Source organism: Isoptericola sp. NPDC056134, assembly GCF_042264825.1.
GTDB classification, from domain to species: domain Bacteria; phylum Actinomycetota; class Actinomycetes; order Actinomycetales; family Cellulomonadaceae; genus Isoptericola; species Isoptericola nanjingensis.
On record NZ_JBHJVM010000006.1, the window covers coordinates 167,045 to 213,651 of the forward strand.

Sequence of the window (46,607 nt, forward strand, 5' to 3'; positions counted from 1 at the left end):
GGCGCCCGGGGCGCCGGTACCGGCGACGGCGACGCCGTCCTGCGCGGCGAGGGCGTCCACGCCGTCCTGCCACGCCCGCGCGATGCCGGCGGTGAGCATGGTCTGCCCGGCGGCGGCCTCGGCGGCCCGGCGGACGGCGTCGACGAACGCGTCGCCGTGCGCGGAGCGCGGCACGAGGACGATGCCGGGTGCCGTGCAGAGCTGGCCGGACGACCCGGTCACCGACGCCAGGTACGCCGCGGCGAGGGCGTCGACGTCGGCGCCTCCGTCCGGGTCGAGCGCGCCAGGCAGCACGATCACGGGGTTGACCGAGCTCATCTCGGCGTAGACGGGGATCGGCACGGGGCGGGAGGCGGCCGCGGCGACGAGCGCGAGACCGCCGGAGCGGGAGCCGGTGAACCCGACGGCCCGGACCACGGGGTCGCTCACGAGCGCCCGGCCCACCTGCGCGCCCGGGCCGTAGACCAGGGAGAAGACGCCGGGGTGCAGCCCCTCGGCGGCGACGGCGTCGGCGACGGCGCGGCCCACCAGCTCGCCGGTGCCCGGGTGCGCGCCGTGCGCCTTGACGATCACCGGGCAGCCCGCGGCCAGCGCCGAGGCCGTGTCCCCGCCGGCGACGGAGAACGCGAGCGGGAAGTTGCTGGCGCCGAACACGGCGACCGGGCCCACGGGGACCTGGCGCTGGCGGATGTCGGCCCGCGGCAGGGGCGTGCGGTCCGGCCGGGCCGGGTCGACGCGGACGCCGCGGTGGTCGCCCTGGCGCACGACGGCGGCGAACAGGCGCAGCTGCCCCGTGGTGCGGGCGAGCTCGCCCGTCAGCCGGGCCTCGGGCAGGCCGGTCTCCCGCATCGCCCGCGCGACGATCGCAGGGCCGGCGGCCTCCAGGTTCTCGGCGACGCGGTCGAGGAAGCGGGCGTGCGGCTCGGGGGCGAGCGCGGAGAAGGACGCGACGGCCTCCTCCGCGGCGGCCGTGGCGTGCGCGAGCTGGTCGACGGAGAGGAGCGAGTAGGCGGGCTCCAGCGCCTCGTCGGTGGCGGGGTCGTGGGCGACGGCCGTGCCGGCGGCGCCGACCAGCGGCTCCCCGGCGACGATCGAGTGCCCGGCGAGGACGGCGGTGACGGTCATGGGGTCCCTCCAGGGGTGCGCGGGTGGCGGGCGTCGGCGGTCAGCGGGCGAGGGCGACGTCGGCCGGGCGGACGCCGGCGGCGTCGACGAGGGCGCGCAGGTCGTCGACGTCGCGCTCGGTGAGGTCCTGCAGCGGGGGACGGACGCTGCCGAGGTCGCGCCCGACGGCCCGCAGGCCGCCCTTGACGATCGAGACGCCGTACCCCTTGGCCCGGTCGCGGATGTCGAGGTAGGGCAGCACGAAGCGCGTGAGCTTCTCGGTGACGGCGGCGCGGTCGAGGTTCCGCACGTCGCGATAGAACTCGAGCGCGAACTCGGGCACGAAGTTGTACATCGCCGAGGAGTAGGTGCTCATGCCGAGCTGCAGCAGCGGCAGCGCGAACGTCTCCGCGGTGGGCAGGCCGCCGAGGTAGAAGAGGCGGTCGCCGTTGGTGGCGACCACGCGTGTGAGCTGCTCGATGTCGCCGAGGGCGTCCTTGAAGCCGATGAAGTTCGGGTGCCGGTCGGCGAGCCGGGCGACGGTCTGCGCGGAGTACACGGCGTTGGCGCGGTTGTAGACGATGACGCCGACGCTCGTCGCGGCGCACACCGCGGAGGCGTGCTCGAGCAGGCCGTCCTGGTCGCAGTCGGTGAGGTACGGGGGCAGCAGCAGGACGCCCTCGGCGCCTGCCTCCTCGGCCGCCCGCGCGTTCTCGACGGCCTGGGCCGTGTTGCCGGCGGCGCTGCCGAGCACCGGCGTCGCGCCGTCGGCCGCCTCGACGGCGAGCTCCACGACGCGCGCGGTCTCGGCCGGCGTGAGGCTGAAGCCCTCGCCCGTGCCGCCGGCGGCGAAGAGCCCGCCGATCCCGAAGCTCGTCTGCCACGCGATGTGCTCGGCGTACCGGGCCGCATCGACCTCGCCGTCCGCGGCGAACGGGGTGACGGGGAACGACAGCAGGCCCTCCTTCAGTGTGTCGGCGAGCTCCGCGGGTGAGTACGTGGTCACTGGCCCTCCTGGTCAGACGTCGGCGGTGACAGGTCCGTCGACGGTCAACCTAGGAAGCTCTGACGATGCTTGTCCAAGCCTCTATTGGCATCAATTCATGCTAATCAGGCATCGTGGTTCGGTCTGACGCAGTGCCGCGCGGTCGCGACGCGGATCCAAGCGATCTCAGGAGCTCGTGGAGCGCCGGGTTGCGGGAGCTGCGATCCCAGATGGCATGCAACTCGACGATCCCGTCCGGCACGTCCGCGAGCCCGACGAAGCTCACGCCCGGAGGGTCGAGCCGGCGGACCGACTCCGGGACGAATGCGACGCCCCGGCCCGCGCCCACCAGCGAGCACATCGTGAGGATCTGACTCACGACATGCACCACGTTGACGTGCTCGACATCGACGTAGCGCACCACCATGTCGTAGAAGTAGCGCGCCTTGATCGGGTCGTGCCCGATCAGCGGCACGTCGCGGAGGTCAGGTGTCCGAACGGGTCGATGCAGCGCGGCGAGCGGGTGCCCGTCAGGCACCACCAGCACGAGATCCTCCGACAAGAGCAGACGAGAGTCGAACTCTGCGGGATCGAACGGCAGGCGCCCCAGGGCGAGGTCCAGCTCTCCGCGCCGGATCGACTCGATCTGCTCGCTCGTCACGAGTTCCTGGAGGTCCAGGTCCACGTCCGGCAGGAGCTCGCCGATTTGCTGCACCAGGGTGCCGAGCAGGCTGAAGCCGGTGGCGGCCGTAAAACCGAGCCGGATCATGCCAGCCCTCCCTGCCGCGATCCGCCGGGCCAGCGCCGGCGCGCCGTCGGCCGCCACAAGCAACCGTCGGCATTCGGTGAGGAACACGTCTCCCGCCATGGTCAGCTGCACGTGCCGGTTGTCGCGATCCAGAAGTGAGACGCCGATCGCCTTCTCGAGCTTCTGGATCTGGCGGCTCAGCGGCGGCTGGGTCATGTTCAGCCGCGCGGCCGCCCGGCCGAAGTGCAGCTCCTCAGCCACGGCGACGAAGCACCGGACCTGTTCGAACGTGTACATGCTGCTGCTCCTACATCGTCGCGTGATGCATTTCCTGGATCAGGCAATGTCCTTTGGGGGTTGGACTGGCATCGTATGGGGTCCTAGAGTCGACGCCCGACCGGAGGCCGCGGTGATCGGACCGCGTGGTCTGGAGGCGCTCGGTCCCGTGGGACGAACTGCGACCCATCTGGCGGGCGCCGGTCGCAGACCTCCGCTCGACGACGTGAGGAGTCCGGAGATGACCACTCGGAGGCGATACCTCATCACGGGGGGTGCGGGCGCAGCGGCCCGTGGGATTCGTCCCCTCTTGCGTGACCGAGGTGCCGACATCGTCCTCCTCGACGTCCTCCCGGTCGATCCGCAGCCAGGCGAGACGGAGGTCCTGGCAGACCTGACCGACGCCGACGCCGTGCGGCGGGCTGTCCGCGGGGTGGACATGGTGGTCCACTTGGGCGGGTTCAGCCGTGAACGGTCATGGTCGGAAATCGCGCGGGTGAACGTCGAGGGCACCAGGACCGTGCTCGAGGCGATGGTCGAAGAGAAGGTGCGACATGGTCTGATCGCCAGCTCGACACATGTGGTGGGGTTCTGGCCAGTCCCGGACGAACCGATTGAGGCGCTCCCGCCCCGTCCGGACTCGCTCTACGGTGTGAGCAAGCTTGCCATGGAGGGCCTTGCCTCGGCGTACGCCGACCGCCACGATCTCGTCCTGACGCTGGCTCGCATCGGCACCGTCGAATCGGTGCCGACCTCGCTGCGGTCTCTGGCTACGTGGCTCTCGCTGCCTGACCTCGTACGCCTCATCGAGGCCGCGGCAGGGCACGACGTCCCGGGTGCCCACCCCGTGTGGGCGATCTCGCGCAACACCCGAGCCTGGTTCTCCCACGCGCCGGGCCGTGCCATCGGCTTCGAACCGCATGACGACGCGGAGTGGCACGCGGGCGCGATCCCGCACCCGGGCGACGCGGGGAACGGCCTCATCGGCGGCGCCTTCGCCGACGGCGCCCACCCGCTCGGGGTGGCCTGGTGACTGCGACTTTCTGCGCCTACCCGTGGGACCTGATCGATGATCACGGGGCGACCGACCGCGTCCGAGACGCTAGGGCCGATGGCGTGGCGATCGCCGCCGCGTACCACTCCGTACGTGCCGCCACCCCGCTGCATCCGCATCGTGCCGTCGTCGACGCCGAGGCAGCCTCCTACGTGCCGCTGCACGACCGACTCTGGTCGGGCGCCCGATTGAGGCCACGCACGGACACGCCGTGGGTCGGCCCGGACGCCTTTGCCCGTGCCGCGCGTACGGCGCGCGCGACGGGGCTTCGGGTCGAGGGATGGGTGGTGCTCACCCACAGCACGCACGTCGGTGCCGGAGCACCCGACGTGACGGTGCAGAACGCGTTCGGCGAGAGGTACCCCTACGCGCTGTGCCCGGCTGCCCCGGACGTCCGCGACTACGCACGACGGCTGGTCGCCGGTGTGGTCCGGTCCTTCGACGTCGACGGCCTGATGCTCGAGGCCCTGGGCCCGTTGGGCGTCGGCCACCTAGGCCGGCACGAGAAGACCCAGGGCGCCGACTGGACCCCGGCGGCAGAGCACCTGTTGTCGGTCTGCTTCTGCGACGCATGTCGGGGTCTGCTGGACGACCACGCGGTCGACGTGGCGCGCCTCCGGCTTGAGGTGCGAGCGGGGCTGGCGGCCGAGCAGGCCGGCGACCATCGCACCGTGGAGGAGCACCTCACGCAGGCCGCCGCGGTCCTTGCTACCCGGCAGGAGGCCCGGTCTCGGCTCGTGGCAGATGTGAGGGAAGCGTGCGACCAGGTCCCTCGGGTCGTCGTCCATGCCCAGCCGGACCCTTGGGCGACCGGGCCGTTCGCCGCGCTGGACGACTCGGTCGCGGCGTTCGACGGCGTCGTCCTGCCTGGTCACCTGGTGACCGATGATTCCGGCACTGTCGAAATGCTGCGGGACCAACTGCCCGGCAGCCGCGTCGGTGGCTACCTCTCGGCCCTGCCTCCGGCGACGCCCGACTCGATCGTGTGCGAGTGGCCGGCCGGGCTCGCCCACCTCGACGACGTCTACGTCTACCACCTCGGCCTGCTGTCGCCGGCGCGGCTCGCAGCGGCTGCGTCGGCTCTGCTGTCCCACCACGGCGAAGGCCCCGCCCGGCGATGATGCCGAGCGGAGCCCATGACGCGCGACGACCCGTCAGTACCGCGGGCGTGCGTCGGTGAACGTCGGGTCCCATCGGCGCATGTAGCCGCCGTCGTCGCGCGTGCGATGCCCGGACTCCACGTACCGCTCGTGGAGCTCGGCCACCCGGTCCGGGTCCACCTCGACGCCGAGCCCCGCGCCCGTTGGCACCTCGACGGCGCCATCGACGATCTCGATCCCGCCTTCTGGCACCACATCGTCGACGCGGTTCCAGGGGAAGTGGGTGTCGCAGGCGTGGCTCAGGTTGGGGATCGCTGCCGCGACGTGCGTCATCGCGGCGAGCGAGATCCCCAGGTGCGAGTTGGAGTGCATCGACACCCCGATGTCCATCGCCTCGCAGATGGCGGCGAGCTCCTTGGTGCGACGCAGGCCGCCCCAGTAGTGGTGGTCGCTGAGCAGGACCTGCACCGCGTCTGCCCGGATGGCCGGGTGCAGATGCGCCGTCTCGACGACGCACATGTTGGTCGCGAGGGGCACTCCGGTCTCCGCATGCACCCTGCTCATCCCGTCGATGCCCAGCACAGGGTCCTCGAGGTACTCGAGCATGCCCTCGGTACGGCGCGCGACCTCGAGCGCCGTCTCGTGCGTCCAGGCACCGTTGGGGTCGATGCGCAGGGGCATGCCGGGGAACGCGTCCGCGAGCGCACGCAGCGACTCCACCTCGATGTCGGGGTGCAAGGCGCCGGCCTTGAGCTTGAACGACCGGAATCCGTAGCGGTCGACGAGGAGCTTCGCCTGACCGACGATCCCGTCGGGATCCAGCGCCTCGCCCCACTCGTCGGGCTCGCCGTCCAGGTGTCCGGCCCACTTGAAGAAGAGGTAGGCGCTGTAGTCGACGCGTTCGCGCAGGGCGCCGCCCAAGAGTTCGCTCACGGGACGCCCGAGCAGCTTGCCCTGGGCGTCGAGAGCTGCGACCTCGACCGGGGCGAACGTCACCAGCCGTGCCTGGGTGCCCAGATCCGGGCGGAGCCGGCGCATCACGGCGTCGACCGCGGCTTCGATCCGTGAGGTGGCGAAGACGTCGAGGCCGAGTACAGCCTCACGCAACGCAGGGACGACCTCGCCAGGCAGCGCGTCGCCGCGCCCTTCTCCCCACGCCACCACCCCGCCTGCCTCCAACCGGACGATCGTGCGCAGGGCCAGCGGCTCGTGCACGCCCGCCGCGTTCAGCAGCGGCGGGTCCGAGAACGCCAGCGGGTAGACCCGCAGGTCGGTGATACGGCTGTCCATGGTCGTCATCCCTTGATCGCCCCCGAGGAGATCCCGCGCATGAAGGAACGCTGGAACCCGAGGAAAGCGAGGATCGACGGCAGCATCGCCAAGGTCGAGGCGACCAGCACGATGCCGATCCCGACCTCCGGGTCGGCCCGCAGGCTGCGCAACGCAAGCGGGAGCGTGTAGTTCTGTGGGTCCGAGGCAACGAGCAGCGGCAGCATGTACTGGTCCCAGATCATGGTGAAGCCGAACACCCCGATGACTCCCAGAGCCGGGGTCACACTCGGCAGGATCACCGACCAGAACACCCGGATCTCGCCGGCCCCGTCGAGGCGAGCCGCCTCCTCGAGCTCACGTGGAACCTCCTTCATGAACTCGATCATCACGATGATCCCGAACCCCCAGGCGACGATCGGCACGATCATGCCGGGGAGAGAGTCCGTGATGTTGAGGTGCAGCAGCGGGAGGTCTGAAAGGACGATGGCGAGCGGGATCGCCAGGATCTCCTCGGGCAGCATCATCGTCGCCATGATCAGCAGCAGGACGATCCCCGCACCGCGGAACTTCTTGCGGGCCAGCGAGTACGCAGCAAGCACCGACACCGCCATCTGGAGCAGGAGCCCGAACCCGACGACGATCAGCGAGTTGGCGAGGTACCGGAGAACGTCGCGGTCCACGGCGGCTCGCCAGTTCTCCAGGGTGAAGTCGCTCGGCCACAGCGAGAGGCGCGACGGGTCGTGCGACCCGGAGAAGGCGCCCACCAGGAGTGCGACCAGCGGCCCCGCGAAGAGCAGCACGACCGCGGTGCAGGCAAGCGCCGTGAGCGCGCGGAGCCAGCGCGGGTTCTGCGCCCCGAGCCCGAGGGCGGTGTCCAGATTGCGATTCATGACTTCCTCCTCTGCGCACCGGCGCGCACCACCAGCGTCAGGACGATCGTCGCTACCAGGAGCACTACCGAACCCGCGGCCGCCACGCCCAGCTCATTGCGCTCGAACCCGAGCTGGTACACCAACGTCATGAGCACCTCGCTCGAACCGTTCGGCCCGCCGTTGGTCAACAGGAACACTTCGGTGAAGATCCGCATCGCGCGGATCGCCGCCAGGGTCAGGAGGATCACCATGACCGGCCGTAGTGCGGGGAGCGTCACGTATCGCACCCGGCGCACCCAGCCGGCGCCGTCGAGCGCCGAGGCCTCGTAAAGCGATCGGTCCACGCCGACCAGGCCGGCGATGATGATGATCATGTTGTACGGGGCGTCCCGCCAGATCCCGACGACGATCACGGACAGCAGCGACGAGTCCGGCGAGTTGATCCACTGTGACGGCTCCATCAAGAAGAAGCCGATGATCTGGTTCGCGAGGCCGTCCTCGGTCGGGTAGTAGATGATGCGCCACAGTTCGGCGATCACCGCGACCGGCACCACCACGGGCAGGAAGGCCGCGGAGCGGACGAACCACAGCCGGCGAGCCTGGCCTTCGAGCAGCAGAGCGAGCGCGAACCCCAGCACGAGGGCGCCGGCGATCTGGAAGAACGCGATGATCGCGGTGTGCCAGGTCGCCGCGAGGAACTCGTCCGTGGTGAACAGCGCTCGGTAGTTGTCGGTGCCCACCCACGAGTTGCCGAGGTAGGGCTGGACATCCTGGAAGCTCATGACGAGGGCCTGGCCCATCGGGATGAACTTGAAGTAAAGGAAGAGCACGAGGGCGGGGGCCAGGAACACCCACGGGACCCACGCCCTCCCCTCGCGACGCGCCGGGCGTCGGCGGGGCAGTTGCACCCTGGGCGGGGCGGTCGTCTCGGGTCGGGTCAGGACGGTCACGGGGCCAGCACCTCCTGGCGGCCGAGCTCGGCCGTGAAGACGTCGTCAAGCGCCTCCATCTCGGAACGGACGTCGAGCGAGCAGTCGCTGATGAGCGCGTTGAGCGTCTTGGCCGACTCGTTGAGGAACGGGTTCCAGTTGGGGACGGCGGGCACGTAGCGACCGTTGTCGTCGAAGAGTTGTTGGAACATCGCCCAGTCCGAATCCTCGCGCGTGTCGGCCATGTCGACGGTGGAGTTCACGGGCAGCCGGACGAGGTTGCCGTCCCGGTCTCCGGCCATGCCCATCTCCTGCCCCTGGGCAGAGATCAGGTACTCGGCGAACTTTTCCTGTGCTGACTGGTTCGGTGAGCCCGCCATCAGGTAGGCGTTGTTGCCCTCCGCCAGCGTCACGAGTCCCGCCGGACCGGGAGGTGGCTTGATCACTTCGAGGTCGCTCCCCAGCGCTTCCTTGAGGGACGGGAGCTCGTACGGGGCCACGAGGAACGACCCTGCGCCCCCGGACTTGAACAGATCCTTGGTGGTGCCCGTGTCGTAGCTGCTGGCCCCCGGCTGCAGGACGTCCGCCTGGCACGCCAGGTTCCGGATCCAGGTCGCCGCACGCACGGACCCGGTGGTCGCGACCGCGGAGCGGTAGCCGTCCGGGGTCTCCTCGAAGTACTCGCCACCGCCCGACCAGAAGAAGGTCGACGTATTCCAGGAAATGTAGCCGCGCTGGGTGGTTCCCGGCAGCGCGAGCCCGGCCACGTCCTTGCCCGTGCCGGTGGGATCGTCTTCGGCGAACCCCTGCCACATCGAGACGAGGGAGTCCCAGTCGTCGGGCACGTCGAGCCCGAGGTTCTCCCGCCAGTCCTTGCGGTTGAAGAGCGCGACCGTGTGCGCGGTCACCGGGACGCCGTAGTAGTCGCCGTCATAAGCCCGTGCGCCGTCCCAGGCACGCTCGTTGACGTCGTCGGCACCGTCGATGTCGTCCCGGTCGATCTGGCGCAGGAGCCCCTGGCTCTGCAGGTTACCGAGCTGGGCCGTGTCGTTGATGACGACGTCGGGCAGGTTGCGCTGTACCGCCCGCTGCTGGAGCTTGACCTCGAACTCGTCCGAGATCGACGTCATGGTCGCGGGGATACCCGTCTCCTCGGTGAACGCCGCGACGAGCTCCTGTCCGATCTTGTCGGACGGTCCCCCGGGCGACTTGCGCTGCCAGATCTCCAACGTCTGCTCGTCCGGCGGTGCCTGCTCGACCTGCACGGCAGCGGTCGCGCCGGAACAAGCGGAGAGCGCCAGCACAGCCGCGACGCCCAGGAAGGCTGCGAATTGTCTAGTCATGATCTCCGTCGTTCATGAGTGTCTGTCTGACCCGACCTCCGTTCCGGCGGGCGAGGTGCGGTCAGCCTAAGAACGCCCAGCGATACCTGTCCAAAACTCATTCGGCATCGATTGATACCGGGCCCGCATGAACAGGTCGTGCCGGGTGGGGCGAACGGGTCGGTCTCAGCGCGGTCGTCGCGGCGAGGCGACCTTGTCGAGGACGACGAGGTAGCGGCACGCCGACCGCGCCGCGTTGACGAACGTGCAGTCGGCGGGGGTGCCCAGCTGGAGGCAGTCGCCGGGCCCCAGGTCGTGCACCTGCTCGCCCTCGACGAAGCGCAGCTCGCCGTCCAGCACCCAGATCTGCTGGTCGACGAACCGGTACGACTCGGCGGGGTAGGTCACCTCGGCGCCGGGCGGGAGGTCGACCTCCACGAGCTCCAGCGCGGCGCTCGCCGGCGGGGACACCGCGCGCCGGACGTACCCCGTCCCCGCATCGGTCCACGTCGGCTGCTCCGCCCGCCGGGCCAGCCGCCTCGTGTCGCCCTCGGCGCGGGCCACCAGCTCGGACAGCGTCATGCCGAGCGCGGCGGCGAGCCGCCCGAGGAGCGCGGCGGTGGGCTGGGCGTCCTCGCGCTCGATGCGGGAGATCATCGCGCGCGAGACGCCCGACGCCTCGGCGAGCGCGGCGACGCTCAGCCCGCGGTCGGCCCGGGCAGCCTGCAGGGCGTGGGCGAGGGCGGCGCCGAGGTCGTCCGTCACGCGCGGCCCGCGAATACGATAGTGAACACGATCGCTACTATATGCGCATGATCCTCCGCGACGCCGTCCACTCCGACCTCGATGCCCTCCTGGAGATCCACAACGCGGCCATCCGCGCGTCGACCGCGATCTGGACGGACGACGAGGTGCCGCGCGGCGAGCGGGAGGAGTGGTTCGGCGCCCAGGCGGCGGCCGGCAACCCGATCCTCGTGGCCGACGACGACGGCACCGTCGCCGGGTACGCCACCTACGCGCAGTGGCGCGCCAAGGTCGGCTACCGCCACACGGTGGAGGACTCGGTCTACGTGGCCGAGGGATACCAGGGCCGGGGGCTGGGCCGGGCGCTGCTGGTCGAGCTCGTCGCCCGTGCCCGCGCCGCCGGGCACCACGTCATGCTCGCCGACATCGAGGCCGGGAACGCCGCGTCCGTCCGGTTGCACGAGTCGCTCGGGTTCGCCCCCGTCGGGCGGCTGCCCGAGGTCGGCACCAAGTTCGGTCGGTGGCTGGACCTGGCGATCCTCGCCCTGCCGCTGGGCGGCACGCGGGCGGGCTGAGCCCGCGGTCAGCGGCCGCCCGACTCCGCCAGCAGCCGGCGCCGGGAGCCGGCCAGGTGCACGCGCATCGCGGCCGCGGCGGCGAGCGGGTCCCGGGCGGCCAGGGCGTCGAGGATCGCGCGGTGCTCCTGCGTGACGGTCGCGAATCGCCCTGTCGTGCCGTCCCCCGTGCCCGCGGACGGCGCGGCGGAGGAGCCCAGGCGCCCACGCGGCATCGCGATCATCTGCGGGCCGAGGCGGTCCAGGGCGTCCAGGAGGTACCGGTTCTGCGCCGCCTCCGCGACGAGCCGGTGGAACGCGAAGTCGTGCTGCATCGCCGTCGCCGGGTGCCCCGGGGTGCCGTCGAGGTCGCGCAGGCGGGCGGCGAGCGCGTCGAGGTGGGCGTCCGAGCGGCGCTCCGCGGCGAGGGCGGCCGCCTGCGTCTCGACGCCCAACCGGAAGTCGATCAGGCCGAGCCGGTCCTCGAGCGAGCGCGCGACGGGCACGTCGTCGCCGTCCCCGGCGGGCGGCGCGAGCGCGTAGCTGCCGCTGCCGCGCCGGGTGTGGACCAGCCCCTCGAGGTTGAGGCGGGCGATCGCCTCGCGCACGACGGTGCGGCTGACCTGGTGCTCGACGGCGAGCGCGGTCTCGCTGGGCAGCTTCTCGCCGGGGGCGATGTCACCGTCGACGATCCGCGCCCGCAGCGCGGCGACGAGCGCGCCGCTCAGGGTCGGGGGCATGGGCTCATGCTTCCATCATCCGGCGCACCCCGGCCGGCGCGTCCTGACCGGGCCTCACCGCGACCCGACCAGCACGCTGTCCGTGGTCCACGCCCGCGCCTGCTCGGTGAGCGTCACGCCGAGCCCCGGGCGGTCGGGCACCAGCATCCGGCCGTCCTTCGTCTCCAGGCGCTCCTCGAACAGCGGGTCGAGCCAGTCGAAGTGCTCCACCCATGGCTCGCGCGGGTACGTGGCCGCCAGGTGCAGGTGGATCTCCATCGCGAAGTGGGGCGCGAGGTCCAGCCCGGCCTGGTCGGCGAGGGTGAGCAGGCGGAGGAACTGCGTGATGCCGCCGACGCGCGGGGCGTCGGGCTGGATGATGTCGCAGGCCCGGGCGGCGATGAGGCGCTCGTGCTCGGCCACCGACGCGAGCATCTCGCCGGTCGCCACCGGCGTGTCCAGGGCGGCGGCGAGGGCGGCGTGGCCCTCGGCGTCGTAGGCGTCCAGCGGCTCCTCGATCCACACCAGGTCGTACGGCTCGAGTCGCCGCCCCATGCGCAGCGCGGTGGTGCGGTCCCACTGCTGGTTCGCGTCGACCATGAGCGGGACGTCCGGGCCGAGGTGCTCGCGCACGGCCTCGACGCGGGCCAGGTCGGCGCGGGTGTCCGGCAGGCCCACCTTGATCTTGATGCCCCCGATGCCCTCGGCCAGCGACAGCGACGCACGGTCCTTCACCTCGTCGATGCCGGCGTGCAGGAAGCCGCCGGAGGTGTTGTAGGTGCGCACCGAGTCGCGGTGCGCGCCGAGCAGCTTGGCCAGCGGCAGGCCCGCGCGCTTGGCCTTGAGGTCGTAGAGCGCGATGTCGATCGCGGCGAGGGCCTGCGTCGCGACGCCGGAGCGGCCCACGGACGCTCCCGCCCACAGCAGCTTCGTGTACAGCCTGGCGATGTCGTTGGGGTCCTCGCCGAGCGCCGCGTCGGCGACCTCCTTGGCGTGCGCGTACTGGGCCGGCCCGCCCGCGCGCTTGGAGTAGGAGAAGCCGAGACCCTTGTGGCCCTGCTCGGTGGTGATCTCGGCGACGAGGAACACGACCTCGGTCATCGGCTTCTGCCGCCCGGTGAACACCTTGGCGTCGGAGACGGCGGTGGCCAGCGGCAGCGTGAGCGTCGAGAGCTGCACGGACCGGATGGCGTCGGGCTGGTAGGGCAGCTGGTGAGACATTGGCGCTCCTTCGCGTCTGCGGGCCGCCGTCGCGGCCGGCCCGGGGTCGTCCCCGGGCTCGTCCCCGGCGACCCGAGTGAGCATACAAGTCTGAAACCTGTATGACTAGAAGCGACGGGGGCGCCGCCACCACATGGTGAGCACCGCCTCGGCCGACGCCCCGCCCAGCGCGCGGTACCCGTGCCGGGAGTCGGCGGTCCACTGCAGGGACTCGCCGACGCCGAGCTCGACGGTGGCGTCGAGGGGGCCGACCTCGGCCCGGCCGCGGGTGACCAGCAGGTGCTCGGTCACGTGGGCGCCGTGCGCCTCCGAGCGGTGCATCGGACCGCGGTCGAGCCGCAGCGCGAAGACCTCCACCGTGACCTCGTCCTCCTGCGTGGCGGCCAGCAGCCGGGTGTGGATGCCGGGGGAGGACACCTCGGCCCCCGCGCGTTCGGCGAGCAGCCACGACATCGGGACGTCGAGGGCTCCGGCGAGGGCGTAGAGGGTGGCGAGGTTCGGGTTGCGCGACCCGCCCTCGATCTCCGACAGCGAGCCCTTGCCGATCCCGGCGGCACGGGCGAGGGCCCCGAGGGAGAGCCCCCGGACGGCGCGGGCGGAGGTGAGGCGCGCGCCGATGAGCGCGGAGAGCTCGGCGGATCGCACGGCGTCATCCTAGCGTTCTGTTTGCGGAACGAGGCGGCCCGGGCCTACCGTTCCGTTCGTGGAACGTTCGCTCGCGCAGCCGGTCGGTGTCGGGATCGTCGCCGCCCTCGTCGGCTTCACCAGCTCGTTCGCGGTCGTCGTCACGGGCCTGCGGGCGGTCGGTGCCACACCGGAGCAGGCGGCGTCCGGCCTCCTCGTACTGTGCGTCGTCCAGGGGCTCGGGATGATCTGGCTCAGCCGCCGCCACCGCGCGCCCCTGACCCTGGCGTGGTCGACGCCCGGCGCCGCCGTCCTCGCGGGTGCGGGCGGGGTCGCCGGCGGGTGGCCCGCCGCCGTCGGGGCGTTCGTCGTGTGCGGCGCCCTGATCGGGCTCACCGCGGCGTGGCCCGCGCTCGGCCGACTCGTCGCGGCCATCCCCGTGCCCGTGGCCCAGGCCATGCTCGCGGGGGTGCTCCTCTCGCTGTGCCTGGAGCCCCTGGTCGCCGTCACGGCCGCGCCGCTGCTCGTCGGGCCGGTGATCGTCGTGTGGCTCGTCCTCGCCCGCCTGGCGCCGCGGTGGGCCACGCCCGTCGCCTTCGGGCTCGGCGTCGTCCTCGTCCTGGCGGCGGTGGCCGCGGGGGACGCCTCGCTCGGGCTCCGGCCGCCGGGCCTCGTGCTGACGCCGCCCGAGCTCACGCTGCCCGCCGTCGTGGGCATCGCCCTCCCGCTGTACGTCGTGACGATGGCGTCGCAGAACGTGCCCGGGGTCAGCGTCCTGGCCTCCTTCGGCTACGCGGTCCCCTGGCGCGAGACGCTGCTGGTCACCGGGGCCGGAACGATGGTGGGGGCGTTCGCCGGCGGCCACGCGGTCAACCTGGCCGCCATCACGGCGGCGCTGCCGGCGTCGGCCGAGGCGCACCCCGACCCCCGGCGTCGCTGGGTCGCGACGCAGAGCGCCGGGTGGGCCTACCTCGTCCTCGCCGTCCTGTCGCCGCTGGTCACGGCGCTCGTCGCGGCGTCCCCGGCCGGGGTGTTCGAGACGGTCGCCGGCCTCGCGCTGCTCACCACCCTCGGCACCGCCCTGGCGGCCGCCCTCCGCGACGAGTCGCACCGGGTCGCCGCGACGGCCACGTTCCTCACGGCGGCCAGCCCCCTCGTGGTGCTCGGCGTCGGGTCCGCCTTCTGGGCCCTCGTCGTCGGGCTGGTGGTGTGGGCGCTGCTCGTCGCGCGGCCGCCGCGGCGCGCCCGTCGCCGGGTTGTTGGCGACCGTGCCGCAGTGGGACGACAGTGGGGGCCATGGCGAACAACGAGGTGAAGTTCAAGATCGACGTCCCCGCCGAGCTCGAGGGAGGGGTCCCGGCGGACTTCGCGTCGCTGTGGCACACGTCGACGTCGTTCGTCATCGACTTCGTCGCCGCCACCAAGCCGCCGCAGCCGGTGACCGACCCCGACACCGGGGCGGTCACCGGCCGCGTGGTGCCGGGCAAGGTGGTCTCTCGGGTACGCATCCCGCCGCAGCAGGTGTTCGAGCTGGCGCGGGCGCTCACCCAGCAGCTCGACGCCTGGGAGCGGGAGACCGGGAAGAAGACCGACGGCTCCGCCGGCTGACCCGCGACGTCAGAGCGCGCGCTCGGGCCGGGCGAGGATCCCCGGCACGAGGCGGGCGCTGAGCGCCGCCGCGCCACGGACGGAGAGGAACCCGAGCGCGAAGACGGCCAGCGCGGTGACGATCGCGACGGGCTGGACGAAGATCGCCATCCCGACCAGCGGGAACAGCAGCACGGCCGCGCAGAGCGCCGAGCCGCCGGCCACCATCCACAGGGCCGACATCACGGCGCGCCGCGCGGCCTCGCTCATCACCTCGCGCGGCACGCCGAGCCGGTCGAGCGAGACGTGCACGGCGGCCCGGTCGAGCGTCGAGGCGGCCTGGTTGATGCCCACCGAGCACGCGACCATGAGGAACGACACCGCCACGGTGACGAGGACGCCGGTGGAGACGTCCTGCATGAGCCACCGCTCGTCGGGGTCCATGCCCTCGGTCGACGTCATGTCCGCCATGGCGAGCCCGACGGCGCCGAAGACGCCGACGAAGCTGGTCATCGCCACGCCGCTGACCTGCCGCCACGCCGCCTTCGGGTCCTCGAGCACCATGCGCGCGGCGAGCAGGCGAGGCACCGTCTGCGCCTTGCGCGCCTGGCGCCGCGCCCGCACGCGCACGAACCACGGGCCCAGGGCGTCGAGGGCGAGCAGCATGCCGCCGAAGATCGCCGCGAGCGTGCCGACGATCGCGACGATGCCGCCCATCTCGCCGAGCACGCCCAGCACCTGCATGAGCCCCAGCCCGACGACGAGCACGCCGACGGCGATCACGACGCGAACCCAGTGCGCGGTGCCGGCCTTCTGCCGCGTCCGCACGCCCAGCGGCGTCACGACGACGGCGCGCAGGCCGACGACGGCGCTCGCCGCGGCCAGCAGCGCCACGCCGAGCACGGCGAGCGGCAGCCACCACCAGGGCACCCACATCTGCGCGCCGAGCGCCTCGCCGCGGAAGTGCAGCAGCCCCACGAGCGGCGCGAGGACCGCGTAGAGCACGACGCCGAGGACGGCGCCGGCCAGCGCCGTCACCGCCGCCTCGAGCACGGTGAGCGCGGTGATCGTGCCGGTGGTCGCGCCGAGCAGGCGCAGGGACGCGAGCCGCTCGTCGCGCCGTCGGGCGGCGAGGCGGGCGGCGGACGCGCCCACCGTGGCGAGCGGCACGAGGAGCAGCACGACGGCGATGACGGCAAGCGTCTCGTAGGTGGAGGCGAGCTCGTCGTCCCAGCCGAAGAAGGCCTGCGCACCGCCCAGCACCACGAGCAGCAGGGCCGTGACCACGGCGAAGCTCGCCACGGGCAGCGCGGTGGCCAGGCGGTCGCCGTCGCGTCGCCGCCGGAACAGCGGGGCGAGGTGGACGGCCGTCGCGAGGGCTCCGGTCGGCCGCGCGCCCGGCACGGTGGTCGGCGCGGGTGCCGGGGCGGTGGCGGTCATCGCGACACCTCGGCGGCGGGCGCGGCGGTGCCCGAGGTGGCGGCCGGGGCCGCCGTGTCGGAGACGACGCGGCCGTCGCGCAGGACGACGGTGCGGGCGCAGCGGCGCGCGACGTCGGCGTCGTGCGTGACGACGACGAGCGTGCGGCCCTGCGCGGTGGCGGAGAGCAGCAGGTCGAGCACCTCGACGGACGTGGCGGAGTCCAGGGCGCCGGTGGGCTCGTCGGCGAAGATCAGCCGGGCGCCCGTCACCTGGGCGCGCGCGATCGCGACGCGCTGCGCCTGGCCGCCCGACAGCTCGCCGAGGCGCCGCTGCTCCAGGCCCGCGAGGCCCAGGTACTGCAGCCACTGCGCGGCCTCCGCCTCGGCCTGGCCGCGCGACACCCCGCCGAGCATCCGGGCCACGGCCACGTTCTCGAGCGCCGTGAGCTCGTCGAGCAGCAGGCCCTGCTGGAACACGAAGCCGAGCTCCTCGCGCCGCAGCCGCGACCGGGCCGCGTCGTCCAGCGACTCGACCCGCACCACCCCCTGCCCCGACGCGAAGGTCACCGACCCGGCGGTCGGCCGCAGGATGCCCGCGAGGCAGTGCAGCAGTGTCGTCTTGCCGGAGCCGGACGCGCCCATGATCGCCACCGACTCGCCCGCGGCGATGTCGAGGTCCACGCCGTCCAGGGCGGGCGTGACCCCGCCGGGGTACTGCATCGTCAGGCCACGCGCGCTCAGCAGAGGTGTCATGACACCTACGGTGCCCGCGGCGGGCCGCCGGCCGCGTCGGACCATGAGCGGATTCCTCCCGGACCGGGGTCCCCCTGGGGTATGACGCGCCTCCGGGGGACCCCGGAGGTCAGGCGGTGGGGGGCCCGGCCCTGCCGCCCTCGCCTAGGCTCTGTCCCATGGCTTGGAGCTTCGGTCGACGTCGGCCCACCACGTACCTGCTGGGGGAGCCGGCCGACCCGTACCCGGCCCAGGCGCCGGAGGCGGCGCGCGGCCGCGTGCTGCGGATCACCGAGATCGGCGAGCCCGTGCTGCACGCGCCGGCGGCGACGGTCGAGGAGTTCTCCACCCCGGAGCTCGCGCGCCTGATCGACGACATGTTCGCCACGATGGAGAACGCCGAGGGCGTGGGGCTGGCGGCGCCGCAGGTCGGCGTCGGGCTCCGGCTGTTCGTGTACGACGTCGCGGACGAGCGCGGCGACCGGCACGTGGGGCACGTGGTCAACCCGGTGCTCGAGGTGGACGCGGACGCCGACCCCGAGACCGAGGACGAGGGCTGCCTGTCCGTGCCCGGCGCGTACGAGCCGCTGGAGCGGCCCGGCGCCGCCACCGTGCGCGGCGTCGACCAGCACGGCGGGCCGGTGCAGCTCTCGGGCCGCGGGTTCCTGGCGCGCGCCTTCATCCACGAGGCGCAGCACCTGGACGGCACCCTGTACTGGGACCACCTCTCGCCCGAGCTCCAGGCGGACGCGCTGCGCCAGCGCGACGAGGAGCGCCCGGACATCCTCGCCGGCCGGCACGAGCTCGCCGTCGAGCTGGGCAAGCGGCCCGCCGAGTACCCGGAGAAGCCCGCGGGCGGCCGCTGAGCGACCGTCCGCGGGCGGTCGCTCAGCCCAGCATCCCCGGGGCGATGGAGAAGAACTCCTTGACGCCGTCGTCCAGGCTCGTGCTGCCGAACCCGACGTCCTGCGCGATGCGGGTGAACTCGACCTCCACGGCGCCGGCGCCCTCGGGCGGCGGCGGGGGAGTGTCGCCGGCCACCTCGGACAGCTGCGTCCAGTAGTCGAGGATCTCCTTGTCGAGCCCCTCCGGCTCGAGCGCGTCGAGCGCCGGCTGCGAGATGGGCGCACCGCGCGACAGGCCGAACTCCTTGCTCACGGCGGGGTCGTTGGCGATGAAGTCGATGAACTTCGCCGCCTCCTGCGGGTGCTCGCTGCTCGCCGACATCGACAGCTCCAGCGACGGCTTGAGGTAGAGCCCGCGGTTCCCGGCGTCGTCCGCCGGGGGGAGCGTCATCGCGAAGTCGCCGGCCGCGCTGCCCTCCGAGAAGCGGACCAGGAAGTTGTAGAAGCTCAGCTCGCTGGCCGTGATGCCTGAGCCGAGGGGGTCCGCGCCGTTGAGCTGCTCGGCCCGCTTGGGGTCGATGAACCCGCTGTCCTCGAACAGGGGCGTCGCTCGCTCCCACCAGGTCGCGAGGTCCGCCTCGGTGAAGCCGAGCGCCCCGTCGGCGGTGAACAGCGCCTTGCCCTGCTGCGCGAGCCAGATCTCGAACACCGTCCAGATCTGGGTGTACTGCACCGAGCCGCTCACCTGCGGGTCGGCGTCCGCGCCGGCCTTGCCGACCTGCGACAGAACCGCGTCGTACTCGTCCCACGTCAGGTCGCCGGTGGGCACGTCCACGCCCAGGTCCCCGAGCAGCCCCGTGTTGAAGAAGGTCGCGATGCCGCCCGTGCTGGTCGGGATACCGACGATCTTCCCGTCCACCTTGGCGGCCGGCATGACCGTCTCGGGGAACGTGGAGATGTCGATCGTGCCGTCCTGCGTGAACTCGTCGAGGGGCGCGATCTGGCCGCTGCTGCCGTACTGCGACAGATAGGTCACGTCCATCTGGAACACGTCCGGCAGGCTGCCGCTCGCGGCCTCCGTGTTCCGGGAGGTCCAGTAGTCGGCGAACGACGCGTACGACGACTGGACGGTGACGTGCGGGTTCTTCTCCTCGTACAGGTCGATCGCCTTCTCGTACCGCTCGGCGCGCGACGCGTCGCCCCACCACGCGAAGGTGAGGGTGACGTCCTCACCGTCGCCGCCCGAGGCGTCGCCGCCGCTGCAGGCGCCGAGCGCGGCGACGGCGCCGACGGCGAGGAACGCGACGCCGGAGCGTCGGAGCTTTCTCGTGGACATGAGGGCCTCCTTGCACACATGTGCCGTCGGTCGACGGTCGTGACGTGTCAGATGCTGGCAGGCCGACGGTCGTGCCGAGCGCGAGCGGACAAAAGCGCGCATCGGTGGACATGCGAGCGGGAGGGGACGGTCAGAGCGTGCGCGCCCAGTCCGCGACGGCGGCCGCGACGTCGTCGTCCTTGCCCCGGACGTCGTGCGCGCCGGGCAGGATGACGGCCGTGACGGGACCGGGGATGGCCGCGGCGTGCTCGGCCAGCTCGTCGGGGCTCCCGAACGGGTCGCGGTCGCCGGAGACGAACAGCACCGGCACCGCGAGGTCGGGGAAGTGGTCGACGCGCAGCTTCTCGGGCTTGCCCGGCGGGTGCAGCGGATAGCTGAGCAGCACCAGCCCTGCGGCGGGTAGGCCCTCGGCCACCGCCATCGAGCACATCCGCCCGCCGTACGAGCGGCCGCCCAGCAGGAGCGCGTCGGTCCCGACGCCGAGCGACCCGGCGAACCGTTCCGCCTCGGCCCGCAGGTGCGCGACGGCGACGGGAGGCCGGTCCGGCATCCGCTTGCCCGCCAGCCGGTACGGGAAGTCCAGACGCTCCGTGGGCAGCGGCGGGTCGAGCGCGGCCAGCCGCTGCTCCACCGCCACGAGCGTGTGGTGGTCGCGGCTCGCGCCCGCGCCGGGCGTCAGGACCAGGCCTCGGGGCGTCGTCGTGTCGGGCACGGGACCAGTGTCACCCGCGCCGCCGAGGGACCACCCGTTCACCGCGGGGGAGCACGGAACCTGCCGAGGTAGTACCGGACCTGCCGAGGTAGTACGGAACCCCGTGAGGTAGTACTCGTGCCCGCGAGGTAGTCCCGGGCGGGCCGTGCCGTCCGCGCGATGTCGGACCGAGACGCGCGGTCAGGTACTACCTCGCCGGTTCCGGTACTACCTCGGCAGGTCCGGTACTACCTTGCCGGTTCCGGTACTACCTCGCCGACTCGGGTACTACCTCGCCGACTCAGGTACTACCTCGCGGAGGTCTCTGGCCGGCTCGTGCAGGGGGTGTCGCCGGGGCGGGCTAGCGTGCGGGGATGAGCGACGTCGAGCGGGGGCCCGTACCGGACGCGATCGAGCCGGGCAGCACCGTGCGGGGAGAGGACTGGTACGGCCGGGACCTGTCCGGCGGCACCTTCGAGCGGGTGGAGCTCGTGGAGGTCGACCTCACCGAGGTGACGGCCACCGGCGCCACCTTCGTGGAGTGCACGTTCCGCGGTGCGCGGTTCAACGCCTCGGTGTGGCGCGAGACCGCGTTCACGGGGTGCACGTTCAGCCGCACCAACCTGTTCGACGCGTCGTTCGAGGGCTGCAAGCTCGTGGGTTCGCGCTTCGACGACTGCCGCTTCGACCTGCTGCGGGCGGAGCGCGGCGACTGGTCCTTCGTCACGCTGCGGCGGGCGGCGATGGACGGCGTCCACCTCGAGGGCCTGCGGATGCGCGAGGCCGACCTCGACGGGGCGCGGCTGGCCGGTGCCACCGTGATCGGGGTGGACCTGTCCGGCGCGGAGCTGGGCGACGTCGACCTGCGCGGCGCCGTCCTGCGGGGCACGGACCTCTCGGCGCTGGACCCGCGTGCGGCGCGCCTGACCGGTGCCGTGATCGACCACGCCCAGGCCGTGGTCATCGCCGAGTCGCTGGGGCTCGTCGTCACGCCCTGAGCCGCCTCGGGCCCGCGCGCCGCGTGGGCCTCGTCACACCGCGCTCCCCTTCGTCCAGGTCATGGAGCCGTTGTCGGCGCCGACGTCGCGGACGTCACTCCGGTCACTGGTTTACATCGTTTACATTCTTGGTGGAGCAGCGCTCGATGCGCTCTGCCGGACCAGTGCAGGACACCGGAGGATGAGACACCAATGACGGACCAGGTCACGGTCAACCCGATCGTGCTGCAGCGCGCCGACCCGTGCGTGCTCCGGCACGAGGGGACCTACTACTTCACGGGCTCGCACCCCCGGTACGACCGCATCGTGCTCCGGCGCGCCGACCGCCTCGAGGACCTGCAGAAGGCCGAGGAGGTGACCGTCTGGGAGCGGCACGCCACCGGGCCGCAGTCGCAGCTCGTCTGGGCGCCCGAGATCCACCGCGTGCACGGCGCCTGGTACATCTACTACGCCGCCGCCCCCGTGGACCACGGCACCGTGGACGCGCCGAGCGAGAACGAGACGTTCAACCACCGCGTCTTCGTGCTGGAGAACACCGCCGACGACCCCTTCGAGGGGGAGTGGGTGGAACGTGGCCAGGTCGACACCGGCTGGGAGTCGTTCGCCCTGGACGCCACGAGCTTCGTGCTCGGCGGCGAGCAGTACCTCGTCTGGGCGCAGCAGGACCTCACGGTGCGCGGCCACTCCAACCTGTACATCGCCCGCATGGCGAACCCGTGGACGCTCGCGACCCCGGCCGTCGAGCTGACCCGTCCCGAGTTCGACTGGGAGACCAAGGGCTTCTGGGTCAACGAGGGCCCGTCCGTCCTCGTGCGCGGCGGCCGCGTGTTCCTCACCTACTCCGGCGCCGCCACGGGCATCGACTACGCGATGGGCCTGCTCACCGCCGACGCCGGCGCCGACCTCCTCGACCCGGCGTCGTGGACCAAGAGCACCGAGCCCGTGTTCGTCAGCGACCCGTCCGCGGGCCAGTACGGGCCCGGCCACAACTCGTTCACCGAGACGCCCGACGGCGACGCCGTCCTCGTCTACCACGCACGCACCTACACCGAGATCTCCGGCGACCCGCTGTGGGACCCGAACCGCCACGCCCGCGCGCAGGTGCTGCCCTTCGACGCCGACGGCGACCCCGTGTGGGGCACGCCGGTGCCCGACACCCGCCCCACCCCCACCTCGACCGAGGTCCTCCCCGCTGACGGAGCGTTCTGATGAGCACCACCACCGCGACGCCCGACGGCGCCACCGCCACGCCTCGCGCCCGCGACTCCCTGAAGAAGCTCGCGTTCTGGAACTTCGGCGGGCTGTTCTTCTTCTACTTCGCCATCTGGCAGCTCGTGATGACGTTCCTCGCTCCCTGGCTCGAGGAGCAGCTGGGGATGTCGTCGGGCAACATCGGCCTCCTCCAGTCGATGATGGCGCTCACGGCCCTGTGCCTGCAGCCGTTCTACGGCTACATCCAGGACCGGCTCGGGTTCCGCAAGAACCTGTTCGCGTTCGTCGTCGTCATGGGCGCGCTCATGGGCCCCTTCTTCGCGTTCGTCTTCCCGGCGATCGTGGACGCCAACCAGGTGCTGGGCGCGCTCGTCGGCGGCGTCTTCCTGTCGCTGGTGCTCAACTCGGGCGTCGGCGTGGTGGAGGCGTTCAACGAGCGCAACTCCCGGGCCAACGGGTTCGAGTACGGGCACGTGCGGCTCTTCGGCTCGCTGGCCGGCGCGACGGCGTCGCTCGTGGGCGGCTTCATCTGGGCGGCCAACCCTGACAACATCTGGTGGGTCGGCACGTTCTCCGCGATCGTCCTCGGGGCGCTGCTGTTCGCGGCCCGCACGCCGAAGGCGGACTCCGCGGCGCAGGCCCAGGTGGCCGCCGAGACCAAGGAGCGGCCGAAGGTCAGCAAGGACACGCTCAAGCACCTGCTGCGCGACCGCTCGTTCGTCGGCTTCATGGTGCTGATGTTCGGCACGGCCGCGCTCTACGACGTCTTCGACGGGCAGTACGCGATCTACTTCGGCCACCACGTGACCGGCTCGGGCGACCCGCAGGTGCTGTTCTCCCGCGTCGTGTTCGTGCAGATCCTGCTCGAGGCCGCCGTCATGGTGGCGATGCCGTTCATCATCAACAAGATCGGCGCCAAGCGGGGCCTGCAGATCTTCGCCCTCGTCCTCGTGGTCCGCGTGGTGGGCTCGGCCCTCTTCACGTCGACCGAGATGCTCATCGTGTGGCGCCTGCTGGCCTCGATCGAGATGCCGCTGATGCTGGTCTCGGTGATGAAGTACATCACCCGCATGTTCGACGTCCGGATCTCCGCCACCGCCTACATGGTCGGCTTCAACACGGCCAAGCAGGTCGGCGTCTTCATCTTCTCGTGGGTCTTCGGCCTGTCGTACGACGCGATCGGGTTCTCCTCGTCCTACCTCGTCATGGGGGCCGTGGCCCTGGCCGTCCTCGTCGTCGCGAGCTTCCTGATGCGCAACGACAAGGGGCGCCCCGACCCCGTGGGCCCCGCCGCCGAGCCGGCCGCCCTCCCCGCCTGACCGGGTCCGACCTGTTCGGCGTCGGCGGCGGCGGGCGGCAGAGGCCCGGCGGTGCCAGGGTGGGCGCATGACCGCACCGCTCGTCGTCCGCTCGCTGGCGCTGGGGGTGGCCGCGGGGTCGCGCGCGACGCTCGGCGTCGCCGGCCCGCTGCTCGGCCCGGTGCCGGCGCACCGGCCGCCCACGCACCGCCTCCGCCGACCGGCCACGCTGCCGCGCCTGCTCGCGGGGCTCGCCGTCGCCGGCGAGCTCGTGGGCGACAAGCTGCCCACGACCCCGAGCCGCCTCGACCCGCCCGGGCCCGACGTCCGGGCGGCGAGCGGCGCCACCGGCGGGCTGCTGCTGGCGCTCCGGCACCACGCCCCGGCGCCGTCGGTCGTGGCGGCGATCGTCGCCGGGGCGGCGGGAGGCGTCGTCGGCACCGGCGCGGGGGCGGCGTGGCGCGCCGCCGTCGCGCGCCGCGGCTGGCCGGACCTGCCCGCCGCGCTCGCCGAGGACGCCGTCGCCCTCACCCTCGCCACCTGGGCCACCCGCGCCTGACCCGCCCCGATGTCGACCATGCAGCGGCGCACGTCCTCCGCCATGAGAACGAGCGCCACCGCATGTTCGGCACGACGGGCCGGGGCCGGGTCCGGAAGAGTGGGCGTCATGGTGCGGGTGACGACGGGGCGGTCATGGACGCGGTAGGCGGCGTGGTGGGCGCGATCTTTGCGTTCGTGTCGACGGTGGCGATGCTGGCGCTGCTCGCCTGGACGGCGCGGCGGGTGATGGGCGCGCCGGTCGGCTGGGTCAGGGCAGGGCTCGTCTCGCTGGTGGCGATCTCGGTCGCGTCGGCGGCGCTCACCAGCGGGCTGCGCGCGGCGGGCTGGTGGAGCGGCGACGGCGCGCTGGAGGTCGACCCGTGGGTCGCCCTCGTCGGGATCGTCCTCGTCTTCTGCTGGGCGTTCGTGCTGGGCCTGTGCGTGCTGCTCGTGCTGGAGCTGCTGGTGCCCACGGGCACGCTGCCCACCCCCTGGCGCGCCGCCCGGCGGCTGCGGCAGGGGCGCCGCGAGACGCGCCGGTACGCGCAGGTCGTGGCGATCGGCGTCCGGCACGGCCTCGGCGGCGCGTTCGGCCGGAACCGGCGCGACGGCGCGACGTCGCGATCGGACGTCCGCCGCCTCGCGGTCGGGCTGCGCGACACCCTGTCCGACGCGGGGGTCACGTTCGTGAAGTTCGGCCAGATGCTCTCCACCCGGCGCGACCTGCTGCCCGACGCCGTCACCGAGACCCTCGCGACGCTGCAGAGCGACGTGCCGCCGGCGCCGTGGGACCAGGTGGAGGCCGTCGTCGAGCGGTCGCTCGGGCGCCCCGTGGCGGAGGTCTTCGGGTCCTTCGACCCGCAGCCGCTCGCCTCCGCGTCGGTAGGGCAGGTGCACGCCGCTCGCCTGCTCGACGGACGCGACGTGGTGGTGAAGGTGCTGCGCCCCGGCGCCCGCGAGCAGGTCGCCGTCGACCTCGCGATCCTCGGCCGGCTCGCCCGGCGCCTCGAGCGGGACACGGCGTGGGGCCGCAGCCTCGGCGTCGTCGCGCTGGCCGACGGCTTCGCCGCGTCGCTGCGTGAGGAGCTCGACTACGCCGTCGAGGCGGAGAACACGCGCGCCCTGCGCACCGCGCTGGACGTCGTGACGCACGACGGCGCGTCGTCGGGCCCGCTGGTCGTGGTGCCGCAGGTGGTCGACGGGCCGTCGAGCGACACGCTGCTGGTGCTGGAGCGCCTGGACGGCACGCCGGTCGGCCAGGCCCGGGAGGTGCTGGCCGGGCTCGACGACAGGGCGCGCGCCGCGCTCGCCGACCGGCTGCTGCGCGCCGCGCTCGACCAGCTGCTCGTGGCGGGCACGTTCCACGCCGACCTGCACCCGGGCAACGTGCTCGTGCTGGCCGACGGTGGCCTCGGCCTGCTCGACATGGGGTCGGTCGGGAGGCTCGGCGAGCCCGAGCGCATCGCCCTCGGCGCGCTGCTGCTGGCGATCGACGGCGACGACGCGATCGCCGCCACCGACGCCCTGCTCGAGCTGCTCGACGCGCCGCCCGGGCTCGACGCGCGCCGCCTCGAGCGCGAGGTCGGCCGGCTGGTGCTCCGGTTCCGGGCGGGAGCGGGGGCGGGCGCGGCGTTCGCCGGCCTGGTCCGGGTCGTGACGTCGGCCGGCATGGCGGTGCCGCCGCAGGTCGCGGCCGCGTTCCGCACCTTCGCGTCGCTGGAGGGCACGCTCGACCTGCTCAGTCCCGGCTACGACCTGGTGGCCGGCGCCCGCGACCACGGCCGACCCCTGCTGCACCGGCTCGTCACGCCGGAGGCCGTGCGCCGGAAGGCCACGCAGCAGCTCCTCGGCTTCGCGCCCGAGCTGGAGCGGCTGCCCCGCCGCGTGACCCGCCTCGTCCGGGACCTGGAGGAGGGACGGTTCACCGTCACCGTGCGCGCGTTCTCCGACCCCGCCGACCGGGCGTTCCTGTCCGGCCTGGTGCAGCAGGTCATCATGACCCTCGTGGCCGTGGGCGCCGTCGTCGGCGCGGTGGTGCTGTTCGTCGCCGACGGCGGGCCGATGCTCGCTCCGCAGCTGCCGTGGTTCACGGTGCTCGGCGCCGCGCTGGGCTTCGTCGGCACCGTGCTCGCGGTGCGGGTGCTCGTCGTGGCGTTCCGCGGCACCACGCGGGACCGGTGGTGAAAGCCCCACAGAGGGGCATGATCGGCTCATGAGATACGCGGAGCACATCTCGGAGCTCGTCGGGCACACCCCGCTCGTGCGGCTCACCCGTGTCACGGACGGCCTCAGCGCGACGATCCTCGCCAAGGTCGAGTACGTGAACCCCGGCGGGTCGGTCAAGGACCGCATCGCGCTGAAGATGGTCGAGGCGGCGGAGGCGTCCGGGGAGCTGCGGCCCGGCGGCACGATCGTCGAGCCGACGTCGGGCAACACCGGCGTGGGCCTCGCGCTCGTCGCGCAGCGGAAGGGCTACGACTGCGTCTTCGTCTGCCCGGACAAGGTGAGCGAGGACAAGCGCGACGTGCTGCGGGCGTACGGCGCGCGCGTCGTCGTGACGCCGACCGCCGTCCCGCCCGACCACCCCGACTCCTACTACTCGGTCTCCGACCGGCTCGTGCGGGAGATCGACGGGGCCTGGAAGCCGAACCAGTACGCCAACCCGAACGGCCCGCTGTCGCACTACGAGTCCACCGGGCCCGAGGTGTGGACGGACACCGACGGCCGCGTGACCCACTTCGTCGCGGGCGTCGGCACGGGCGGCACGATCACCGGCACCGGCCGCTACCTCAAGGAGGTCTCGGCGGAGCGGGCCGACGGCGGCCCCGTGCGGGTCGTCGGCGCCGACCCGGCGGGCTCGGTCTACTCCGGCGGCGACGGCCGGCCGTACCTCGTGGAGGGCGTCGGCGAGGACTTCTGGCCGGGCGCCTACGACCCGACCGTGCCGGACGAGGTCATCGCCGTCACCGATGCGGACTCCTTCGCCATGACGCGCCGGCTCGCGCGCGAGGAGGGCCTGCTCGTGGGCGGGTCGTGCGGGATGGCGGTGGAGGCGGCGCTGCGGCTCGCGCGCCGGCTCGAGGACGAGGACGCGGCGGCCGCGGCGGAGGCCGTGATCGTCGTCCTGCTGCCCGACGGCGGTCGCGGCTACCTGTCGAAGATCTTCTCCGACACGTGGATGCGGTCGTACGGGTTCCTGCCCGACGAGGAGGGCGTCACCGCGGGCGACGTCCTGCGGGCCAAGGACGGGCGGCTGCCCGACCTGGTGCACACCCATCCCAGCGAGACGGTGCGCGACGCCATCGAGATCCTGCGGGAGTACGGCGTCTCGCAGATGCCCGTCGTCGGGGCGGAGCCGCCCGTGAAGATCGGCGAGGTCGCGGGGTCGGTCACCGAGCGCGCGCTGCTCGACGCCGTGTTCTCCGGCCGCGCCACCCTCGCCGACCGTGTCGACGCGCACATGGAGGCCCGCTTGCCGCTCATCGGCGCCGGCGAGGGCGTGGAGGCCGTGCGCGCCGCGCTCACCGACGCCGACGCGCTGCTCGTCGTCGAGGACGGCGACCCCGTCGGCGTCCTCACCCGCCACGACCTCCTCGGGTTCGTCGCGGGCCGGTGACCACGCTCGTGCGTAGTCTGACCGGGTGAGCAACAGCGAGCACAACGACTGGACCCGCACCGGCTTCTCGACCCGCGCCATCCACGCGGGCCAGGACCCGGACCCGACGACGGGCGCCGTCGTGCCGCCGATCCACCAGGTCTCCACGTACAAGCAGGACGGCGTGGGCGGCCTGCGCGGCGGGTACGAGTACTCCCGCTCCGCCAACCCGACGCGCACCGCGCTGGAGGAGGCGCTCGCGGCGGCGGAGTCCGGGGGCCTGGACCCGGCGCAGGGCTTCGCGTTCGCCTCCGGCCTGGCGGCGGAGGACACGCTGCTGCGCGCGGTGCTGCGCCCGGGCGACCACGTGATCGTGCCCGACGACGCGTACGGCGGCACGTACCGGCTCATCGCTCGGGTCTTCGGGCCGTGGGGGATCGCGCACACCCCGGTCGACCTGTCCGACGTCGAGGCGGTCCGGGCCGCGGTCCGGCCCGAGACCAGGGTGCTGTGGGTCGAGACGCCGACCAACCCGCTGCTCGGCATCAGCGACGTCGCGGCGCTCGCCGGCGTCGCGCGGGACGCCGGCGCGCTGCTCGTCGTCGACAACACCTTCGCCACCCCGTACCTGCAGCAGCCGCTCGCGCTCGGCGCGGACGTCGTCGTGCACTCGACGACCAAGTACATCGGCGGGCACAGCGACGTCGTCGGGGGAGCGCTCGTCGTCGCGGCGGGCGCGGTGCTGCCGGGCGGGCTCGAGTCGCCCGCGGGCGGCACGGACGTGGCGGGCGCCGTCGGCTTCCACCAGAACTCGTCGGGGGCCGTCGCGGGACCGTTCGACGCGTGGCTGACCCTGCGCGGGCTCAAGACGCTCGCGGTCCGGATGGACCGCCACCAGGCCAACGCGGCCGCGGTCGCGGCCTTCCTCGTCGACCACCCGGCCGTGACCGAGGTGCTCTACCCGGGCCTCGCGTCGCACCCGGGGCACGACGTCGCCGCCCGCCAGATGACCGGGTTCGGCGGCATGGTGTCGTTCCGGGCGGGCAGCGAGGCGAAGGCTCTCGACGTGTGCGCGCGCACGCAGGTGTTCACGCTCGCGGAGTCCCTGGGCGGGGTGGAGTCCCTGGTCGAGCACCCGGGGCGCATGACGCACGGCTCGGTCGCGGGCACGTCGCTCGAGGTGCCCGACGACCTCGTCCGCCTGTCCGTCGGGATCGAGGACGTCGAGGACCTGGTCGCCGACCTCGGGCAGGCGCTCGCCTGACGAGGGCGGGTACGGCGGTCAGCCGCGGACGACGGTGACGGGGCAGGGCGCGAAGTCGAGCACCTGCCGGCTGACCGAGCCGAGCAGCAGCCGGTCGAAGCCGCCGAGGCCGCGCGCCCCGACGACGAGCCGCTCGGCGCCCTGCGCCGCGAGCACGAGCTGCTTGGCGGCCTGGCCGTGCACCACCCGGCGGGTCAGCCGCTCGGGCGGCAGCGTCACGCCGGCCGCCCGTACCGCCTCGGCGAGCGAGTCGGCCGCGAACTTCTCGTAGTCGTCGACGGGCGGCGCCCAGCCCCACGACCCCGGCAGCGGGGCCAGCGTCGTGATCTGCCACGCGAAGACGGCGTCGATCGACGCCCCCGTGCGGCCCGCGACCTCGCACGCGTGCCGCAGCGCGGCGACGCTCGGGGCGGACGTGTCGACGCCGACGACGATGCGCGGCGCCGCCTCGGCGGGCACGTCGTCCTCCGGGGCGCCGTCGGGGTTGCCGTGGCGCACCACCGTGACGGGGACGACGGCGTGCTCCACGACCGTCGTCGACACCGAGCCCAGCACGGCCCGGCCGAGCCGGCCCCGCCGGCGGCGGCCGAGGACCAGCATGTCGGCGTCGGCGCCGAGCTCGAGCAGCCGGTCGGCCGCCGGGCCGGGGAGAGCCGAGACCGTCCCGTCGACGTCGACCCCCGTGCGGGCGCGGGCCGCGTCGAGCAGCCCCTGCGCCTCCTCGCGCACCGGGGCGAGCGCCGCCTCGTGCGCGGCGGCGTCGGCGCCCTTCCCGGCGCCCGCGTCGACCATGACCAGCGTGAGCGGCACGGCGGCCGCGGCGGCTTCCCGCAGCGCCCAGTCCAGCGCCTCGTCCGACTCGACCGAACCGTTGACCCCGACCACGATGCCGCGCATCGGCCACCCCGACTCTCTCGTCGTGCGTCCGCCGCCCCCGCCACGACCCGCGGGACGGCCCTGGCTTGCAGCATAGGTCGGGCGTCGTCGTCCGTCAGGGCGAGGTCACGGGACGTCGATCACGCGCCGCCGTCAGCACGACGTCGGCCCGACAGGAGGGCGTCGACGGGCCGGGTCACGACCTCCACCCGGTCGACGAGGTCGGCGGGGCCCGTGACCACGAGGGCGCGGTCGGCCGCCGCCACGTACACGGCGGTGGTCTCGCGGGCGGTGACGCGCACGCAGCCCGCGTCGTCGCCGTCCACGACGAACGTCCCCGTCGTCAGCGGGGCCTCGTCGACCTCGGCGACGAGGGCCCGCATGGCGCTGCGGTAGTCCTGGAACGAGTCCGCGAAGTCCGACCCGTCGTCCGCCGCGGCCTCGTCCCCGCCGTCGGACGGCGCGGCCTCGACGGGCGCGGCGATGTCGGCGTGCAGGGGTGCGGCGAGGGCGCCGCTGCACGCGGCGCGGACGACGTCCTCGACGTCGGCGTCCGCGACCCGGGTGCGCAGGGTCTCGACCTCCAGCGCCTCACCCGTGAACGACCGGTAGGCGCGCACGAACCGCTCGGACGTCGGGTCGTCGGAGTCGGCGGGCCCGGTGAGCGACTGGTCCTCCAGGTCGAGGCCCCAGGTCAGCGGGTCGTGCACCTCGCCGAGGACGCCGGAGAACTGCGCCAGCCGCGCGTCGTCACCGTTCCAGGCCCGCCGGCCCGCGTCGTGGCCCGCCCCGCCCGTGGCTCCAGGCTGCTGCTCGATCTCGTCCATCGGTACCCCCTGGGTGGAACCTCTGCGGCGACCTCCGCGGCGGCGACCGCCTTTCCCCGAGCCTGGACCGCCTCGCCCGCGGCTGGCAATCCGGCACGCCGTCACGCCCCTGGCGAACATGGGCTTACCGAGGGGTGTCGGCGAGTTGGGAGCGCATAGAGTCGTAGCGGTCAGGCTGTAGCCGTCAATCCGACGGGGTGCAGGTAACGCCGCTCGTGAGGGAGCAGCACATGTTCGAGAGATTCACCGACCGAGCCCGTCGGGTGGTCGTCCTTGCTCAGGAAGAGGCAAGGATGCTCAACCACAACTACATCGGCACCGAGCACATCCTGCTCGGACTCATCCACGAGGGTGAGGGCGTCGCCGCGAAGGCCCTGGAGTCGCTGGGGATCTCGCTCGACGGCGTCCGCACCCAGGTCACCGAGATCATCGGCGAGGGCCAGCAGGCCCCGAGCGGGCACATCCCGTTCACGCCGCGCGCCAAGAAGGTGCTGGAGCTGTCGCTGCGCGAGGCGCTGCAGCTCGGGCACAACTACATCGGCACCGAGCACATCCTGCTCGGCCTCATCCGCGAGGGCGAGGGCGTCGCCGCCCAGGTCCTCACGAAGATGGGCGCCGACCTGAACAAGGTGCGCCAGCAGGTCATCCAGCTGCTGAGCGGCTACCAGGGCAAGGAGCCCGTGGCCGCCGGCGGCCCGCAGGAGGGGCAGCCGTCCGGCTCCGCCGTCCTCGACCAGTTCGGCCGCAACCTCACCCAGGCCGCGCGCGAGGGCAAGCTCGACCCGGTCATCGGCCGCTCGACGGAGATCGAGCGCGTCATGCAGGTGCTGAGCCGCCGCACCAAGAACAACCCGGTGCTGATCGGCGAGCCGGGCGTCGGCAAGACGGCCGTCGTCGAGGGCCTCGCCCAGGACATCGTGCGCGGCGACGTGCCGGAGACGCTGAAGGACAAGCAGCTCTACACGCTGGACCTCGGCGCCCTGGTCGCCGGCTCCCGCTACCGCGGTGACTTCGAGGAGCGCCTCAAGAAGGTGCTCAAGGAGATCCGCACCCGCGGCGACATCATCCTGTTCATCGACGAGATCCACACCCTCGTCGGGGCGGGCGCCGCCGAGGGCGCGATCGACGCGGCGAGCATCCTCAAGCCGATGCTGGCCCGCGGCGAGCTGCAGACGATCGGCGCCACGACGCTCGACGAGTACCGCAAGTACGTCGAGAAGGACCCGGCCCTGGAGCGCCGCTTCCAGCCGATCCAGGTCAACGAGCCGTCGCTCGAGCACGCCATCGAGATCCTCAAGGGTCTGCGCGACCGCTACGAGGCGCACCACCGCGTGTCCATCACGGACTCCGCGCTGGTCTCCGCCGCGCAGCTCGCCGACCGGTACATCAACGACCGATACCTGCCGGACAAGGCGATCGACCTGATCGACGAGGCGGGCGCGCGCCTGCGCATCCGCCGCATGACGGCGCCGCCGGAGCTCAAGGCCCTGGACGAGGAGATCGCCGAGGCGCGCCGGGACAAGGAGTCGGCGATCGACGAGCAGGACTTCGAGAAGGCCGCCGGGCTGCGGGACAAGGAGAAGCAGCTCACCGCCCAGCGCGCCGACAAGGAGAAGGCCTGGAAGTCGGGCGACCTCGACTCCGTCGCGGAGGTCGACGACGAGCTCATCGCCGAGGTGCTGGCGATGTCGACCGGCATCCCGGTCGTCAAGCTCACCGAGGAGGAGTCCAGCAAGCTCCTGCACATGGAGGACGAGCTGCACAAGCGCGTCGTCGGGCAGAACACGGCCATCAAGGCGCTGTCCCAGGCGATCCGTCGCACGCGTGCCGGGCTCAAGGACCCGAAGCGACCCGGTGGCTCGTTCATCTTCGCCGGCCCCACGGGCGTCGGGAAGACGGAGCTGGCCAAGGCGCTCGCCGAGTTCCTCTTCGGGGACGAGGACGCGCTGATCCAGCTCGACATGTCCGAGTTCTCGGAGAAGCACACCGTGTCGCGGCTGTTCGGCTCGCCCCCCGGGTACGTCGGTTACGACGAGGGCGGCCAGCTCACGGAGAAGGTGCGGCGCAAGCCGTTCTCGGTGGTCCTGTTCGACGAGGTCGAGAAGGCCCACGCGGACATCTTCAACTCGCTGCTGCAGGTGCTCGAGGACGGTCGCCTGACCGACTCGCAGGGCCGGGTGGTCGACTTCAAGAACACCGTGATCATCATGACCACCAACCTCGGCACGCGGGACATCGCCAAGGGCGTCCAGACCGGCTTCAACGCCGGCGGCGACCTGGTGACCTCCTACGAGCGCATGAAGGCGAAGGTCAACGAGGAGCTCAAGCAGCACTTCCGGCCGGAGTTCCTCAACCGCGTCGACGACGTGGTGGTCTTCCCGCAGCTCTCGCAGGACGAGATCATCGAGATCGTCGACCTGGAGATCGCCAAGCTGGACAAGCGTCTGCGCGACCGGGACATGGCCATCGAGCTCACGCCCGCCGCGAAGAACCTGCTGGCGGAGAAGGGCTACGACCCGGTGCTCGGCGCCCGTCCGCTGAAGCGGGCGATCCAGCGGGAGATCGAGGACACGTTGTCCGAGAAGATCCTGTTCGGCGAGCTCAAGGCCGGCGACCTCGTGCTGGTCGACGGCGCGGGCGAGGGCATCCTCGGGGAGTTCAGCTTCCGCGGGGTCCCCAAGAGCGAGCACGAGCGCGGGCCGGTCACGGTCGGCGCGGCGGCGGCGCTCGACGCCCCCACCGGCGTCTCGGTGCACGACCTGCCCCCGACCGGGCAGATGCAGGCCGGCGCGGAGTGACGCGCTGAGCCCACCGACCTGACGGTCGACGACGAAGGCCCCGGACCCCCTCACAGGGTCCGGGGCCTTCGTCGTGCCCGTGGGCGTCGGGGGCGACGTCTTGAATTCTGGTCCCGCATCGTGAGACATTCCGGGGAACTCTCGCGCGGGGCTTGCGCGGCGCCTACCTTCCCCGCCATGCACGCCGACACGAACGGACTCCGGTCCCCGGGCACCCGCGCCGCGGGGGCCGTCGAGCCGTGCGCCCGCCGGGGCTGTCGGCCCTGTCGCCGCTGTCGCCGCTGACCCGACGCACGCCGTCGCCTCCGCCTTCCCGGCAGCAGAACCCGCTCGAGACCACCGCCCCGTCCGCCGTCGCGCGGTCGGGTGACGTGGCGTACCCCCGCACGCCCCGAGAGGACCCCGCCATGCCCCGAACGATCCCCTTCCGCCGCGCCCGCGGTGCCCGACGGACGGCAGCCGCCGTCGTCGGCCTCGTCGGACTGCTCGGCACCGCCGGCTGCGTCGCCGACGCCGCCGCGGACGGCCCGGGCGGCACGCTCGCCGCCTCCGACCCGCTGCCGTCCGCGGTGCCGGACGGCACGACGCTCGTCGTCGGCGACCCGACCACCGAGGTCGCGCTCGAGCTGGCCGGCGACGAGATCGAGCACGACTTCTCGTTCGACCTGGAGTGGGCCAACCTGTCCGGCGGCCCGCAGACCATCGAGGCGTTCCGCGCCGAGTCGCTCGACGTCGGCGCCGTGGCTGACATCCCGCCCATCCACGCGACGTGGACCGGCGTACCGGTGTCGATCATCGCGACCCAGTACCGGGAGAACTGGCAGGAGGCGCCGATCTACGAGCTCGCCGGGCGGCCCGGCATCGCGCTCGGCTCCCTCGACGACCTGGCCGGCAAGCGGATCGCGTTCAGCCCCGGCCAGGCGCAGGGCGCGCTGGTGCTCAAGGCGCTGGCCGCGGCCGGCCTCACCCAGGACGACGTGGAGCTCGTCGAGCTGCCCAGCACCGGCGACGTGTACTCCACCGCGCTGGCAGCGGGAGAGGTCGACGTCGCCCCGCTGGGCGGCACGCAGCTGTTCCGCTACCTCACCAAGTACGAGGCCGACGGCGCGCAGTCGGTCAAGCACGGCCTGCGCGACGACGCCGGCCACCTGTACGCGCCGAAGGCCGTGCTCGAGGACCCGGCCAAGGCCGCCGCGCTCGACGAGTACGTCGAGGTGTGGGCCAAGGCGAAGGTGTGGGTCGCCGCGCACCCCGAGGAGTGGAAGCAGGGGTACTACGTCGAGCACGAGGGCCTGACCGAGGAGGACGCCCAGTACCTCACGGACCACGCGGCCGTGCCCGACATCCCTGCCGACCTCACCGACGGCATCGCCCGCACGCAGGAGACGGTCGACCTGCTCGCCGAGGAGCTGGGCGAGGACCCGCTCGACGCCGCCGACCTCTTCGACCAGCGGTTCGTCGCGGCGCAGACCGCCGGCGTCGAGGCCCAGGGCGGGGCGGAGGACGACCGATGACCGCCGTCGGCACCATCACCAGGGCGGGCACCGCGCCCCGCACGTCTCCGGGCGCGGCACAGATCGCCGGCGCCCGGCCCCAGGCACGGCCCGACGTCCGCCCCGCTGGTCGGCGGCTCGGGCTGGGCCGCCCGATCCCCGCGGCCGGGCTGCTCGGCGTCGTCGTCCTGGTCGGCGTGTGGGTGGCCGGCTCCGCCACCGGCCTCATCGACCAGCGGGTGCTCAGCGCCCCGTGGACCGTCGTCACGACCGCCGGCGACCTGATCGCCAAGGGCGACCTGCAGGAGAACCTGGGCGTCTCGCTGACCCGCGCGGCCCTCGGCCTGGCGTGGGGCGTCGCGGCGGGCGTCGTGCTGGCGCTCGCCTCCGGCCTGAGCCGGGTGGGCGACGCGCTGCTCGACGGCCCGATCCAGGTCAAGCGGGCCATCCCGAACCTCGCCCTGCTGCCGCTGCTCATCCTGTGGTTCGGCATCGGCGAGCCGATGAAGGTCATCACCATCGCGCTCGGGGTGTTCATCCCGATCTACGTGCACACGCACAACGGGCTGCGCTCCATCGACTCCCGCTACGTCGAGCTGGCCGAGACGGTGCGGCTGGGCCGGCCGCAGTTCGTGCGTCGCGTGGTGCTGCCGGGCGCGCTGCCCGGCTTCCTGCTCGGCCTGCGGTTCGCCGTCACGGGCTCCCTGCTGTCGCTGGTCGTCGTCGAGCAGGTCAACGCCACCGCGGGCATCGGCTACATGATGGAGCTCGCCCGCACCTACGGCCAGACCGAGGTCATCATCGTCGGCCTCGTGGTCTACGGCGTCCTCGGGTTCACCGCCGACGCCGCCGTCCGGTTGCTGCAGAGGAGGGCGCTCGCATGGCGACGCACGCTGGAGGACTGAGCGCCACGCCGGCCGCGACCGGCACGGACGTCGTCGCCGGGGCGCCCGCCGTCGCCGTGCGCGGCCTGGTGCGCGCGTACGGCGAGGAGCGGGTGCTCGACGACCTCGACCTGGAGCTCGCGCCGGGGGAGTTCGTCGCGATCCTGGGCCGCAGCGGCTCGGGCAAGTCGACGCTGCTGCGGGCGCTCGCGGGTCTGGACCACGGCGTCGCGGGCGCCGGCGAGGTGCGCGTGCCCGACCAGGTGTCCGTCGTGTTCCAGGACTCCCGGCTGCTGCCGTGGGCGCGGGTCCTCGACAACGTGGTGCTGGGCCTGGACGGCGTGGGCCGCCGGGACGCCCGCGACGCGGGCCGGGCCGCGCTCGCCGAGGTCGGCCTGGCCGGCCGGGAGCGGGCGTGGCCGAACGAGCTGTCCGGCGGCGAGCAGCAGCGCGTGTCGCTGGCCCGCTCGCTCGTGCGCTCGCCCCAGCTGCTGCTGGCCGACGAGCCGTTCGGCGCCCTCGACGCCCTCACCCGCATCCGTATGCACGAGCTGCTGCGCGACCTGTACGACCGGCACCGGCCCGCGGTCCTGCTCGTGACGCACGACGTCGACGAGGCGATCGTGCTCGCCGACCGCGTCGTCGTCCTCGACCGCGGCCGCATCGCCGTCGAGCGCCGCATCGACCTCGACGGGGCGCGGGACGCCGCCGATCCCCGCTTCGCCGCCATCCGCACCGAGCTGCTCGACGCCCTCGGCGTCGAGCGGAAGGACGTGACCGCATGACCCGCACCGCCGGCCGCGACGGCCACCGCCCCGGACCGTTCCACCTCAACGCGTTCCTCATGAGCACCGGCCACCACGAGGCGTCGTGGCGGCTGCCGGAGAGCTCCCCGGAGCACACGTCCACCAACATCGCCTACCTGCAGCGGCTGGCCCGCACGGCGGAGGAGGGGCTGCTCGACTCCGTCTTCTTCGCCGACGGCCCCGGCCTGCGCAGCGACGTCGGACGCCGCCCCGCCGGGTCGTTGGACCCGCTGATCGTGCTCACCGCGCTGGCGGCCGTCACGGAGCGCATCGGGCTCATCGCGACGGCGTCCACCACCTACAACTCCCCGTACAACCTGGCCCGGCGGTTCGCGTCGATCGACATCGTCTCGGGTGGCCGCGCCGGGTGGAACGTCGTGACGACGGCCGGGCCCGACATCGCGCGCAACTTCGGCCTCGACGACCAGCCCGCGCACGCCGTGCGCTACGAGCGCGCCGCGGAGTTCCTCGACGTCGCGGCCAAGCTCTGGGACTCGTGGGACGACGACGCCGTGCTCGGCGACAAGGAGCAGGGCGTCTGGGCGGACGCGGCGAAGATCCACGCGGCCCGGCACGTCGGCGAGCACTTCTCCGTCGCGGGCGCGCTCACCACCCCGAGGACGCCGCAGGCACGACCGCTCATCGTGCAGGCCGGGTCGTCGGAGGACGGCAAGGGGCTCGCGGCGCGGTACGCCGAGGCGGTCTTCACCGCGCACCAGACGCTCGACGACGCGCGGGCGTTCTACGCCGACCTCAAGGCCCGGACCGTCGCGGCCGGCCGCGACGCCGACGGGATCAAGATCCTGCCGGGCCTCGTCCCCGTGCTCGGGTCGACGGAGGCCGAGGCCCTCGCGGCCGAGCGTGAGCTCGACGAGCTCATCGTGCCCGAGTACGCGCGCCGCCAGCTCGCCGCGACCCTGCGCGTCGACCCCGACGACCTCCCGCTGGACCGGCAGCTGCCCGCCGACCTGCCCGACGAGGAGGAGATCGAGGGCGCCAAGAGCCGGTACACGCTGATCGTGGAGCTCGCGCGGCGCGAGCGGCTGACCGTCCGCGAGCTGATCGGCCGCCTGGGCGGCGGTCGCGGGCACCGCACGCTGGCCGGCACGCCCGAGCAGGTCGCCGACGCCCTCCAGGACTGGTACGACGCCGAGGCGGCGGACGGCTTCAACATCATGCCCGCCGTGCTGCCGCGCGGGCTGGAGGAGTTCACGGCGCACGTCGTGCCGATCCTTCAGGCGCGCGGCCTGTTCCGCACCGCCTACGAGGGCACCACGCTGCGCGAGCACTACGGGCTGGAGCGGCCGGCGAGCCGCTACTCGTCGTCGGGCGTGTCGGTCGAGGCCGTCGAGCTGGCGACCGCGGGGGTGGGGGCATGAGCGCCGACGTCCTCTGGTACATCCCCAACCAGGTGCGCGCCGGCCACCGCGGCGACGTCGTCACGGCGGACCACAACAGCCTGGACACGCTCACCGAGCAAGCCCGCGCGCTCGAGGAGCACGGCTGGGACGGCGCGCTGCTCGGCACCGGCTGGGGCCGCCCGGACACCTTCACCGTCGCGGCGGCGCTCGCCGCCCGCACGACGACGTTCAACCCGCTGGTCGCGATCCGGCCCGGCTACTGGCAGCCGGCGCACCTGGCGTCGGCGGCCGCCACGCTCGACCACCTCACCGGCGGGCGCGTCCGGATCAACATCGTGTCCGGGCAGGACGGCGTCGCGCAGTACGGCGACACGGTCACCGACCGGGCGGCGCGGTACGGGCGGACCCGCGAGTTCCTGCAGCTGGTGCGCCGGCTGTGGACGCAGGACGCCGTGACGTACGAGGGCGAGCACTACCGGGCGGACACGGCCTCGCTGCCCCTCAAGCCGGTGGTCCGCGAGGGGCGCGCGCACCCGACGCTCTACTTCGGCGGCGCGTCGCCGGAGGCGGAGGAGGTGGCGGCCGCCGAGGCCGACGTGCAGCTCTTCTGGGGCGAGCCGTTGGACGGCGTCGCCGAGCGGATCGACCGGCTGCGCGCGCTGAGCGAGCGGGTCGGCCGGGAGCACGCGCCGCTGCAGTTCGGGCTGCGCGTCACCACCTTCGTCCGCGACACCACCGACGAGGCCTGGCGCGACGCCGAGGCCAAGGTGGCGCAGCTCGCCGCGTCGTCCGGGGCGCAGGGGTGGCGGCGCGACGCCGACCACCGTGACGCCGATCATCGAGCGGCGGACCGGCCCGTCGCCGTGGGGCAGCAGCGCCTGCTCGACCTCGCCGCCCGCGGCGACGTGCTCGACGAGAACCTGTACACCGCCCCCGCCCGGGCCGGCGGCGGCGGCGCCGGGACCACGTGGCTCGTGGGCTCGCCGTCCGACGTCGCGAAGTCCCTGCGCCGCTACCAGGACCTCGGCGTCACGCACTTCGTGCTCTCCGACACCCCGTACCTGGAGGAGATCCGCCGCCAGGGCGAGCAGCTGCTGCCCCTACTCCGCGACTGACGACTCTCAGGAGAGCCGGGCCAGGACGGTGTCGGTGAGGTCGGCGACGTCGTCCACCAGGGCGACGGCACCGGCGTCGACGAGCTCGCCGGGCGCGGCGTACCCCCAGGTGACGCCGACGCAGCGGATGCCGTGCTCGGCGGCGCCGTGCACGTCGTGCTCGCGGTCGCCGACCATGAGCGCCGTCCCGTCGGCCGGGTCGGCGGGGGAGGTGCGGCCGAGGGACGCGAGGGCCTGGGCGATCACCGTGGCCTTGGTCGACGTGCCCTCGTCGAGCGGGGCTCCGAAGACGCCGTCGACCAGCTCCGTGATCCCGTACCGGTCGCAGATGGGCTTCGCGTACACCTCGGGCTTGGACGTCGCGACGGCGAGCGTGCAGCCGGCGGCCCGCAGCGCGCGCAGCACCTCGGGGATGCCGTCGAACACCCGGTTGTCGTACATGCCGCCGGCGGCGTACGCCTCGCGGTACGCGCGCACCGCAGCGTCCACGCGGTCGGCGGGGACGCCGTGCGCGGGGAACGTGTCGGTGATCGGCGGGCCGACGAACGAGCGCAGCGTGGCGTCGTCGGGGACGGGCAGCCCGAGGGCGCCGTAGGCGTGGCGGATGCCCGCGACGATGCCGGGGGCGGAGTCGGTGAGCGTGCCGTCGAGGTCGAGCAGGACGAGCGGGGAGGGGGAGCGGGTCACCCCGGCAGGGTACGTGCCGGGGTGCCCGCGCCGGTGCCGGTGCCCGGGCGTCAGACGGCGCGCGCGTGCGCGACCAGGCGGTCGAACGCGGCGTCGAGGGCGTCGTCCACCCGCTGCGCGTCCGGGTGCGCGTCGTGCCAGGCGATCTGCTCGACGGCGGCCTGGTCGTAGGTGATCGTCGTGCCGAACTCGGGCACCAGGGCGCGCAGCTTGGCGCAGTCGAACACCATCGAGTGGGCCTTGTCGCCCAGCAGCCCAGGTCCGACGTCGGGCAGCGCGCGGGCGATCGTCTCGGACGCGACGTGCACGAGCTCGGGCTCGTCGACGCCCGCGGCGGCCGCGAGCCAGCGGTAGACCTGGTCCCACGTCGGGGCGTGCGTCCCCATGATCTGGAACGCGTCGCCCACGGCGGCGGGGTGGCCGAGCAGGCCCACGAACCCGACCGCGAAGTCCTCCGTGTGGGTCAGCGTCCACAGCGAGGTGCCGTCGCCGTGCACGACGACGGGCTTCCCGGCGCGCAGCCGGGCGACGTCGGTCCAGCCGCCCGTGGTGGGCAGCAGCGTGCGGTCGTAGGTGTGCGACGGGCGCACGATCGTCGCCGGGAAGTCGCGGTCGCGCCAGGCCCGCACGAGGACGTCCTCGCCGGCGATCTTGTCCCGCGAGTACTGCCAGAAGGGGTTGCGCAGCGGCGTGGACTCCGTGACGGGCAGGCGCTCCGGCGGCGTCTGGTAGGCCGACGCGGAGGAGACGAAGACGTACTGGCCGACCCGTCCGGTGAAGCGCTCGACGTCGTGCGCCACGTGGTCCGGCCGGAACGCGCGGAACTGCGCGACGACGTCGAACTCCCGGCCCGCGAGGGCGGCGTCGACGGCGTCGTCGTCGGTCACGTCGGCCACGAGCGTCTCGACCTCCGGCGGCAGCGGCCGCGTCGTCGAGGTGCCGCGGTTGAGGACCGTGACGCGGTGCCCGAGGGCGGCGGCGCGGGTGACGCTCGCGGCGCTGATGACGCCGGAGCCGCCGATGAACAGGACGTCCTGAGGGCTGCGGATGCTCATGGGTCCATCGTGCCCGCCTCGCGGCCGCGAGGCCTCCGTCGGGCCCGCGGTTTGACAGGCAGCCCCGGCAACTGGTTCCGTACTGCAGAACTGAGTTCCGTGTGACGGACCATGAGGCACCGGGGGTGCCTCGCTCGACGAGGAGCAGAAGGAGGGGGCGATGAGGCTCAGACAGCTGGCCGCAGCAGGGGCTGCGGCGCTCGTGGCGGTGACGCTGACCGCCTGCGGCGCGGGGTTCACGACCGCGACGGCGGGGGGCGCGGCGTCCGACGGCGCGGGCGCACCGGAGGCGGACCGGGTCTTCAAGGTGGCGTTCAACCAGAACGCCGACCAGCCCGAGGCCGTGGCGATGACCCACCTGGGGGAGCGGCTCGCGGAGCGGACCGACGGCCGCTACTCGGTGGAGGTGTACCCGAACGAGACGCTCGGCGCGCAGAAGGACACCGTGGAGCTGGTGCAGTCCGGCGCGGTGGACCTCGCGCTGGTCGCCGGGTCGCTGCTGGAGAACATCAACGCGGACTTCGTGGCGCTGAACATGCCGTACGTCTACGACTCGCAGGCGCACCAGGAGGCCGTGCTCAACGACCCCGCGATCACCGGTGACCTGTACTCCTCGCTCGAGGAGCAGAACATCCGCGTGCTGGGGGGATTCTCCGCCGGCGTGCGCAGCGTCTACACGTCGGCGCACCCGATCGAGACGCCCGAGGACCTCGCCGGCCTCAAGATCCGCGTCATGGAGACCGACACCAACAGCCGGATGATGGACCTCATGGGCGGCGTCGGCACGCCCATGGGCCAGGGCGAGGTGTACACGGCCATCCAGTCGGGCGTCATCGACGGCGGCGAGAACAACGAGTCGATCTACCGCAACCTCAAGCACGACGAGGTCGCGCCGTACTACTCGTACACGAACCACCTCATGATCCCGGACTACCTCATCACCAACCCGGCCACCTTCGACGCCATGTCCGAGGCCGACCGCGCCGTGTTCCTCGAGGAGCTCCAGGCGGCCTACGACGAGTCGAGCCGCCTCACGACCGAGGTCATGACGGAGAGTCAGCACGCCGCCGAGGAGGCGGGCGCCGAGTTCAGCTCGCCCGACGTCGCGCCGTTCCGCGAGGCCGTCGCCCCGCTGCTCGACGAGAAGCTCACCACGCCCACGTCGCGCGAGCTCTACGACCGCACGCGCGCCGTCGCGGAGCAGATGGCGGAGGAGGAGCGATGACCCGCGTCAAGAACGGGCTCGACGTCGTGCTGCGCTGGCTGTGCGTGCTGCTCCTGGGCGCGCTCGTGCTGGTCGTGGCGTGGCAGGTCTTCACCCGCCAGGTGCTGTCGGCGCCCAGCGTGTGGTCCGAGGAGCTCGCCAAGTACCTGTTCGTGTGGCTCAGCTTCTTCGGCACCGCCCTCGTGTTCGGCGAGCGCGGGCACATCGCCGTCGACTTCCTGGTGCGCAGGGCGCCCGAGCGCCTGCAGCGCGCGGCCGCCGTGCTCAGCCAGGTCGTGACGTTCGCGTTCGCCGCGCTGGTGCTCGTCTACGGCGGCTGGCAGCTCGCCCAGCTCACCTGGACCCAGGACGTGCCCAGCCTCCCGCTGATGGTCGGCTGGCTCTACCTGGTGCTCCCGGTCTCGGGCGTGCTCGTGCTCTTCTACACCGTCTACCACCTGGTGGCCGTCGTGCGTGGCGTGGAGAACGCCACGACCGACGGCGAGCCGGACGCAGTCTGAGGGGGCTCACATGGAGGTGGCAGCAATCGCCGGGCTGGTCCTGATCGTCGGGATCGTCGCCCTCCTCGCGCTGGGGATCCCGATCTCCGTGGCCGTCGGCACGTCGTCGGCGCTCGCCGCGATCACCGTGCTCGGCTTCGAGAACGGGCTCCTCACGTCCGCGCAGCAGATGTTCCGCGGCGTCAACAACTTCTCCCTGCTGGCGATCCCGTTCTTCGTGCTCGCCGGCGTGATCATGAACAACGGCGGGATCGCCCTGCGGCTCGTCAACTTCGCCAAGATGCTCGTGGGCCGCGCTCCCGGGTCGCTCGCCCAGACCAACGTCGCGGCGAACGCGATGTTCGGGGCGGTCTCCGGCTCGGCGGTCGCCTCCGTGGCCGCCGTCGGCTCGACGATGGGGCCGCTGCAGGCGAAGGAGGGGTACCCCAAGGACTTCGCCGCCGCGACCAACATCGCGTCCGCGCCGTCCGGCATGATCATCCCGCCCAGCAACCTGATGATCGTGTACTCCCTCGTGTCGAGCACGTCCGTCGCGGCGCTGTTCGTGGCCGGCTACGTGCCCGGCATCCTGTGGGCCGCCGTCTGCATGGTCATCGTGCACCTGTACGCCCGCAAGCGGCCCGAGCTGCGCGTGACCGAGAAGCTGTCGGGGCCGGCGAGGCTCAGGGTCGCCGGGCAGGCCGTGCCCGCGCTCCTGCTCATCGTCATCGTCATCGGCGGCATCCTGGCGGGCGTCTTCACGCCCACCGAGGCGTCGTGCATCGCCGTCATCTACTCGCTGGTCCTGTCGTTCGTGTACCGCTCGATCTCGGTGCGCGACCTGTCCGGCATCCTGCTCGAGTCGGCCCGCACGACGGCGATCGTCATGTTCCTCGTCGGGGTGTCCGCGGTCATGTCGTGGGTCATGTCGTTCGCGCAGATCCCGCAGCTCGTGACCGACGCCCTGCTGACCGTCAGCACCAACCCGTACGTGCTCATCGTGCTCATCGTGGTGCTGCTGCTGGTCATCGGGTGCTTCATGGACCCGACGCCGGCCGTGCTGATCTTCGCGCCGATCTTCCTGCCCGTGGTCACGGCGTTCGGCATGGATCCCGTGCACTTCGGGATCTTCATGGTGCTCGCGCTGTCCATCGGCACGATCACCCCGCCCGTCGGGCCCGTCCTGTTCGTCGGTGCCAGGGTGTCGGGCATGTCCATCGAGAGCGTCATGCGGCGCCTGGTGCCGTTCTTCGTGGCCCTGGTGCTCCTGCTGCTGGTCGTGGCCATGACGCCGGCCCTGTCGCTCTGGCTGCCCGGGCTCCTCGGGCTCGCCTGACCGCGCCGCCGGCACCGCCCACGCCCGTCCCACCGTCCACCACCGATTCGGAGGTTCCCATGGAACAGCGCTACGCCACGGCCCCGGAGCAGATCCCGGGCATGACCACCCAGGACCTGCGGGACCGCTACCTCGTGCCCGACCTGTTCGTCGACGACGAGATCCGCACGGTCTACACCCACCACGACCGCGTGGTGCTGGGGGGCGTCAGCCCGGTGTCCGCGCCGCTGACCCTGCCGGGCTACCCGGAGATCCGCTCGGAGCGGTTCTTCGAGCACCGTGAGGCCGGCATCGTCAACGTGGGCGGGCCCGGCACGATCACGGTGGACGGCACGGAGCACCGCCTCGCGCACGGCGCGTGCCTGTACGTCGGGCGCGGCGCGGCGGACGTCGTGCTCGCGTCCGACGACGCGGCGGGGGAGGCCGGGCCCGCCCGGTTCTACCTCTTCTCCGCGCCGGCGCACACCGCGTACCCGACCACGCTCGTCGAGCCCGGGCAGGGGACCGTGCGCGAGCTCGGCGATCAGGTCACGTCCAACCGCCGCACGCTCAACCAGTACATCCACGAGAACGGCGTGCGGTCGTGCCAGGTGGTCATGGGCGTCACGACGCTGCACCCGGGCAGCATGTGGAACACGATGCCCGCGCACACCCACGACCGGCGCACGGAGTGCTACCTGTACTTCGACCTGCCGGCCGAGGCGCGCGTCGTGCACCTGCTGGGCGAGCCCACCGAGACGCGGCACATGGTCGTGGCGGACCGCGAGGCGATCATCTCGCCCAGCTGGTCGGTGCACTCCGGCGTCGGCACCGCCGCATACTCCTTCGTGTGGGCGATGGCCGGCGAGAACCAGGCGTTCGACGACATGGACGGGTTCGACGTCGCAACCATGCGCTGAGGACGCGCGGACGCGCAGGGACGAGGAGGAACGATCGATGAGCGAGGCGACGACGGCCAGCGAGAAGACGCTGCTGGTGCTCGAGGCGGCGATGACGCACGGGCGCTTCAGCGAGATCGTGGCGGCGGTGGACCTGCCCAAGGCGACGGTGCACCGCATCCTCGCCACGCTCGTCGACCGGGACTTCATCCGGGTCGCCGACGGCGGGACGCACGTGCCCGGCCCGAAGATCCTGTCCCTGGCCGGGGCGGCGTACGACCGGGTGGACGTCTCGACGATCGTCCAGCCGTACGTCGACGACCTCGTGCGCCGCGTGCAGTGCACGGTGCACATCGGCGTGCGCAGCGGCGACGAGATCATCTACCTGGTCCGCACCGACTCGGACAAGCCGTACCGCATGCCGTCGCGCGTCGGCGCGTCGATCCCGCTGCACACGTCCGCGATCGGCAAGTCCATCCTGGCGCGGCTCGACGACGACGCCGTCGAGCGGTTCGTCAACCGCGCCGGGCTGCCGCGCCGCACGGCGCGCAGCCTGGCCACGCTGGAGGACCTGCGCGCGGAGCTGGCGGACATCCGCCGCGACGGGTACGCGTTCGACCGCGAGGAGAACGTGCCCGGCGTGGTGTGCATCGGCACCGCCGTCCGCGACCACTCCGGCCACTCCAACTACGGCCTGTCGATCTCGTCGCTCGCCCTCGAGCACACCGAGAGCCAGCTCGCCGCGATGGCGGACGACCTGCACAAGACGGCGGCCGACATCACCCACGCGCTCGGGGGCGACCGGTAGGGCCCAGCGCCCCGCCCGCCCCGGGCCCGAAGAAGGAACGAGACACGTGAGCACCAGCACCACCGACCGCCCGACCGCCCAGGCGCCCGGGCTCGACCCCGCCGTCGCGCGCCTGTTCAGCCTCGAGGGCCGCACCGCGGCCGTGACGGGCGCCAGCAAGGGCATCGGCCTCGCGATCGCGACACTCCTGGCCCGCGCGGGCGCCGACGTGATCGGCATCAGCACGACGATGCCCGACGGCGACTCGGACACCCGCCGCGCGGTCGAGGCCGCCGGGCGCCGGTTCACCCCGGTCGCGACCGACCTGTCCGACCGGGACGCCGTCGCCGCCCTCGCCGCGACGCTCGTCGAGCGCGAGGTGGACGTGCTGGTCAACAACGGCGGCACCATCCGCCGCGCCCCGGCCGCCGAGCACCCGGACGCCGACTTCGACCACGTGCTCGAGGTGAACCTGCGGTCCGCGTGGATCCTCTCGCGCGAGGTCGGTCGCGCCATGCTGGCCCGCGGGCACGGCAAGATCATCGGCACCGCGTCGATGCTGAGCTTCCAGGGCGGCGTCAACGTGCCGGGCTACACGGCGTCGAAGTCGGCGCTCGCGGGCCTGACCAAGGCGCTCGCCAACGAGTGGGCCGGCCGCGGCGTCAACGTCAACGCCGTCGCCCCCGGGTACGTGGCCACCGCCAACACGGGCGCGCTGCGCGCCGACGAGGACCGCAACGCCGAGATCCTCGCCCGCATCCCCGCGGGCCGCTGGGCCACGCCGGAGGACATCGCCGGCGCGGTGCTGTACCTCGCCTCGCCCGCGTCGGACTACGTGCACGGCGCGATCATCCCCGTCGACGGCGGGTGGCTGGCGCGCTGAGCCGGGCACGGACCACCTCGACGTAGCGATTCGTCGTTTGCTCCCCAGAGGAGGGAGGCAAATGCACGCCCTGG

The 46,607-nt window shown here is 73.0% G+C and carries 44 protein-coding genes (1 of these 44 cut by a window edge); 25 read left to right on the forward strand and 19 right to left on the reverse strand.

Features of this window, described 5'->3' with window-relative positions:
• The 3 genes from ACFCZN_RS08460 to ACFCZN_RS08470 all read right to left on the reverse strand — a co-directional run.
• Positions 1-1,125: the 5' portion of an aldehyde dehydrogenase (NADP(+)) gene (locus ACFCZN_RS08460; RefSeq protein WP_430556470.1), read on the reverse strand. It extends 501 nt beyond the left edge of the window; only the first 1,125 of its 1,626 coding nucleotides appear in the window; it begins with the start codon at positions 1,123-1,125; its stop codon lies off the left edge, out of view.
• 40 nt (positions 1,126-1,165) lie between these two features.
• Positions 1,166-2,110, reverse strand: coding sequence for a 5-dehydro-4-deoxyglucarate dehydratase (gene kdgD, locus ACFCZN_RS08465; protein WP_430556471.1), 945 nt, complete (start codon positions 2,108-2,110; stop codon positions 1,166-1,168).
• Positions 2,111-2,210: 100 nt separating this feature from the next.
• A complete protein-coding gene (locus ACFCZN_RS08470) occupies positions 2,211-3,134 on the reverse strand; it encodes a LysR substrate-binding domain-containing protein (RefSeq protein ID WP_430556472.1) in 924 nt (307 codons plus the stop codon).
• Positions 3,135-3,354: 220 nt separating this feature from the next.
• Here ACFCZN_RS08470 and ACFCZN_RS08475 point away from each other — a divergent pair, with 220 nt between their 5' ends.
• Together ACFCZN_RS08475 and ACFCZN_RS08480 are read left to right on the forward strand one after the other, a co-directional pair.
• A complete protein-coding gene (locus ACFCZN_RS08475) occupies positions 3,355-4,146 on the forward strand; it encodes an NAD-dependent epimerase/dehydratase family protein (RefSeq protein ID WP_430556473.1) in 792 nt (263 codons plus the stop codon).
• A gap of 83 nt (positions 4,147-4,229) precedes the next feature.
• Positions 4,230-5,288, forward strand: a complete 1,059-nt coding sequence (locus ACFCZN_RS08480; protein ID WP_430556474.1) for a hypothetical protein — start codon at positions 4,230-4,232, stop codon at positions 5,286-5,288.
• A 33-nt stretch (positions 5,289-5,321) separates the two neighbouring features.
• Here ACFCZN_RS08480 and ACFCZN_RS08485 read toward each other — a convergent pair whose 3' ends face one another.
• The 5 genes from ACFCZN_RS08485 to ACFCZN_RS08505 all read right to left on the reverse strand — a co-directional run bounded on the left by ACFCZN_RS08485 (position 5,322) and on the right by ACFCZN_RS08505 (position 10,427).
• Complete coding sequence (locus ACFCZN_RS08485) at positions 5,322-6,557, reverse strand: enolase C-terminal domain-like protein (protein ID WP_430556475.1); 1,236 nt, start codon at positions 6,555-6,557, stop codon at positions 5,322-5,324.
• Positions 6,558-6,562: 5 nt separating this feature from the next.
• On the reverse strand, positions 6,563-7,429 hold the full coding sequence (locus tag ACFCZN_RS08490; protein ID WP_430556476.1) for a carbohydrate ABC transporter permease: 867 nt from the start codon (positions 7,427-7,429) through the stop codon (positions 6,563-6,565).
• Positions 7,426-8,361: a carbohydrate ABC transporter permease gene (locus tag ACFCZN_RS08495; RefSeq protein ID WP_430556477.1), complete on the reverse strand. Its 936-nt coding sequence runs from the start codon at positions 8,359-8,361 to the stop codon at positions 7,426-7,428. The genes ACFCZN_RS08490 and ACFCZN_RS08495 overlap by 4 nt, the downstream gene beginning before the upstream one ends.
• Positions 8,358-9,683, reverse strand: coding sequence for an extracellular solute-binding protein (locus tag ACFCZN_RS08500; protein ID WP_430556478.1), 1,326 nt, complete (start codon positions 9,681-9,683; stop codon positions 8,358-8,360). The genes ACFCZN_RS08495 and ACFCZN_RS08500 overlap by 4 nt, the downstream gene beginning before the upstream one ends.
• Positions 9,684-9,848: 165 nt before the next feature.
• Complete coding sequence (locus tag ACFCZN_RS08505) at positions 9,849-10,427, reverse strand: helix-turn-helix domain-containing protein (protein WP_430556479.1); 579 nt, start codon at positions 10,425-10,427, stop codon at positions 9,849-9,851.
• 47 nt (positions 10,428-10,474) lie between these two features.
• Here ACFCZN_RS08505 and ACFCZN_RS08510 point away from each other — a divergent pair, with 47 nt between their 5' ends.
• Complete coding sequence (locus ACFCZN_RS08510; RefSeq protein WP_430556480.1) at positions 10,475-10,981, forward strand: GNAT family N-acetyltransferase; 507 nt, start codon at positions 10,475-10,477, stop codon at positions 10,979-10,981.
• 8 nt (positions 10,982-10,989) lie between these two features.
• On the opposite strand, the gene ACFCZN_RS08515 is transcribed toward ACFCZN_RS08510, so the two are convergent.
• The 3 genes from ACFCZN_RS08515 to ACFCZN_RS08525 all read right to left on the reverse strand — a co-directional run bounded on the left by ACFCZN_RS08515 (position 10,990) and on the right by ACFCZN_RS08525 (position 13,545).
• Positions 10,990-11,700, reverse strand: coding sequence for a FadR/GntR family transcriptional regulator (locus tag ACFCZN_RS08515; protein WP_429765864.1), 711 nt, complete (start codon positions 11,698-11,700; stop codon positions 10,990-10,992).
• Positions 11,701-11,754: 54 nt separating this feature from the next.
• Positions 11,755-12,900 carry a mandelate racemase/muconate lactonizing enzyme family protein gene (locus ACFCZN_RS08520; protein ID WP_430556481.1) on the reverse strand — a complete coding sequence of 382 codons (1,146 nt, stop codon included), beginning with the start codon at positions 12,898-12,900 and terminating at the stop codon, positions 11,755-11,757.
• Positions 12,901-13,005: 105 nt separating this feature from the next.
• Positions 13,006-13,545, reverse strand: coding sequence for a helix-turn-helix domain-containing protein (locus tag ACFCZN_RS08525; protein ID WP_430556482.1), 540 nt, complete (start codon positions 13,543-13,545; stop codon positions 13,006-13,008).
• Between the two features lie 58 nt (positions 13,546-13,603).
• On the opposite strand from ACFCZN_RS08525, the gene ACFCZN_RS08530 reads away from it, so the two are divergent.
• On the forward strand, positions 13,604-14,839 hold the full coding sequence (locus ACFCZN_RS08530; RefSeq protein ID WP_430556483.1) for a benzoate/H(+) symporter BenE family transporter: 1,236 nt from the start codon (positions 13,604-13,606) through the stop codon (positions 14,837-14,839).
• On the forward strand, positions 14,821-15,132 hold the full coding sequence (locus ACFCZN_RS08535) for a DUF3467 domain-containing protein (protein ID WP_429765858.1): 312 nt from the start codon (positions 14,821-14,823) through the stop codon (positions 15,130-15,132). The genes ACFCZN_RS08530 and ACFCZN_RS08535 overlap by 19 nt, the downstream gene beginning before the upstream one ends.
• A gap of 9 nt (positions 15,133-15,141) precedes the next feature.
• Here ACFCZN_RS08535 and ACFCZN_RS08540 read toward each other — a convergent pair whose 3' ends face one another.
• Positions 15,142-16,551, reverse strand: coding sequence for an FtsX-like permease family protein (locus ACFCZN_RS08540; protein WP_430556484.1), 1,410 nt, complete (start codon positions 16,549-16,551; stop codon positions 15,142-15,144).
• Positions 16,548-17,285, reverse strand: a complete 738-nt coding sequence (locus ACFCZN_RS08545; RefSeq protein WP_430556485.1) for an ABC transporter ATP-binding protein — start codon at positions 17,283-17,285, stop codon at positions 16,548-16,550. Before ACFCZN_RS08545 ends, ACFCZN_RS08540 begins: the two co-directional genes overlap by 4 nt.
• Positions 17,286-17,443: 158 nt before the next feature.
• Here ACFCZN_RS08545 and def point away from each other — a divergent pair, with 158 nt between their 5' ends.
• On the forward strand, positions 17,444-18,130 hold the full coding sequence (gene def, locus ACFCZN_RS08550; protein WP_430556486.1) for a peptide deformylase: 687 nt from the start codon (positions 17,444-17,446) through the stop codon (positions 18,128-18,130).
• A gap of 22 nt (positions 18,131-18,152) precedes the next feature.
• On the opposite strand, the gene ACFCZN_RS08555 is transcribed toward def, so the two are convergent.
• Both ACFCZN_RS08555 and ACFCZN_RS08560 read right to left on the reverse strand, forming a co-directional pair.
• On the reverse strand, positions 18,153-19,445 hold the full coding sequence (locus ACFCZN_RS08555; protein ID WP_430556487.1) for an ABC transporter substrate-binding protein: 1,293 nt from the start codon (positions 19,443-19,445) through the stop codon (positions 18,153-18,155).
• 130 nt (positions 19,446-19,575) lie between these two features.
• Entirely contained in the window at positions 19,576-20,157 is a 582-nt protein-coding gene (locus tag ACFCZN_RS08560; RefSeq protein WP_430556488.1) for an alpha/beta family hydrolase, read from the reverse strand.
• Positions 20,158-20,510: 353 nt separating this feature from the next.
• Between ACFCZN_RS08560 and ACFCZN_RS08565 the strand changes: the two genes are divergently transcribed.
• The 7 genes from ACFCZN_RS08565 to ACFCZN_RS08595 all read left to right on the forward strand — a co-directional run bounded on the left by ACFCZN_RS08565 (position 20,511) and on the right by ACFCZN_RS08595 (position 29,043).
• Positions 20,511-21,134, forward strand: a complete 624-nt coding sequence (locus ACFCZN_RS08565; RefSeq protein WP_430556489.1) for a pentapeptide repeat-containing protein — start codon at positions 20,511-20,513, stop codon at positions 21,132-21,134.
• Between the two features lie 192 nt (positions 21,135-21,326).
• Positions 21,327-22,343 (forward strand): family 43 glycosylhydrolase, encoded by a 1,017-nt coding sequence (locus ACFCZN_RS08570; RefSeq protein ID WP_430556490.1) that lies wholly within the window; start codon positions 21,327-21,329, stop codon positions 22,341-22,343.
• Positions 22,343-23,665, forward strand: coding sequence for an oligosaccharide MFS transporter (locus tag ACFCZN_RS08575; RefSeq protein ID WP_429765845.1), 1,323 nt, complete (start codon positions 22,343-22,345; stop codon positions 23,663-23,665). Before ACFCZN_RS08570 ends, ACFCZN_RS08575 begins: the two co-directional genes overlap by 1 nt.
• A gap of 67 nt (positions 23,666-23,732) precedes the next feature.
• Entirely contained in the window at positions 23,733-24,203 is a 471-nt protein-coding gene (locus ACFCZN_RS08580; RefSeq protein WP_429765844.1) for a hypothetical protein, read from the forward strand.
• A gap of 134 nt (positions 24,204-24,337) precedes the next feature.
• The gene (locus ACFCZN_RS08585; RefSeq protein WP_430556491.1) at positions 24,338-26,368 is read left to right on the forward strand and encodes an ABC1 kinase family protein; all 2,031 of its coding nucleotides are present in this window, start codon (positions 24,338-24,340) and stop codon (positions 26,366-26,368) included.
• 28 nt (positions 26,369-26,396) lie between these two features.
• The gene (locus tag ACFCZN_RS08590) at positions 26,397-27,800 is read left to right on the forward strand and encodes a cystathionine beta-synthase (protein WP_430556492.1); all 1,404 of its coding nucleotides are present in this window, start codon (positions 26,397-26,399) and stop codon (positions 27,798-27,800) included.
• 25 nt (positions 27,801-27,825) lie between these two features.
• Positions 27,826-29,043, forward strand: coding sequence for a cystathionine gamma-synthase (locus tag ACFCZN_RS08595; RefSeq protein WP_429765839.1), 1,218 nt, complete (start codon positions 27,826-27,828; stop codon positions 29,041-29,043).
• A gap of 18 nt (positions 29,044-29,061) precedes the next feature.
• On the opposite strand, the gene ACFCZN_RS08600 is transcribed toward ACFCZN_RS08595, so the two are convergent.
• Both ACFCZN_RS08600 and ACFCZN_RS08605 read right to left on the reverse strand, forming a co-directional pair.
• Complete coding sequence (locus tag ACFCZN_RS08600) at positions 29,062-29,940, reverse strand: universal stress protein (protein WP_429765837.1); 879 nt, start codon at positions 29,938-29,940, stop codon at positions 29,062-29,064.
• A gap of 119 nt (positions 29,941-30,059) precedes the next feature.
• On the reverse strand, positions 30,060-30,746 hold the full coding sequence (locus tag ACFCZN_RS08605) for a hypothetical protein (protein ID WP_429765836.1): 687 nt from the start codon (positions 30,744-30,746) through the stop codon (positions 30,060-30,062).
• Positions 30,747-30,976: 230 nt separating this feature from the next.
• Between ACFCZN_RS08605 and ACFCZN_RS08610 the strand changes: the two genes are divergently transcribed.
• The 6 genes from ACFCZN_RS08610 (at position 30,977) to ACFCZN_RS08635 (ending at position 39,203) form a co-directional block, all read left to right on the forward strand.
• Positions 30,977-33,544 (forward strand): ATP-dependent Clp protease ATP-binding subunit, encoded by a 2,568-nt coding sequence (locus tag ACFCZN_RS08610; protein WP_429765835.1) that lies wholly within the window; start codon positions 30,977-30,979, stop codon positions 33,542-33,544.
• Positions 33,545-33,951: 407 nt separating this feature from the next.
• Entirely contained in the window at positions 33,952-35,058 is a 1,107-nt protein-coding gene (locus ACFCZN_RS08615) for an ABC transporter substrate-binding protein (RefSeq protein ID WP_430556493.1), read from the forward strand.
• Positions 35,055-35,942, forward strand: a complete 888-nt coding sequence (locus tag ACFCZN_RS08620; RefSeq protein ID WP_430556494.1) for an ABC transporter permease — start codon at positions 35,055-35,057, stop codon at positions 35,940-35,942. The genes ACFCZN_RS08615 and ACFCZN_RS08620 overlap by 4 nt, the downstream gene beginning before the upstream one ends.
• Entirely contained in the window at positions 35,918-36,706 is a 789-nt protein-coding gene (locus ACFCZN_RS08625; RefSeq protein WP_430556495.1) for an ABC transporter ATP-binding protein, read from the forward strand. The genes ACFCZN_RS08620 and ACFCZN_RS08625 overlap by 25 nt, the downstream gene beginning before the upstream one ends.
• A complete protein-coding gene (locus ACFCZN_RS08630) occupies positions 36,703-38,106 on the forward strand; it encodes an LLM class flavin-dependent oxidoreductase (protein WP_430556496.1) in 1,404 nt (467 codons plus the stop codon). Before ACFCZN_RS08625 ends, ACFCZN_RS08630 begins: the two co-directional genes overlap by 4 nt.
• The gene (locus ACFCZN_RS08635) at positions 38,103-39,203 is read left to right on the forward strand and encodes an LLM class flavin-dependent oxidoreductase (protein ID WP_430556497.1); all 1,101 of its coding nucleotides are present in this window, start codon (positions 38,103-38,105) and stop codon (positions 39,201-39,203) included. The genes ACFCZN_RS08630 and ACFCZN_RS08635 overlap by 4 nt, the downstream gene beginning before the upstream one ends.
• Before the next feature lie 6 nt (positions 39,204-39,209).
• Here the strand turns inward: ACFCZN_RS08635 and ACFCZN_RS08640 are convergent, their stop codons facing one another.
• Positions 39,210-39,890 carry an HAD hydrolase-like protein gene (locus ACFCZN_RS08640; protein ID WP_430556498.1) on the reverse strand — a complete coding sequence of 227 codons (681 nt, stop codon included), beginning with the start codon at positions 39,888-39,890 and terminating at the stop codon, positions 39,210-39,212.
• 50 nt (positions 39,891-39,940) lie between these two features.
• Entirely contained in the window at positions 39,941-40,945 is a 1,005-nt protein-coding gene (locus ACFCZN_RS08645) for an NAD-dependent epimerase/dehydratase family protein (protein ID WP_430556499.1), read from the reverse strand.
• Between the two features lie 160 nt (positions 40,946-41,105).
• Between ACFCZN_RS08645 and ACFCZN_RS08650 the strand changes: the two genes are divergently transcribed.
• The 6 genes from ACFCZN_RS08650 to ACFCZN_RS08675 all read left to right on the forward strand — a co-directional run bounded on the left by ACFCZN_RS08650 (position 41,106) and on the right by ACFCZN_RS08675 (position 46,533).
• Positions 41,106-42,170: a TRAP transporter substrate-binding protein gene (locus tag ACFCZN_RS08650; protein ID WP_430556500.1), complete on the forward strand. Its 1,065-nt coding sequence runs from the start codon at positions 41,106-41,108 to the stop codon at positions 42,168-42,170.
• Positions 42,167-42,670: a TRAP transporter small permease gene (locus tag ACFCZN_RS08655; protein ID WP_429765821.1), complete on the forward strand. Its 504-nt coding sequence runs from the start codon at positions 42,167-42,169 to the stop codon at positions 42,668-42,670. Before ACFCZN_RS08650 ends, ACFCZN_RS08655 begins: the two co-directional genes overlap by 4 nt.
• A gap of 10 nt (positions 42,671-42,680) precedes the next feature.
• Positions 42,681-43,985, forward strand: coding sequence for a TRAP transporter large permease (locus tag ACFCZN_RS08660; protein WP_429765819.1), 1,305 nt, complete (start codon positions 42,681-42,683; stop codon positions 43,983-43,985).
• Between the two features lie 59 nt (positions 43,986-44,044).
• A complete protein-coding gene (gene kduI, locus ACFCZN_RS08665) occupies positions 44,045-44,884 on the forward strand; it encodes a 5-dehydro-4-deoxy-D-glucuronate isomerase (RefSeq protein WP_430556501.1) in 840 nt (279 codons plus the stop codon).
• A 37-nt stretch (positions 44,885-44,921) separates the two neighbouring features.
• Positions 44,922-45,671: an IclR family transcriptional regulator gene (locus tag ACFCZN_RS08670; protein WP_430556502.1), complete on the forward strand. Its 750-nt coding sequence runs from the start codon at positions 44,922-44,924 to the stop codon at positions 45,669-45,671.
• 112 nt (positions 45,672-45,783) lie between these two features.
• Positions 45,784-46,533: an SDR family oxidoreductase gene (locus ACFCZN_RS08675; RefSeq protein ID WP_430556508.1), complete on the forward strand. Its 750-nt coding sequence runs from the start codon at positions 45,784-45,786 to the stop codon at positions 46,531-46,533.
• Positions 46,534-46,607 lie beyond the last annotated feature (74 nt).

What these genes read in the sequence shown, in the direction of transcription:
- ACFCZN_RS08470 (WP_430556472.1), bottom strand. Translation starts at nt 3,134, where the DNA reads ATGTACACGTTCGAACAGGTCCGGTGCTTCGTCGCCGTGGCTGAGGAG.
- ACFCZN_RS08475 (WP_430556473.1), top strand. Translation starts at nt 3,355, where the DNA reads ATGACCACTCGGAGGCGATACCTCATCACGGGGGGTGCGGGCGCAGCG.
- ACFCZN_RS08485 (WP_430556475.1), bottom strand. Translation starts at nt 6,557, where the DNA reads ATGGACAGCCGTATCACCGACCTGCGGGTCTACCCGCTGGCGTTCTCG.
- ACFCZN_RS08490 (WP_430556476.1), bottom strand. Translation starts at nt 7,429, where the DNA reads ATGAATCGCAATCTGGACACCGCCCTCGGGCTCGGGGCGCAGAACCCG.
- ACFCZN_RS08500 (WP_430556478.1), bottom strand. Translation starts at nt 9,683, where the DNA reads ATGACTAGACAATTCGCAGCCTTCCTGGGCGTCGCGGCTGTGCTGGCG.
- ACFCZN_RS08510 (WP_430556480.1), top strand. Translation starts at nt 10,475, where the DNA reads ATGATCCTCCGCGACGCCGTCCACTCCGACCTCGATGCCCTCCTGGAG.
- ACFCZN_RS08515 (WP_429765864.1), bottom strand. Translation starts at nt 11,700, where the DNA reads ATGCCCCCGACCCTGAGCGGCGCGCTCGTCGCCGCGCTGCGGGCGCGG.
- ACFCZN_RS08520 (WP_430556481.1), bottom strand. Translation starts at nt 12,900, where the DNA reads ATGTCTCACCAGCTGCCCTACCAGCCCGACGCCATCCGGTCCGTGCAG.
- ACFCZN_RS08535 (WP_429765858.1), top strand. Translation starts at nt 14,821, where the DNA reads ATGGCGAACAACGAGGTGAAGTTCAAGATCGACGTCCCCGCCGAGCTC.
- ACFCZN_RS08540 (WP_430556484.1), bottom strand. Translation starts at nt 16,551, where the DNA reads ATGACCGCCACCGCCCCGGCACCCGCGCCGACCACCGTGCCGGGCGCG.
- ACFCZN_RS08545 (WP_430556485.1), bottom strand. Translation starts at nt 17,285, where the DNA reads ATGACACCTCTGCTGAGCGCGCGTGGCCTGACGATGCAGTACCCCGGC.
- def (WP_430556486.1), top strand. Translation starts at nt 17,444, where the DNA reads ATGGCTTGGAGCTTCGGTCGACGTCGGCCCACCACGTACCTGCTGGGG.
- ACFCZN_RS08555 (WP_430556487.1), bottom strand. Translation starts at nt 19,445, where the DNA reads ATGTCCACGAGAAAGCTCCGACGCTCCGGCGTCGCGTTCCTCGCCGTC.
- ACFCZN_RS08565 (WP_430556489.1), top strand. Translation starts at nt 20,511, where the DNA reads ATGAGCGACGTCGAGCGGGGGCCCGTACCGGACGCGATCGAGCCGGGC.
- ACFCZN_RS08570 (WP_430556490.1), top strand. Translation starts at nt 21,327, where the DNA reads ATGACGGACCAGGTCACGGTCAACCCGATCGTGCTGCAGCGCGCCGAC.
- ACFCZN_RS08575 (WP_429765845.1), top strand. Translation starts at nt 22,343, where the DNA reads ATGAGCACCACCACCGCGACGCCCGACGGCGCCACCGCCACGCCTCGC.
- ACFCZN_RS08580 (WP_429765844.1), top strand. Translation starts at nt 23,733, where the DNA reads ATGACCGCACCGCTCGTCGTCCGCTCGCTGGCGCTGGGGGTGGCCGCG.
- ACFCZN_RS08585 (WP_430556491.1), top strand. Translation starts at nt 24,338, where the DNA reads ATGGACGCGGTAGGCGGCGTGGTGGGCGCGATCTTTGCGTTCGTGTCG.
- ACFCZN_RS08590 (WP_430556492.1), top strand. Translation starts at nt 26,397, where the DNA reads ATGAGATACGCGGAGCACATCTCGGAGCTCGTCGGGCACACCCCGCTC.
- ACFCZN_RS08600 (WP_429765837.1), bottom strand. Translation starts at nt 29,940, where the DNA reads ATGCGCGGCATCGTGGTCGGGGTCAACGGTTCGGTCGAGTCGGACGAG.
- ACFCZN_RS08605 (WP_429765836.1), bottom strand. Translation starts at nt 30,746, where the DNA reads ATGGACGAGATCGAGCAGCAGCCTGGAGCCACGGGCGGGGCGGGCCAC.
- ACFCZN_RS08610 (WP_429765835.1), top strand. Translation starts at nt 30,977, where the DNA reads ATGTTCGAGAGATTCACCGACCGAGCCCGTCGGGTGGTCGTCCTTGCT.
- ACFCZN_RS08615 (WP_430556493.1), top strand. Translation starts at nt 33,952, where the DNA reads ATGCCCCGAACGATCCCCTTCCGCCGCGCCCGCGGTGCCCGACGGACG.
- ACFCZN_RS08620 (WP_430556494.1), top strand. Translation starts at nt 35,055, where the DNA reads ATGACCGCCGTCGGCACCATCACCAGGGCGGGCACCGCGCCCCGCACG.
- ACFCZN_RS08625 (WP_430556495.1), top strand. Translation starts at nt 35,918, where the DNA reads ATGGCGACGCACGCTGGAGGACTGAGCGCCACGCCGGCCGCGACCGGC.
- ACFCZN_RS08630 (WP_430556496.1), top strand. Translation starts at nt 36,703, where the DNA reads ATGACCCGCACCGCCGGCCGCGACGGCCACCGCCCCGGACCGTTCCAC.
- ACFCZN_RS08635 (WP_430556497.1), top strand. Translation starts at nt 38,103, where the DNA reads ATGAGCGCCGACGTCCTCTGGTACATCCCCAACCAGGTGCGCGCCGGC.
- ACFCZN_RS08645 (WP_430556499.1), bottom strand. Translation starts at nt 40,945, where the DNA reads ATGAGCATCCGCAGCCCTCAGGACGTCCTGTTCATCGGCGGCTCCGGC.
- ACFCZN_RS08650 (WP_430556500.1), top strand. Translation starts at nt 41,106, where the DNA reads ATGAGGCTCAGACAGCTGGCCGCAGCAGGGGCTGCGGCGCTCGTGGCG.
- ACFCZN_RS08655 (WP_429765821.1), top strand. Translation starts at nt 42,167, where the DNA reads ATGACCCGCGTCAAGAACGGGCTCGACGTCGTGCTGCGCTGGCTGTGC.
- ACFCZN_RS08660 (WP_429765819.1), top strand. Translation starts at nt 42,681, where the DNA reads ATGGAGGTGGCAGCAATCGCCGGGCTGGTCCTGATCGTCGGGATCGTC.
- kduI (WP_430556501.1), top strand. Translation starts at nt 44,045, where the DNA reads ATGGAACAGCGCTACGCCACGGCCCCGGAGCAGATCCCGGGCATGACC.
- ACFCZN_RS08670 (WP_430556502.1), top strand. Translation starts at nt 44,922, where the DNA reads ATGAGCGAGGCGACGACGGCCAGCGAGAAGACGCTGCTGGTGCTCGAG.